This window comes from Priestia sp. FSL R5-0597 (assembly GCF_038006305.1).
GTDB lineage: Bacteria > Bacillota > Bacilli > Bacillales > Bacillaceae_H > Priestia > Priestia zanthoxyli.
This window is the reverse complement of the sequence record NZ_JBBOUZ010000001.1, coordinates 1,284,556-1,342,226: the sequence shown is the minus strand read 5'-3', so window position 1 is coordinate 1,342,226 and position 57,671 is coordinate 1,284,556. Positions and strand designations below refer to the sequence as shown.

The following is a 57,671-nucleotide window of genomic DNA, read 5'->3' as shown; positions in this document are numbered from 1 at the left end:
ATACTTCTGGACACGGCGGACAGGAAGAGCAAAAATTAATGCTTCGTTTGATGAAACCAAAATACTTTATGCCAATTCACGGTGAGTATCGCATGCAGAAGATGCACATCAAACTTGCAACAGACTGTGGAGTTCCTGAAGAAAACTGCTTCATTATGGATAATGGAGAGGTGCTAGCTTTAAGCGACAGCGAAGCTTCAGTAGCCGGCAAAATCCCTTCAGGCTCTGTATATATTGACGGAAGCGGAATTGGTGACATTGGAAATATCGTACTTCGTGACCGCCGTATTTTATCTGAAGAAGGACTTGTTATTGTCGTTGTAAGCATCAATATGAAAGACTTCAAGATCGCTGCTGGTCCAGACATTATCTCTCGTGGTTTTGTTTATATGCGCGAATCTGGCGACTTAATTAATGATGCACAGTCCCTCATTACAAAACACTTGAACAAAGTGATGGAACGTCGTACGTCACAATGGTCTGAGATTAAAAATGAAATCACAGACACATTGGCTCCATTCCTTTACGAAAAAACAAAGCGCCGTCCAATGATTTTACCAATCATTATGGAGGTTTAATAAAAGAAAAAGAGCAGATGCAATTGCATCTGCTCTTTTTTATTAGGAACTGGCAAATTTATTTTCGAAGCGGTTGATATCTGCGTCTGCTCCAATAACAATCAACACGTCTCCTTCTTGTATCGTTTCGGACGCCTGAGGAGAAACGATGATATCTCGATCACGCTTAATGGCTACAATGTTAATACCATATTTCGCACGAATGTCTAACTCAATCAGCGTATTGCCAGCCATTCTTTTGCTTGCTACTAATTCGACAATGCTGTGTTCTTCAGATAGCTCCAAATAATCCAGCACGCTGTTTGAAATCATGTTATTGGCAATTCTTCGTCCCATATCTCGTTCGGGATGCACGATAAAATTGGCGCCAATTTTTGATAATACTTTGGCATGATAATCATTTTGCGCTTTTACCGTTATTTTTTCAACCCCCAGCTCTTTTAGTATAAGGGTCGTCAAAATACTTGCCTGAATATTGTCGCCAATAGCTACGATAACGTGATCAAAATTACGAATTCCTAAACTTTTTAGAACCCCTTCATCCATTGAATCGCCTACTACTGCATGCGAAGCAACGTTAGCATACTCATTTACCTTTTCTTCATCAATGTCAATCGCCAGAACTTCCATTCCTTGATCGCTTAATGTTTTACAAATACTTCCACCAAATCTACCTAATCCGATGACTGCAAATTCTTTTTTCATTTGAATTCCTCCATTATGTACAGGAAAAAATCTGAACTACCGTTATTTTACCACAATTCTTTTGTATCAACCTCATTTTCCCGTTAACAACGCTTATATGTCTTTACTATTTCTCATAGAAAAACAGAAGGATCAGCTCCTTCTGTTTTTTAAGCTGTAGCATGGGTTTGAACAAGGTAATAATATACGCCTTTTTGCTGCATAAGTTCCCCATGATTGCCTGTTTCAATAATGCTTCCGTGGTCTAACACAATGATGTTATCTGCTTCTCGTATAGTCGATAGCCGATGAGCAATCATGATGGCCGTTCTGTTATTTAACAGCGTTTTAAGCGCTTGTTGAATCTTCACTTCTGTTTCTGTATCGATGCTTGCTGTCGCTTCATCTAAAATGATAATACGAGGATCAGCCAACAGCGTTCGAGCAAATGAAATCAATTGACGCTCTCCCACCGATAAAACGTTTCCTCGCTCTTCTACTTCCGTATCATAGCCTTTTTTCAGACGCTTTATAAAATCTGCAGCCCCTACCGCTTCTGCGGCCTTAATCACTTCATCATCGGTAGCATCCGGTTTTCCAAACCGAATATTCTCCGTGATGGTTCCTGAAAAAATAAAGGTTTCTTGCAGCACAATACTAATTTGTGCTCGTAAACTCGCTAACGTAATATCTTGAATAGGCATATTATCAATTAAAATCTGCCCTTTGTTCACATCATAAAAACGTGTGATTAAATTAGCAATGGACGTTTTTCCAGATCCAGTATGCCCCACTAAAGCAACCGTCTGTCCTTCTTTTATTTCAATTGATACGTTGTTTAGAGCTTTACGCTTCCCATCATAAGAAAATGAGACGTGCTTGAACTCAACTTTCCCCTTCATATTCTCTAAAGACGTAGCGGTTTCCAAATCTGCGACGAGAGGTTTTTCATCTAGAAATTCAAAAATGCGCTCGGATGAAGCCATTCCCATTAATAATTGATTGTACACTTGCCCTAAACGAGAAATCGGTTCCCAAAACATCCCGAGATAAAAAGCAAATGATACAAAAATACCAATTGTTAGCCGCTCATCTTGAATAAGTGCAGCACCGAACCAAATTAAAATGGCCGTTCCGACAGCATTTGTGAGTTCTACAAACGGTCGAAACATGGCATTTTTTCGAGTAGCTTGCCTCCAGCTCTCGTAATTTTCACTGTTTATGCGATCAAAAAACAGCATATTTTCTTGTTCTTGAGCAAATGATTGAGTAACGCGAATGCCTTGAATACTCTCATTTAAATGTGAATTTAATACTGACTGCTTCATACGAACAACTTGCCATGACCGGCGGATTCTTCTTCTCAGCTTTGTAGAAATCAAAAACATAATCGGTAAAATGACTAAAACAGCACATGTCAAAGCAGGACTGAGAGAAAATAATATAACCACAATTCCCACTAACAATAAGAGGTCCATAAATAGGTTAACTACCCCGTTCGTAAATAAATCTTGAAGAGAGTTAATATCATTCATAATCCTTACAAGAATAGAGCCTCCTGAACGCGTATCAAAAAACCGGTGCGATAGCCCTTGAACATGCGTAAATAAATGTTTTCTTAAATCATATATTACGTGCTGCCCGAGTTGATTCATCCATTTAATCCGAAAGACATTCGCAATATAAGATAGGATATACAAGCTAAAAATGATGAAAACTAACTGCATGAGCAGCGTGCTATTCTTATCTTTTACAGCATGATCAAGCGTATAGACACCTATCAAAATAGGAATAGCGAGTCTAATGACCGTCGTGATAATGACCATAAGAAACGAGAAAGGAAGCAAGTTTTTTCGATATGGATGAAGATAACGAAACAAGCGGGCCATTTGCTTCCAGTTAAACGTCTTATCAATGATTTGATCTGTTTGATAATAAAAGCGCTCTCGCACAACTTTATTTTTTTCGCCTGCCATTCTATTCCTCCCCTGTTATACGTTCATCACCGACGTACTGCTTTCATATTGAATGTCGTAAATGTTTTTATAAATCCCTTGCTTTTGAATGAGCGTTTCATGGCTTCCTCTCTCTTTTATACGACCTTCATGTAAGACCAAGATTTCATCGGCATGTCGCAAAGAAGAAAGGCGGTGCGCGATAATAAACGTCGTACGATTTTTCATCACTTCTTTTAAAGCCAATTGAATTTCTCTTTCTGTTTTCATATCAACGGCACTGGTGGCATCATCTAATACTAGAATACTAGGATTTAAGATAAGCGCTCGTGCAATCGCAATACGCTGCTTTTGCCCGCCTGATAACCCCAGTCCTCTCTCTCCCAGCATCGTATCATATCCATCTGGAAGCTCCATAATAAAATCATGCGCCTGCGCTCGTTTTGCAGCATCAATAATGTCTTCTCTAGAAATACCCGGCACGCCATAAGAGATGTTGGTTCCTATGCTGCTTGAGAACAAAAACGTTTCTTGAAGTACAAAGCTAATTTCTTTCCGAAGAACAGAGAGCGGATACTCTTTAATCGGACGATGGTTAACTAAGATCTGTCCTGAAGTCGGTTCATAAAACCTCGTGAGCAGCTGTGTTAAGCTTGTTTTGCCGGCTCCAGTTGCACCGATTAAACCTACTACTTTCCCTTTAGAAGCAGAAAACGATATGTTCTCAAGCGATTTTTTATCCTCGTTTGGATAGGATAAGCTAACATGCTGAAACTCGACCGTTCCATTAATAGAGAAACTTCCGGCATGCTCATGGACTTTTTCTTCTTCTTCTAAAATTTCTAGCAGCCTTTCACCTGAAGCTTTAGACTGTGAAAACATATTGATAACAAACCCTAGATTCATAATCGGCCACATTAAATAAGAGGTTAAGCTAAAGAAAGCAACAAGCTCTCCAGGACGTACGCTTCCGTTCATAACAAGCGCTCCTCCGTAAGCAAGGAGACCAACAATAGATAAATTCCCTATAAACTCCATTAAGGGGAAATAAGTTGCCCACACATTCGCTGTTTCAATGTTTCGATTTTTATAAACTCCGTTGGAATCGTTAAATTTAGAGGTTTGAAATTTTTCTCTTGATAATGATTTGACCGTCTGTATGCCGCTTATATTTTCTTGAACATTTGTATTAAGTTCTCCAAACGATTGGCGAATTAAGCGAAACGCTGGATGAACGCGTTTATCAAAACGATAAACAGCTACCCCCAAAAAAGGCAGCAGGCAAATTGTGACAAGAGTGAGTGAAATAGAGTAATAGAACATAACGGAAAAGCTGGCAGTAAGTAAAATGACGAAGCGAATTAATTCTGAGAAGCCAAAAGATAGAAAAAAACGAAATCCTTCTACATCAGCTGTCAACCTGGACATCAAGTCCCCTGTTTTAGCATTGTCATAATAAGAAAACGGTAAATACTGAAGTTTGCGGTAAAGTTTATTGCGAAGAGTATACACGGACTTAATTCCAAATAAGTCGCCGTAATATTGCTGAATATATGTAAAGATTCCTTTGATGATCATCAGTCCAATAAAAATAAATGCTACATTATCGACTAGCTGATATTGTTTTCCTAACACGATATGATCAATCGTATATTGCAGCACAATAGGGTAAATCACAGTGATGGAGGTTACAAATAACAAGCAAATAGCAGAATAAAAAAAGTACATTCGGTACGGCAAATAAAAATCTTTTAGTTTTTTAAACGTTCCCATATACCCCGTCCTTTCCCTTAGCTAAGATGTGGCACACATATTTAAATATATCGGTTCCCGAAATAAATTACCATAATTTTTAGATATTTTTTCAAAAAAAGGTAAATAGTCATAAAAAAGAGGTTGGGATATAGCTAAATGAATTCCATCTAAAGACGAAACTATTCACTCAAACAAAAAAACGAACCACTAATCAAACATATTGATCAATGGTTCGTTTTTCACTTCGTCTAAAATACTTTTGTCCCAGCTTCTTTTTTTATTGTTTTTCCACTGCATGTCCGCCGAACTCATTGCGAAGAGCGGCAACTACTTTACCTGTAAACGTATCATCTTCAAGTGAGCGATAGCGCATCATTAAAGATAAAGCAATAACTGGCGTTGGCACTTGTAAATCTAAAGCTGATTCAACCGTCCATTTCCCTTCACCGGAAGAATGCATAACTCCTTTAATACTGTCAAGTTTTGCATCTTTTGAAAATGCACGTTCCATTAATTCAATTAACCATGAGCGAATAACAGAGCCATTGTTCCATACGCGGGCTACAGCTTCGTAGTCATAGTCAAATTCACTTTTCTCTAACACATCAAAACCTTCAGCAATTGCTTGCATCATGCCGTACTCAATTCCGTTATGAACCATTTTCAAGAAGTGACCGCTTCCTGCTGCACCTGAATAGAGGTAGCCATTTTCTACGTTGATGTCGCGGAAAATAGGTTCGATTGTAGCAAATGCTTCTTTATCTCCGCCAATCATCATACAAGCGCCGTTTCGGGCACCTTCCATTCCGCCGCTCGTTCCAACATCGAAGTAGTGAATTCCTTTTTCAGCAGAAGCTGCAGCACGTCGTACGGAATCTTTATACTTAGAATTACCGCCTTCGATAATCATATCTCCTTCTTCAAGTAATTCTTGAAGCTCAGAAATTACTTTTTCTGTGAGCTCTCCGGCTGGAACCATTACCCAAGCAATGCGTGGTTTTTCTAATTTGCTTACTAATTCTTGAATGGAAGAAGCGCCTTCTGCTCCCTTTTCTGATACTTTCTGTACGGCTTCGTTGTTCACATCGAATGCTACCACAGAATGGTTATGATCTAGTAAATTCAATACTAAGTTTGCTCCCATTTTCCCTAAGCCAATCATACCTAATTTCATATGTAAATTACCTCCAATAGTAAGTTTCGTATCATGTTGTTAGTGTTAGTATGGTGTAAACTCACAAGAAAAAATCCACATTTTTATATTTCCTTTATCAGTTACTTCCTACACACAAAAAAGAAAAACATTCGATGCAAGTTCTACTAAGCATCGAATGCTTTTCACCTGTTACAACTGCCTGTATTTATTCGTTCTCGCCTAATACACGATTCACGCGCTTTTCAAGCATTTTCATACCGCTTCCACCAGCTTGGAAGTGGCGTAGCTGACCTGTTTTGTCAAATACATAATATGCCGGTACATATTGATTTTCAAATGCATCCGTTAATTTATGTTCACTGTCTACAAAAATTGGCTGCGTAATATCGTGTTCTGCTGCTACTTCTTTAATTTTTGTTAAGTCTAAATCATCTTCAGAGCGCGGCATATGAACGGCTACTACGTTTAGTTGTTCTTTGTATTGGTCGCGAAATTCATTTACTTGAGGCATTGCTTCTTTACATAGATGACAGCTTACTGACCAAAAATGAATAAGCGTTGGCTTTTCGCCAATTAGCTGCTCTTTTGTAACCTCTCCGTTTAACCATTCTGTAGCGCCCGTTAACTCAGGCATTGGCTGACGTAATTTCATGAATAAAAGCCTCCCTTGTTTTCACTATTATTGACTATATGTTCTTTATTATCCGATGAAAAAAAGGCCTAACGTGGACGTTAGACCTTTTAAACGTTGTGCTTACGCGTTTAAAGTAGCTTGACCTGGTTTCCAGTTAGCTGGGCAAAGTCCGCCAGTTTGTAACGCTTGAAGAACACGTAAAGTTTCATCAACGTCACGGCCAATATTGTTGTGGTTTACAACTGAATATTGTAATTCGCCTTCTGGGCTGATGATGAATAAACCGCGAAGTGCTACACCTTCTTCTTCAATTAAAACGCCGTACTCACGAGAAACAACGTGATTTGTATCAGCTGCTAATGGATATTTAAGATCACCTAAACCATTATCTTTACGATCAGTGTTGATCCAAGCTAAGTGTGTATGGATTGTGTCTGTAGAAACACCGATTACTTCTGCGTCAAGATCTTCAAACTCATCATAACGGTCAGAAAGTGCAGTGATTTCTGTTGGACATACAAATGTAAAGTCCATTGGATAGAAGAATAATACTGTCCATTTGTCATTTTTAATATTTTCTTCTAAGCTAACTTTACCGAATTCTTTGTTTGATAATACAGCTTCCATTTCAAAGCGTGGAGCTTGTTTACCTACCATACGTTCTGGCATACATGATCCCTCCAAATAATTATTAAATGAGAAAATGTATAAAACATTCTCACTTATGTACTGTTATAACGGTTTTCATTATAATGGATATTGTTTTTTTAGTCAATATTAATTAAGAATGAATTTAAACAACATCTTATAATGGTAACATAGTTGTTATGCCCGCCTTTAGGGCAAATTAAACCCTGACTTCAGCAAAAAAATGCTATAAAAGGGTTGCATTTATTTACCTTCTCAGTTTAGCATGTCTAATATCGGGAATAAACAAATGTGCTCATACTCTTACAAAATCTTTTCCACAGAATACATTCCCACTTATTAATATTGAAACAGAACATAGGAAGGATGAACAACGAATGTTTAAGATGCAAGACATCAACTGGGAACAGCTTCTTACCAATGCTGGAGCTATTGTGTTAAAACTTATTGCCATTACCATTGTATTTTTACTTGTACGAGCAATTGGTAAAAAAGTTATTGAGCGTTCCTTTGAAAAAATGAGTGAGCGCGAAAATACTACGCGCGGACGCATGCTCACACTCAAAAGTTTAACCGTTAATGTGTTTTCATATGTACTTATTTTTATTTTTGTCGTCATGCTGCTTGAAGCAGTAAATATCCATGCGACAGCTCTATTAGCCGGTGCCGGAGTTGTGGGTCTAGCAATCGGGTTCGGTGCTCAAGGACTAGTTAGCGACGTTGTAACAGGTTTCTTTTTACTTCTTGAAAAACAGCTGGATGTTGACGACTATGTAACAACCGGAAGTTTTTCAGGAATTGTCGAATCAGTAGGTCTGCGTACTACTCAAATTCGCGGATTTGATGGAACTTTACACTATGTGCCTAACCGTGAAATTACAAGCTTAAGCAATCATTCCCGAGGCAATATGCGCGCGTTGATTGATATTGGCATTTCGTATGATGATGATATTGACAAAGCAATTTCCGTACTAGAAAAAGTATGTGAGCGCGTTGCTGCAACAAATGAAAACATTGTAGAAGGACCAAGCGTGATAGGAGTTCAAGGTCTAGGCGCATCGGACGTTGTGCTTCGTGTAGTTGGCAAAGCTAAAAACGGTGAGCAGTGGGGGGTTGAACGTCAGCTTCGCAAAGAGTTTAAAGAAGCATTTGACGCAAACGGTATTGATATTCCGTTCCCTCATCAAGTAAATATTGATAAAAAGCAGCCTGAAGATGCCAAGCAGCCTCAGCATGCATAAAAATAGCCGAAGGATTTATTCCTTCGGCTTTCTTTTATCCTTGTACCTTGTTGCCTACTTGCTGACAAATTTCTTCTGCCGTTAATCCGCTAGCTGTAATAACTGAGCCTTGCGTTACTGCATCAGAAATCCCCATTACGTTTGAATCCTGCCCTGTTACAACACAGCAATCGCACCCTTGTGCATCACTTTCGTTGCGTAATTGTACCACTTCATGTCCGAGCTGCTGAAGTGCAGCCTGTACATCTGTTAAACCGTATTCTACACCAATTCGTGCCATCGTTGCCCACCTCCTCATGGTATTAATTTAGCCATAAGGAAAAATGATTATACGATTTATTGATTGCCTTTATGTTCAAAATATTTTGTAATAAGTGAAATCGCCGTATCTATTGCGCCTTCATGAGGCTGCAGCTTTGCATGATGAAGCCCATATTCAGACTGAACGCCAAGCCAAAACATAAATCCAGGAATATCTTTTAGCATATAGCCAAAATCTTCTCCCGTCATTGCTTCTTTGCATTCAATGACATCCACGTCGGTTTGCGCTTTGGCAAATTCCATAAACTCTCGCGTGACTTCATGGTGATTATATACTTGATGATACATACATCCATAATCAATGGATGTTTCACACTGATACCCTACTTCTACTCCTTTAACAATCGCTTCAATTCGTTCTTTAACACGCGTCATTGATTCAGGAGATAGCGTGCGAATGGTCCCTTCTATGCGAGCTCGCTCCGCAATAATATTTTGAACCGTCCCCCCTTGAATTTTTCCTACTGTAATTACAGCGCTGTCTAGCGGATCAACGTTGCGAGCAACAATCGTTTGAAGCTGTGAAACGAGCTGACATGCAGCGACTACCATATCATTTGTTGTATGTGGATAAGCAGCATGCCCGCCTTTTCCTTTTAAATCAATAAATAGCTCAGACGTGTTAGCAAATAGTAACCCTTCCTTCAGTGCAATCGACCCAACCGGATATTCAGGAGCTACGTGAAGGGCAAAGATGAAATCTGGAAGCCATTCTTTCATGATATCGCTTTGGAGCATTGGCTGTGCTCCTCCTGGACCTTCTTCTGCCGGCTGAAAGATGAACAGTACGTTATCTTTGATTTCATGCTGAGCAAAGTAAGTCAGTACGCCTAGCCCAATGGCCATATGCATATCATGTCCGCAGGCATGCATGAGTCCTTCATGCTGTGATTGAAAAGAATAATTCGTTTCTTCCGTGATAGGAAGACCGTCAATATCTGCTCGGTAGCCTATTGTTTTAGTTGGGTTTGTACCATGTACTTTAACAAAGAGTCCCGTTTTCCACGTCTTTACTTCTAAGCGCTCTTGCGGAAGAGTGTTAATATAATCAAGCAAAAAACGCTGTGTTTTCACCTCTTGAAACCCTAATTCAGGAATTTTATGTAGCTCTCTTCTTATTTTCACAAATTCATTTTCAGCCATGTGTATGTCCTCCTCACGAAATAAAGAAGAAAGCGTGGTTGCCCACGCTTCCAACTTGTCCATATGATACGTTTAAGGATTCAGTATCCCAATCGCTAAAACCTATTAATTCAGCAAAGAAAAAGCGCAAACTGATCGTTTTTCTTATTCTTCGTTTAATTGACGCAATTCTTGCTTGATTTCTGTTTTAGACTTTGTTTTTTCGTCAATTTCTTTAATAACGCGTGCTGGCGTACCTGCTACTACTGTGTAAGGGGCTACATCTTCGACCACAATTGCACCTGCAGCAACTACGGCACCTTTACCTACTGTTACCCCTTCAAGAACAACAGCATTAGCACCGATTACTACATCATCTTCTACTACAACTGGTTTTGCAGAAGGTGGCTCAATAACACCAGCTAATACAGAACCTGCGCCGATATGACAATTTTTACCTACTGTTGCACGACCACCAAGTACTACGTTCATGTCGATCATTGTTCCTTCACCGATTACAGAACCGATGTTAATCGATGCACCCATCATAATAACAGCGTTGTCGCCGATTTCAACTTGATCGCGAATAATAGCGCCTGGCTCGATACGAGCTTTAATTCCTTTCATATCTAATAAAGGAATCGCAGAGTTGCGGCGATCGTTTTCAATTACGTAGTCTTCAATTTTTCCTTCGTTTGCTTCAATAGCAGCTTTGATTTCTTTCCATTCACCAAATACTACACCTGTGTTGCCCGTTACGAATGTTTTAGAAGATGAACCAAAGTCAATTCCTTCTACTTCACCTTTTACGTAAACTTTTACCGGTGTTGATTTTGTACTGTTTTGAATAAATGAGATAATCTCATTAGCATCCATCATTTTCATTATGTATTCCTCCTAAGTAAGCAATGTCTCATTTAATGTAACAAAATGCTTTCACAATGACAAGCATCATTATCGTTTTAATAAAAAGATAACGATTGCAAATAAAAAAAGCGAGCACCTGAGCTCGCTTTAGACCGTTTCTCTTACGTATTCACGTACAATATCAACAAATGCTCGAACTTGCTTCAGTTTAAACGCTGATTCATATCCAACTAAAGAAGTGTCTCGTGTAATTGGCTCGCCATTTGCTTTTAGAAGCGGCGTCCGATGAATATGGCTTCCAGCTTCTTTGATAGCAATCGATGGTAAAATAGCGAAACCAAGACCATTTAAAGCCATTTGTTTACACGTCTCAATCTGATCCACTACAATCGTACGCTTCGGTGTAGTATGAAACTCTCGATGCCACCATTCTAAAATTTCTTGATAATACGTTGAGTCACTTTTAAATTGAATAAATGGTCGATGAGTATTTACTACTTCCGCTGCCCTTTCAATTTCTGAATCAACTAGGTAAAGAGGATCTGTAAACAAATGTTCTTTGACGCCTTTCCAATCGGGATTTCCGCGTATGATTCCAATATGTACCTCATCTTCGTACAGGTAGCGAAGCATTTCACTGCTCCAGCCGGTTACAAGAGAGATTTTAGCATGTGGGTAACGATCCATATAGCGTTTTAACACCGCCGGCAGCCAGTGCTGTCCAATAATCGAAGCCACCGCTAATTTGAGTGTACCATATACTTCATTATCTAAATGATGCAAGTCCTCGCGAACCCGATCTTCTTTTTCTACTACTTCTTTTGCAAATTGAACAATCTTTTCTCCAGCAGGCGTTAATGACAGTCCTTTTTGCGAACGAATGAAGATTTGTGTATCCCATGCTTTTTCAATGGTTTGCAGCCTCTGTGATAAAGCTGGTTGCGATACAAATAATCTCTCTGCAGCTTTTCTCATATTTAATTCTTGAGCTAATACAACGAGCATTCGACATTCTATTAATTGCATTCAGTTATTCCTTTCAAGCCTCTTTTTACTTTCATTTTACCTTTATCATATAAGAAAAAAACGGAGAAAGATAGGCTGAAACACGATTTCTTAAAAAAATTATTGAAATGACTCTTTCGGGAGAATGATGGACTGCCTTCTTAATGACTTTAACAAATTTCTTCGCGTTAAAATCCCTTCAAAAATACCATCTTCATTCTCTACGCACAAAAAAGGATGGTTAATCATGGCATTTATGACTTTTAATACGGATTTTTTCATGGAGACACGAGGAACATTTTGATTCATAACTTCTTCTACTTTCATGGTTTCTAATCTTTCAAATTCAATGCGCTTTAACCCTAAAATCGAATCTAAAATAAGCGTCATGCTCACGAACCCCTGCAGCTGAAACCTTGGATTTAATACGGGAATGGACGTATAGCCAGTCTTTGTTAACACAAGCAAAGCATGTTCTAAATTATTTCCCACTTGAACATGAGCAACTTTATCAGAAGTGACAAGCAAATCTCGAAGTTCAATTTGATTTAACTGATTGTGATCAATATCAATCATTTATACATTCTCCTTCCATTTCTCATAACTTCCACATGTGTAAAGAGAAAAAGAACAAGCTACAAAATGAAAATAGCTTGCTTACGTAAATGCGAACCTTTAAGAGGGAATAGAAGCAGACACACTGGATGTTCTCCCTTATATGTTAAGTCTAGATTTTTTTAAAACAAGTGTCAACGAAAGTTCATAATTATCTGAATTTTTTATTTTGCTTTTTTTACAGCATTCGACCCTTTCCTTCCATTTATCAGAAAATCCGCTATCACTTTGTCGGTATTTCCCGGGAAAATAGGACAGAAGCCACCGCAAAAACTCCATACGCAGTAACAAAAAAATGCCGCAAAGTATAAAATCCTTTGCGGCATTCGTTTTGCTTTATCCCTTAATGAATAAGTTCAAAAATTTCAATTGCAATCATATCAACGTTATCAAATTGATAAACAGCTGGCTTTTCACCATCTTGATATACTTCAAGTTCGTATGTTTCAGTTTTTGCATGATATTTCACGCTGCAAATTCTTTTTCCCTCTACTTCGAAGAAGCGTTGTGGCGCTTCACTTCCACTTGCTTGCTCACGGAGATTCACAAGACGAGTTAAAATACCTTGTAATTGTGACATATAATCTCTCCTTTCACCTATTACATCATTACGCATTCGACTTTTCTACAATATCAATTCAAATAAGTACTTTATCTAAACTAATACTTAAAAGACACCATTTCACTATATGCCACATACTAAAAAAACACAAGTACTTTACGTGATTTTTCATAAGAAAATGCCTTATTATAGCGATATATGTCGTTTTTTATTATAATAACATAGCGATATACTATGTATCATCCAAAACTTCATTCTACTTTAACACCATTCATTTTGATATAGGGAGGTGCTTTCATTGAGATCTATAGAGCTGTACACACAACCAGCTTGCCCACCTTGCGAAATTGTTAAACAGTTTTTACAGCATCACCACGTTTCCTATAAAGAATTTGACGTATCTAAAGATGCTTCTGCTCGAAAACGAATGACTACTGAGTTAGAGTCTTATTCCACTCCGACTATTCGTGTTGATCAGGAAATTATCAGAGGGTTTGACCTTCAAGCGCTTGAGAAGCTTCTGAACATTGGGTAACAGAAACACTCAAAATAAGCTTTTCTCGGCTATTTTGAGTGTTTCTTACTATATATAAGCTTTTGTACCTTCCATTTCCCCTGTTTTTTTACTAAAGTGATCATTTCATAATGATCTTGGTATTTTACTCGTTCATTATGCACAGCCGGAAAAAATTGATAGACATAAGCTTTGTTTTGGTCGGAATGAAGAGCTACCTTCGTCTGTTCATCGAAAGAAAAGAAAGGGATGTAGTGTGTTAAATATTCAGGTCCCTCTCCGACATATCCTTGAGCTTTTTGTAAGAGAGCCTCATTAAAAAATACGGATGCATACTCATCATCTAAAAATAATTTCAGCTCACGAGCAGCATCTTGATTAGCATGGGCAGACGCAGCTCTTAGCTGAGCCTGATAAGCGTCCTGCAAATTTATAAAGATTTCATGCCTAATCTCTCCTGACACTTCCGCATAAACAGATTTTCCTGAGTACAAGATCATCATCAAAAAGACAAGTAAGCATATTTTCTTCAAATTAACTCAGCTCCTTCGCTTCTTTTTTATTAGAATTCCGAAATTTCCCCTGCCTATGCATATCTCTATAACCGACTGTCGTTCCCCTCTAAAAAAACATAAAAAACCGGCAACCACTTTTGCTGATTGCCGGTTTAACTTCAACTTATATATTCTCTACAAAACGTCTCTTTCATATAAAAAAGAATATGAAATATCAAGGAATATATAGTGCATATTATCAATCGGATACGAAAAAGTCCGGATATTCTCACCTGTTTCAATATCATTATACAAATCTGATAATATGCCTTTTTTTTCATAGCTCATTCGAATAATATTCTCAAGAAAATATGGGCGCCAGCTCCAATTTTTCTTTACATATTCAGGCTCAAGAATCCAATCCTCGTTTTTCTTTACATAGTTAGAAGACTTTTGAAATCCATTTTCATCGCAGATGTAAAGGCGAAAACACACGTTGGATAGTTCTTCTGCAATAACAGGCAGCATATCGTCATACGTTTCTAGCTTTCTGCACTTTGTCATTACCTGCTGCATTTTATCTTGAAAGCGTTCCGTCAGCTGGTAAACAGCAAGCAGCTTTTTCTTTTCATGAGCGATATACATTTCGAAACGTTCCTTTAGTTTATCCTTTAAGATGTTCGGATCGACAAGTTCAGCAGCCGGCTTATGTAAATAATAACCTTGAAAATATCTGCCTCCGTTTCTCCATGCATACTGCAGCTGATAGGAGGCTTCTATATCTTCATATAGAAGCGTAGCACCCATTTTTCTTGCTAAAAGAGATAAAGAATACAATACGTCTTGATACGACTGCGCCATGTCCGTTTGTCTTAGAATATGTAAATCTACTTTTAAGATATCTGGTGACAGCAACCCAATTCTGTCTAGATTACTACTTTCTTTTCCTATATTATCAATTGCAATCTTAATACCATATGTTTGATAATACTTTAGTAAGTGTTGAAGCGATTCCAAATCTCCACTAAAATTGTGTTCTGTAATTTCGAGAACAATTCGATCAAGCGATAATCCTTTATTTTCGAAAAGTTGCAATAATTCTAGCAAGGATTCTCCATGATCGTTCATTAATAAATTAGGGTTCTGATTAATAAAAATTAAAAATTGTTCTTCCTGGGTCAACATATGCTCGAGCGCTTGTGTTAAAACAGCATAATCAACTTCTATGCGATATTCATCCGGAATCGCATCATCATGAAAGAATGGGCCGAGACTTTCAATTTCCCCTTCATTTTGAAACCTCGCCAACACTTCATAGCCAATTACTCTATGTCCATCTGCACTAAAAATTGCTTGATAATACGGAAGAGTTTTCTCTATGTTTGTTAATACATCTAACGGGTCCACTCAACTCTCCCCTCTCCTTGTTCACTTTACGTTAGTATAATACGAATAGCATAATTTTGCTAGTCCTTCTAGGTTTGCTTTGTACTTTTTAGTGCGTATCCAACCTTAAAAAGGATGCTGATTTAGCCACTGTCCCCCGTCCATTGTGATGCATTCCCCATTGATATAAGATGCTTCATCGGAGAATAAGAAACTAGCTAATCCTGCTATTTCCTCAGGAGTTCCAAGGCGTCCTAATGGTACAGAATTCAATGTACGCGCTTTCATTTTTTCTGACTCAAATAACTTATCGGCTCCTCCTGTTCGCTCGATCGGCCCCGGCGCAATCGCATTCACCCGTATACCGTATTTCTTTCCCCACTCTACTGCGAGCGTGCGCGTCATGGTTAAAACTCCTGACTTGGCACAAGCTGAATGAATAACACCTGCTCCTGCGTTCCACGCATATGTAGCCACAATGTTTGTAATGGCTCCTTTTGTACCTTTATCGATCCAATATTTCCCTACTGCGGAACTGCAATAAAATGTACCATTTAATACAATATTAATTACGCTGTTCCATCCGTTAACGGATAAGTCTTCAGCTGCACATATAAAATTTCCTGCAGCATTATTAACTAAAAAATCAATTTGTCCAAATGCCTTGTCTGTTTCTTGAACCATTCGTTCCACATCTTCTGGATTGCGTACATCCATTACCACGGAAAGTACCTGTCCATCAAACGTTTTAATTTCCTTTTCTGTCTCTTGTAATCGATCGGCTGACCTACCTGTGATTACCACATGAGCACCTTGTTCTGCAAATCGCTTCGCCATATGTTTTCCCATTCCGCTTGAACCGCCAGTAACAATTACGACCTTGTTCTTCAATTTATCTTCCTCCCCAAAACATAAGTGTTTTACAACTATTATTTTACTATTTTTTCTGAATAAAGTGAAACTTTTATCTATTTAACTTAAAAGCAGACTTCTCGTTGTGATGATAAAAAAAACAATGCTATAATGAAAACTTGAAAACTATAAGGAATAGGTTGATTTTGCATGAAAAAGACGTATACAAGACGATCTTTTTTGAAAGGACTAGCGTCTATTTCGTTAGGGTCTTTGCTCACCACGTCTTTTGGGTATACATATGCCAAATATATTGAGCCTAGACGTCTGCAAATTGTTCGTCATACAATTACTTCTAAAAACATTCCGAAAAGCTTTAACGGAATAAAAATTTTACAATTTAGTGATATTCACCTTGGACTCTCTTATGATTTATTACAACTAGAACAGCTTATGGTAACCATAAATAATTTGAAGCCTACTATTATATTATTTACTGGAGATTTAATGGATGTACCTAATGAATACCCGCATCCAGAAAGAATTCCCCCGATTTTACAGAGGCTTCAGGCTCCTCTTGGAAAATACGCAATATATGGAAACCATGATCATGGAGGGTATGGAACAAATATCTACAAACAAGCCATTGAAGACGCAGGATTTAGACTTCTAGTAAATGAAGTTGACACGGTTTCCATGCCCGATAAAAGCTACATTCATATTTGTGGACTCGATGATATTATGCTTGGGAATCCACAATATGAGGGAACGCTAGGACAATTACAGCCGGATATCTTTTCTATTGCTATGATTCATGAACCTGACGTTGCTGTCAAAGCAGCTCCTTTTCCAGTGGATCTTCAGCTCTCCGGCCACAGTCATGGAGGCCAAATTCAAATTCCTTTTTACGGTCCTTTGATTACACCGCCCTTTGGGACGGTTTACCCTGAAGGAATGTACGAAGTTGGAGATTCTAAAATGAAGCTTTATGTGAATAGAGGCTTAGGAACCACGCGCATTCCTTTTCGCTTTTTAGCTACGCCTGAAATTACGCTTTTCACCTTGCAATCAACATAAAAACGCCCTTACAGGGCGTTTTTATGTTTTTTTGTCTTTTTTTAGCTGATCATGACCGCCTAATTCTAGTCTTAAAGAAATAAACCAGGCTCAAAAACTTCCGTTCAGCCATACACTACAAAGACAACTGACAAGGAGGTTAAATTATGTACTATCAATATCCCTATACAGGATATCGTAATATTCCAAATGGTGACGAGCGCTTTTTTGGATTTCCTTTTGTTGCTGGCTTAGCTGGTGGGCTGCTTGGCGGACTAGCTGTTGGCGGCTTTGGAGGCAGACCTGGGTGCTGTCCACCACCTTATCCTTATCCCGTTCCGTTTTACGGCGGTGGATTTCCTGGAGGAGGCTACCCTGGTGCCGGCTTTGGAGGCGTTGGATTTTCTGGAGGAGGCTACCCTGGTGCCGGTTATGGAGGCGGTGCTCCTGTTTATAACACATACTACGGACCTGGATACGGTCCTGGTGGTCCCATTCCTAGATAATAACATGACTAAAAAGCCGAGCACTCGGCTTTTTTTATGTTATTCTTGATCGTCGCAAAGAGCATATTGACAAAAGATCTCTTGACTATTGATAGAGAGCTCATTTTCTTTTTTTATGACGTAATGATAATTCCCTTCTTGATCTTGTTCTCGTGCTTTTACATTATCAGCAAGCATAACTTCAAGCCACTTCCACACTTTTTTTTTCAAATGTGTATCCAAGACAGGAAATAAAATTTCTACTCGTTTCACCATATTTCTTGTCATCATATCTGCAGATGAAAAGAAAAACTTTTCCTGTTTATTATGATGAAAATAATAGATTCGGCTATGCTCTAAAAATCGTCCGACAATGCTTCTTACTCTGATATTCTCGCTAACGCCTTGAATTTGAGGGCGCAAGCAGCACGCTCCTCTAACAATGAGTTCGATTGTCACACCCGCTATAGAAGCTTCATATAGCTTCATAATTAAAATTTTATCCGTCAATGAGTTCATTTTCCCAATGATTCTTCCATTGCCATACCGTCTGTGATACTGTATTTCCTGATCAATGAGATGCAAAAAATCGTTTCTTATATCAAATGGTGCAACGGATAAATGATGATATACTGGTTTTTGCGTATAGCCACTTAAGTAATTAAAAAAATTGGCCGCATCTATCCCGATGTTTTGGTTGACAGTAAAAAGACTTATATCCGTATAGATCTTTGCCGTCGCATCGTTGTAATTCCCAGTACCAAGATGAACAAATCGCTTAATATGCTCTCCTTCTCTTCTCACCACGAGCGTAATTTTACCATGCGTTTTTAAATGCGTCATTCCATATATCACGTGGCATCCTGCCCGCTCTAGCTCTTTAGCCCATTGCACATTATTCTCTTCATCAAACCTTGCTTTTAGTTCAACTAGTACCGTCACTTGTTTACCTTTTGCAGCCGCTCGTTTTAATGCTTTAATAACGGGAGAATCTCCGCTTACCCTATATAACGTTTGCTTAATAGCAAGCACATTTTCATCGTCTGCTGCACAGTTAACAAAGTCAAGCACCGGCTTAAACGATTCATAAGGATGGTGAAGCAAAATGTCTCTTTGAATCATTTGATCGAAAACATTTTGATCCGGGTGTAACTGTGTTGAAACCTTAGGAATAAAGGCTTTTTCAGCGAGCTCTTCATGCGTAGATTTAAGTAATCTATAAAACGAAAATAAACTGGTTAAATCCAACTGTTCTTTGATCTCATACACATCTTCATCGTCAATTTCAAGGACTGACTTTAAATACGCTAGTACACCCTGATCGTATGGACTCTTAATCTCAAGCCGAACAGCCGCTCCCCATTTTCGCTTCTGCAACTCTTCTTCAATCTCTTTTAATAAATCTTGAGCGTCTTCTTCGTGAATAGTCATATCTGCGTTGCGGGTAATTCGAAATTGGGAAACGGAAGAAACGCAGTATCCCTTAAACAACTTTTTAATAAAATAGGCAATCACATCCTCTAGCAATACAAATAGACGGGTAGAATCTGACGTAGCTATTTCAATATAGCGCGTTAGCATCGAAGGTACTTGAACGATGGCTAGTCTTCCTTTTATCTCGGCAATTTGCTGCTCATCATTTAACTTTTCTGAAAGGACAACTGCTAAGTTCAAGCTTTTATTCATCAACATAGGAAACGGCCGGTATGTATCAATAGCCATAGGAGTTAATACGGGAAAGATTTGCTCGTCAAAATACTGTTCAAGCTTATCTAGATTTGATTTCTCCAGCTTTTCAACCGAAATGATTTCCACACCGTATTTCTGTAATTCGGGAAGAAGTGTGTGAATATACGTATCATACCGCTGCTTGACAAGCTCGTGGTTTTGTTTGGAGATAGAGAATAGCTGCTGTGTAGGAGTTAAGCCTGCTTTGTTTTCGGGTTTGTTAAATCCAGCCTTCACCTGATCTTTTAACCCCGCTACCCGAATCATAAAAAACTCATCCAGATTCGAACTGAAAATCCCTAGAAATTTAAATCGCTCAAGCAAAGGGTTTTTCGTATCTACAGCTTCTTCCAGCACCCGCTTGTTAAAGGCCAGCCAGCTCAATTCACGATTATTGTAATAAGCTGAATCAGCCACTTGTATGGTTTGCTTATAAGTGCGATTACTTTCTAACATTAGCCTCACCTTCCAGGATAATGAATTTAATCTAGTTAGCTATACTGAATATTCTAACCGACCCAGCGTTATTCTAAAGCTTAGTAAATTCAAGAACAATATTTTTTTTTACTACTTTTTCTAGATGCTTTTTCTGTTTTTCAGCCTGATATTGTTCAGGAAGAAAGGTTTTTGTACATAATAGTTTAATCGTCACTGTGTTTTCATCGCTTTTCACATCAATATGTTGAACAACATTTCGCTTTGTTGCATGTAAGCCATCAGCTATTTTTAAAAGTGCACCGAGCAGCTGAACTTTTTTTTGTTCGTCTTTTGTTAACCACTTTTTAAAAGGAGCAACATATTGCCTAAAAGAAGACTTCCCTTTATATGAAGAAACAAGTGCCAGCTTTAAACGTTCTCTATGTGAAATTCCATCTATTGTACGATTAGCAAGCACATAAAACGTATGCTGGCTGCTTGATTCTGCATCAATATACTTTCCTATATCATACACTTGCGCAGCTTTTATAAGAAGCGCTAAGTCATCCTCTTTTAACTCAACCGGTCCCTGCTCCCTAAGATGCTGAAACATCATACTAGCTGTGCGCGTAAGCTGTTTGACGTAATCTTTACTTACTTCAAACTCTTCCATTATTTCTTGAAAACTTTGCTGTATGACATCGGGGTACATTGGCTGGATATTAGCATCAGATGCTTCTTTAAATAACACCCCTTCTCTCAAGCCTTTGCGGCTTAGGATGAAGCGAGTCGCGTTCACTGTTTCATATACTGATTGAAATACTTCAATCGCTGGCAAAATTGTATCCGCACGATCGTTTGACAAACGGTCTAGCTTTTGAAGATTGTGATAAGACAATGAGCCTATAGCAGATTTCACATGCAATATATCAGCTAAATTCATTTCATATTGATGCAGCCCCGCGAGAGGATAGTGGATAAAACCTTGATGCAGTTGCACCATACTTCTTGCACTTCCTCCAATTGCTACAATCGGCACATGACGATTTAAAAGCCAAGGGACAGCATGGAAATGCCGGATCACGAAATCCCGGATTTTCGCTTTTTCTTCTGCAGTGGGAATATTGCCTTTGACGAACTGCAGACGTAGAGATAAGGCACCGAATGGAAAGCTGTGGTACTGCACTAACTCTCGATTGCGAAAATACGTAACTTCCGTACTTCCCCCGCCAATGTCAATTGTAATGGCTTCTTCTATCGAAGTGGAATGAATAACTGCAACAAAGCCGTAATACGCTTCTTCATATTCAGACAATAGTTGAATAGAAAAGCCCGTTTCTTTTTTTACAAGGGCTAGAACTTCTTTTGCATTAGTCGCTTGACGGATGGTAGCTGTGGCCACACAGGTAACGCGCAGCAGCTGATAATGCTTGGTAATAACTCCAAACGTTTTAAGCGTATCAAGCAAGGTATGTATTCCTTTAGCCGTTAACACTCCTTCTTTATCTAAATAATTTCGAATCCGTGCAGCTACTTTCACGTTTTCAATTTGCTTAAACCCTCTGCCTTTTTTGTATTCATAAATAACAAGGCGTATTGTATTTGAACCTATATCAATCAGTCCATGCTTATAAGTCAATGTAATTTCAACACCTTTTTCAAAATAACTTTAAAAAGTCACTTTTACTTTTTTCAATCGTATACTGTTACAGCATAGTCATATATCAAAGGAGCGAAGTTAATGAGATATATAGTAAAGCGCGGTGAAACCTGGCAAAGCGTTTCAGGTGACTACCGGATTCCGGTTGAAGACCTGTGGATGGCTAATCCTTTTGTAAGCCATCATGCGCTGAAGCCTGGGCAAGTAATCATCATTCCAAACCTCCCCGATAAAGAGCTCATTCCTTACACGATCCACGTGTTTATTGCTGAAAAACAGCTTGAATTACGAAGAAATAATATCATACAAAAAGTCTATCCCATTGCAGCAGGAAAAATGCTGAGCGCAACGCCTACTGGAGACTTTGTTATCGTTAACCGGGAACCAAACCCCGGGGGGCCTTTTGGTACAATGTGGCTAAGCTTGTCTAAAAAGTCATATGGCATTCACGGAACAAATGATCCAAGTTCTATTGGAAAAGCCGTATCCAAAGGATGCATTCGTATGTATAATGCCCAAGTAAATGAGCTAGCTCAAATTGTGCCAAATGGTACTGGTGTTTATATTCGACCCTCTCGACGAATGGCTCAATAGTTCGGGATTTACTAATCAATGATTGTTTAACTGTGCGAGCAGCATTTTTTAAAAATAGAAAGTATGGCGTGCTGTTCCACTTTACTTGTATAAGGAAGCGTAACAAAACAAACCCTATACATAGGAAATTTCATTAATTACCAAAATACTTCTTCGTGTAATTATTTTCAAATGGGACAAGACACGCTATAATGAACGTATCAGCTTTCACCTTATAGGTTGAACAGCTGATATGATAGAAAGGGAGTGAACGTATGTCTCAAGCAAATGGACAAGGCTCTTTGACCCCGTCTGTATCTGAGATTGCACAAGCTATTTTCACTGTAAATCGTCACGCAAAAGCTGCTCCTGATCCTAAGCAGTTATATACGTTAAAGAAAATTGCATTAGATCAACTAATTTTAGAAGGAAAAGCAAAAAAAGAAGGACTTCACTTTTCGCCAAACCCTGGTAAAAGTCAGCAAAAATCAGATGTACTTGTATCAGTTGGAGACTACTTTTTCCATATGCCTCCAAAGAAAGAAGACTTCAAAGAGTTATCACACCTCGGCCATTTAAACCATCAGTATCGAAATCCCAAAACGACTATGTCATTATCTTATGCGAAGCGCTTATTATCTAAATATACGGGTCATCTCGTACAGCCGGCTAAAAGCCCTGTTTCGACTCCAAGAAAACGGCAAGCACCTGTGTTTAAACCGCTGGGTAAAAGTTATTTTTAAAAAAAGTGCCTGAAGTGGAGCAATCTGCTTTCAGGCACTTTTTTGTCTTCCTACAAAATATAGAGATCAATCAACTCAACAAGCTCTCCGATTTCCGGCTTACTTACTTGTCCTTCCGCTCCTACCATTTTTCCCTTGTGACGTAAATCTTCTGTGATAAGAGAAGAGAAAATAATAACTGGAAGGATAGAAAGCTGAGGATTTTCTTTCACTTTTTTAGTTAAATGATGGCCATCCATTTGCGGCATTTCTATATCTGTAATAAGCAGCTGGACTTGATCACTGATTTCCACTCCTTCATCGATCACTGAGCTTAGATAGTTCCATGCTTCCTCACCGTTCTCGAAAAATTCCGTGTTCTCATAACCTGCTTGTGCAAGAGTATCTTCAATCATTCGGCGCAGCAGCGGCGAGTCTTCAGCCACGACAATCTTTTTATTAGAACGTTCTCTAGCCCCTAGCTTTTTTATTTTCGACTGATTAATACCCGTATCAGGGTTCACATCAGAAATCAACTTTTCGAAGTCTAACAGCAGAAGCATTTGCCCGTTTAATTTTACCACTCCAGTAATCTGCGTTTCCAAACCTTGATACAAATCTGAAGGCTTCTCAATTTCTTTCCAAGAAATACGGTGAATTTGCGTTACTGCGTGTGTGTGAAAGACTATTTTTTGCTGATTGAACTCTGTGACGATTAACTTATCTTTTTCCGGGGTATTTGAAGGTTCCATTTTTAACGCTTTTGCCATGTCAACGACAGGAAGAACTTCTCCTCTTAGCTCTATAATACCTTCTATGTAAGAATGCACATTTGGAACAGGTGTAATAGATACAGGATTAATAATCTCTCTAACTTTTACTACATTGATGCCAAATAAAACATTTCCTATCTCAAATTCGACAATTTCCAGTTCGTTTGTACCACTTTCTAACAGTATTCCTTTATCTTGATTCATATCACTTACTCCTCTCATCTCACCCGCTTATCTAATAGTCCATATTTCCTATTATAGTGACCGCCTCTTATATCCGTAAAGAAAAATTTTCTTATTTTATTATCCTTTTTCCCTAAAACATATACATAAAATATTGTTTTACGAATTAACAGAATATTATATACTATATAAAAACATGAGCGTTGATCCCTTTCGCCTTATCCTCTGCTCAGTTTTTTACTTGCTCTACTTTACTTCTCTATACTAGCTTATGAACTTGAGTCAAACGACCACTCCTATTCAAATGAGGTGTAATTTATGAACAGAGGATTACAAAAAGAAGAAACAAAAAAACGCATTCAAAAAGCAGCTATCTCTTTATTCCAACAGCAGGGATATCAAAAAACGACTGTGTCTCAAATTACGCACGAAGCGGGTGTAGCAAAGGGAACATTTTTTAATTACTTCAAAACAAAAGAAGAAGTTCTTCACTACCTTGGAATTAATTTCACAAACCGTATCTCCTATAAATTAGAACAGCTCCTTCAAACCGAAGAATCAACTGCTGCCATTGTTAAACAACTGTTTTTATTACTAGCACAATCAAACGAAGAAGCGAACCCTCACCTAATCCGTTCTTGGTTTCATATTGCTATTACCAACAGTTCCTTTCAACAATCTGAAATTCTTCAAATTGAAAAAATGCGCGCTCATTTTACAAAAGTTTTTCAAACAGGACAAGACCGAGGTGAACTTATAGTCGATATCCCTGCCGAAGAAATGGCTTCTATTGCTATACTTAATTTTTTTGGCACCCTTCTCTACTGGTGTACTAACCAACCCGACTCTGCTACCCTTCAAGAAAGAATAGACAAGTCGGTTACTCTTCTATTTAGAGGGTTTCTTATTCATTCCTAAAAGCCTGTTCACAAATTTTTAACAAGAAATCGAAGATAGCTGTGGACTCTACAGCCAAAACGGTTTATACTACACAAAGTGAATGAATAATCTTAAAAGAAGGTGTTCGTAATATGAAAGGCTCCGTCATTCTTTTTAATGACGATAATGAAATGACCATTATTGAAAACGTAGAAGAAGCTGTATATCAAGATATTAAAGAACAAGAAGGCTCTGATCACTGCGTTGTCACATTGGACGATCATGAAGTTGATTTTGGCTACGTTTCCCCCGTTTATTGGCGTGAAGGCCAAATACACACTGACTAATATACAAGACCTGCATATATATGCAGGTCTTTTTATACACTTATTTTTTTGAATCTAGAATTGAACGTGAAGCAAGGAACCTCTGATTTCCTAACACATACCTTAGCACATTCGCAGTTAAAAACAGGGTTAACAACTATATAGAAAGGGTACATTTCAAGTAATAGAAGCTGCGTTTTATTTTAAAAAAGGAGGTTTATGTTATGAGTTCTTATCGAAAAAATATGAATCACTATCCTCACTCATCTCAGTACACACCTTACCAACACTATTACGCAAAAGAAGCTGATCGTATTTTAACGACTATGAGTACAAACTTTAATAAACAGCATTTGAAATCTCTTATCGACGATGCGTTAGATAACAGAGATGAAGAACAATTTTATGAACTAACAACTGCTTATAATAAGCTATATAACACCTAACTTAAAACCACTATTTGCAAAATGCGCAAATAGTGGTTTTTTACCTATTTTCATTGTGATAAAATGAGTTGAAAATACGCGGAAGGATTTGAAACCATGGAGCACTTAATCAATAAACGTGTCAAAGAAATTGAACTATCAGGAATACGTACATTTTATAATATGGTCTCACAATACCAAGATGTTTTATCCCTCACAATTGGACAACCTGACTTCTTAACACCACAGCATGTAAAAGAAGCGGCAAAATCTGCAATTGATGGTAACCAAACTTCTTATACCCACAATGCTGGAACAATCGAACTGCGCGAGGCAGCAGCTCAATTTGTCAAAGAAAAATATGACTTGCACTATAACCCAGCGGATGAAGTAATTGTGACCATTGGAGCTAGTCAAGCAATTGATATTGCTCTTCGCACCATTTTAGAAGAAGATTCCGAAGTTATCTTGCCTGGACCTGTTTATCCAGGATACGAACCGCTTATCCGGTTAAACGGGGCTAAACCTGTACATATTGATACAACCGAAACAGGATTTCGACTAACTGCGGATTTAATCGAACAACATTTGACCTCTAAAACAAGATGCGTCATCTTACCTTATCCGTCTAATCCTACAGGCGTGACGTTGTCACAGCAAGAATTAGAAGAAATTTCCGCTCTTTTAAGCGATAAAAATATTTTTGTACTATCTGATGAAATATACAGCGAGCTCGTTTTTGATAAAAAACATCAGTCCATTGCCTCCATTTCATCTATGAGAGAGAAAACAATTGTTATTAACGGAGTATCAAAGTCTCACTCCATGACGGGCTGGCGAATTGGTCTTTTATTTGCTCCTTCTTATTTAGCCAAACATATTTTAAAAGTTCATCAATACAACGTGAGCTGTGCTTCTTCTGTCTCTCAAGCAGCTGCACTCGAGGCACTGACAGCAGGTAAAAACGATGCGGTGGATATGAAAAAAGAATACGAACAAAGACTGAATTATGTGTATGACCGACTAGTAAACATGGGATTTGACGTAGAAAAGCCGACTGGTGCTTTTTATATCTTCCCTTCTATCCAGAACTTCCACAGTAATTCATTTGATTTTGCCCTGGAGTTAGTCAAAGAAGCGGGTGTTGCACTAGTACCCGGCAGCGCTTTTTCTTCCCACGGTGAAGGATATGTACGCCTGTCGTATGCGTATTCCATGAACACGCTGCGTGAAGCCTGTGATCGAATTGAAGCTTATCTTACATCTCGTCAATCACGTTAAACCGATGGTAAGAAGTGTATGCATTTTTTTGTGAGTGATAGCACATAAGAGCGGGTATACTAGAAGCATATAAATTGACTTCAATAGTGTATCATTATAAAATGTGCATCGATTCACTAAAGAAATACATACTTTTAACGGAGGTTTTTATTATGACAAAAGATTTTTTTGATGTGGTAAATGAACGTACATCGATTCGAGAATATGACTCTTCAGCTAAATTAAGCAAAGAAGAATTAACGGAACTTTTAGAAGCAACAGTGAAGTCACCATCAGCTTGGAACTTACAGCACTGGCATTTCGTTGTTATTACAGACCAAGATGCGAAAGAACGTCTACTTCCAATTGCTTACAACCAAAAACAAATTACAGAAGCAGGCGCTGTAGTAGCTGTGTTAGGTGATTTAGAAGCCAATAAAAATGTAGATGACGTTTACAACCCACTAGTCGAAGCAGGTCACATGACAGAAGACGTAAAAAACATTTTGTCAGGACAAATTAACGGCGCTTATAAAAACGGTGCTTTCGCCCGCGATGCCGCGTTTACAAATGCTTCGCTTGCATCTATGACATTCATGCTTGCAGCAAAAGCAAAAGGATATGACACATGTTCAATGGGCGGATTTAACGCACAAAAATTTGTAGAAGAGTTTAAAATTGAGGATCGATACATTCCAGTTATGCTTATTTCAGTTGGAAAAGCAGCTAAAGAAGCACATGCTAGCGATCGTTTACCATTAGATCAAGTTACAACTTGGATTTAACAAAAAACCCTGCAGCTGCAGGGTTTTTCTATGTAACTAAATGGATTTCACCATGCCTCCGTCGATTAGAAACGACTGGCCTGTCATATATGAATTCGCTCCCGAAACAAAGAAAGCAACGGCTTTAGCAAACTCTTCAGGCTGACCGTAGCGCTTAAGAGGAATTTGGTTTCTCATCTCTTCTTCAACTTCTAAAACGTCTACTCCCATTTTTTCAGCACGAATGGTATCTAGCTCTTTCACTCGGTCTGTTGCAATTCTTCCTGGCGCAACCGTGTTAATTAAGATACCGTCCTCTGCTAGTTCTGAAGCAAGTGTTTTCGTAAGTCCCACGATTCCTGTACGGAAGGTATTTGACAGAATAAGTCCAGCAATTGGCTCTTTAATGGAAGAAGAAGCAATATTGACAATACGTCCTCCGCTCTTTTTCATAAAAGGCACTACCTCACGAATAATACGAATATAGCTGAGGAGATTTAACTCAAATGCCTGCTTCCAATCATCATCTGTTAACGAAAGGAAATTCCCAGCTTTAGGACCTCCTGTATTATTAATTAAAATATCAATAGTTCCAAACGTATCTACTGTATATTGAATAACATCTTGAATGTCCTCTGTTTTTGTAACGTCTGCCGTTTTATGTAACACTTGTCCGCTTCCAAGGTATGAAATCTCTTCTGCTACTTGGGCTAGTTTCTCTTCTGAACGACTTGCAATCATAACGTTTGCGCCTTCTTCTGCGAGTCTAGCAGCAATCGCTTTGCCAAGCCCTTGGCTGGCTGCAAATACAAGCGCTGTTTTTCCTTTTAATTCAACATCCATTTCTTTCACCTCATCTAATAGTTCGAATCTTTTTAACTTTATCACGTTCTCGTCAAATTCTTCAATAAATATGAAATAATTTCTTTTTTCCATATGGTATAATTATCTGAAAATTATTTCTTAAAGGAGGCAAAAAAGCAGTGTATAAAAAGCAATGCTTTGTCTTTCATCAAAATAAGCCTGTAATATGTACGGTACGATCATATACATCGAATGATTTTGATGAGTTGATTCGGATTCAAGAAGAAAGTTTTCCCCCTCCTTTCCCTTCTGAATTATTATGGAGTAAAGATCAGTTAAATAACCATGTTTCCCTTTTTCCGGATGGAGCGCTATGTGTGGAGATAGACGGGACAATATGCGGATCTATCACAAGCGCGATTGTTTCAGTGGAAGGAAATGCGGCTCACACATGGGATGAAGTAACAGGAAGCGGATATATTCATACGCACGACCCTTCTGGTAATACGCTTTATGTAGTGGACGTGTGCGTCACTCCTTCGCATCGATCAATGGGGCTTGGGAAGCTGCTGTTGCAGTCTTTATATGAAGTGGTGATTCATTACAAGTTAGAAAGGCTGCTCGGCGGGTGCCGCATCCCTGGATACGCACCAGTGTCTTCCTTGTACACGCCCGTTGAATATATGAACCTTGTATCAGCCGGAACTCTCTACGACCCCGTTATGACCTTTTTGATGCGCTGTGGCAGAACGCCTATTTGCCTCGCAGCAAATTATATTGAAGATGAAGATTCACACAACTACGCCGTACTAATGGAATGGAAAAATCCATTTTATCCGTCTATTCAAAAAGAGGCTGGGACAAAAGCATTTTAGCCCAAGTGAAAAACGAACCATTAATCAACATGTTTGATTAGTGGTTCGTTTTTTTGTGATGGTGAATATAGTTTTATCTGTCTCGTTCCTTCTAGCAGTTGATTGGATTCATTACGTTATGTCTCAACTTCTTTTTAGATTATTGAACTTCTTCAATGCTCCACTCCAGTTCTTTATGAGTCAGAACAAGATGCGCCTGCAATTTACTCATCTCTTTGTGCTCAAACCGATCATTATACATTTCATTCATATCGTCAAAATCACCGATTGTATACAAAGGAATTTTAATATCTTTACGGGATTGAACCATATGTTCAAAATCAATAAACAAACCGTCATTCGTTAAAGTAAGAAGCGTATTTGCTAACACGAGCGGCAAAATCGGATATTCTAACTTCTTCCTTCTAAATACAAATCTTTTTTGCTTAATTGCTGACATTTTTAACGGAATGATTCGACTTAAAATGTGCTTCATATCATACACGTCTCGAAAATAGATTTTGTTATAAAATCCATCATCGTGAGCTAAATAAACAAATTGATTACCGAGTTTATTATTAAATGGCGAATTGAGCGGTTTTTTTAAATGACCTAAATACAGCAGCGCTGCAATATCTTGAGGTTCTAACAAATCCAACGAAGATATATCCTCAAAATCAATCCAACAAAAATCGCCATAATCATAAACATCATCCTCTGCTAAAAGATGAATTTGTTCTTCTTCTACGTAGTCCATATGGGTTTGGTAATGGTAATCACTGTCTTCAAAACCGTGCTTTAACAATAATATATTTGCAAGCGGCGTAGGAAGGGAATGATAAAACTCTTTAAATTCAATTCCATATGTAATAAAGCATTTTTTATTTACATGGCCATTAATATAAACGATATCTCTTATTTCATCTGCTTTACTCAACCGTTCTAACCACCTTATTGATTGATTCTGTGATCGATATGTAACCGTTCTACTGATTTATATATTATACTTCTAAAATAAACAATGTGTAAATATATATTGTTGGCAATTTCTTTTGTATTCACTCCCCCTTCTACTGATCATTTTATTGGATAGGACAGAAAGGTATAGAGCTGATCGTGAATGTGGTAGAATGTGTGTATCTTATTAATTAGCATGTATGAACACGGAGGTATACAAAATGGATGTTCGCCATTTGCATTACTTAACAGAAGTGGCTAAACATAAAAATTTCACAAGAGCTTCTGAAGCGCTGCATATTTCTCAACCTTCTCTCAGTAAAATGGTTAAATCATTAGAAGAAGAGCTCGGCACACCTTTGTTTGATCGCGCTGGCAAACAAGTGCAGCTTACCGATGCAGGAATAATTGTGTACGAGCAAGCTGAAAGCATTTTATCTTCTCTCCGAGATTTATCGGATTCCCTCTATGATTTAATGCATTTAAAAAGAGGAACCATCAAAATAGGCATTCCCCCTATTATTGGTACATTGTTTTTTCCTACTATTATTAAAGCATTTCGAGAGCAATACCCTGAGATTGATATTCAATTAGTGGAATATGGCGCTAAAAGAATGCAAAAGTTTGTGGAACAAGGAGAAGTGGACGTGGGGGTAGTTTTACTTCCAGTTGATGAAAATATGTTCTTTACGACTCCTTTAGCTCGAGAAACACTGCAGCTTGTTGTGCATAAATCTCATCCGTTGGCTCAGCATTCTACGATTTCATTAAAAGAGTTAAAAGACGAAACGCTTATTTCCTTTCATGAAGACTTCACCATGCATGAAATGGTCTATAACGAATGTTTAAAAAATGGATTTACGCCTAATATTGCTTTTAAAAGCTCTCAGTGGGACTTCATTGGAGAGCTGGTAGCTGCTAATCTCGGCATTGCTCTTTTCCCTTATTCACTATGTGAAAAGCTTGATTTGGAGCATATGAAAGTAATTAATCTCGAGAATGCTATTCCATGGGAAATTGCTTTAATCGTTAAAAAAGATCGATATATCTCTTATGCTACGCAGGCTTTTATTGATTATATTAAAAGTACAGTTTAACAAAGCTAAGACAAAAGTAGTTTAATTAAAAATCCGAACGAGCCTGATTCTCCATCAAGAATCAAACTCGTTCGGATTTTTTTCATGGCGGTGTAACAAGTCATTCATACTAAATCATTTATCCCATTGGTTCGTCTTTAGATTGAATGGATGTAGGCATGTCACAATTTCTTTTTTTGATTGCCTTTTATTAAATAATTACACCTTATATTTCACAAACGCTTTTTTGAAAAGGTTACCAACGCATTTGTAAAGAGATTTCTTGCGACTATAACTAAAAAGAATAGTTATCATAGTTATTATATATTTCATATTATAGTCGTTTTTTTGTAAGATAAGTGTGTAGCATTCATTTACTTAAGTTGTATCCCCATTTGCAAAATCCAAATAGTTTCTCTTTTCCCATGATGGAGTCGTCTTTTCAGCATAGACGACTCCATTATTGTCTCAACAAACTAGGAATGAATGAATAAAAACATAAATAAAGGAGGCTAATCATGAAACTGATTATGGTGATTTTACAGATTTTATTACTAACGGCTCTGTTTTTAATAGGAGAAAGTATTTCACAGTGGTTTGACCTCCCAGTGCCAGGTAGTATCATCGGATTTTTCTTACTGTTTTTCTTACTGTACTTTAAAGTAATTAAATTAAGCTGGGTTGAACAAGGTGGAACACTGTTAGTGGGAGAACTATTATTATTTTTCATACCAGCCGTCGTTGGACTCATCAATTATGGAGATGTATTGATGCATTTTGGAATCCAGATTGTGATTATTATCACAATCAGTACGATTATTGTGATGTCTGTAACGGGAATCATTGCAGAACATATTTCAAGAAAAAAGGAAGGTTCGCTAAAATGACATTACTCACATGGATTGCTCTTCCGCTTACACTGCTCGTTTATGTCGGCACAAAAGTGCTCTATAAAAAATATAAGTCTATGCTAGTTTCCCCTATTTTACTAGCCCCCATTCTTTTAATTGGCATCTTATTAGTAACGAATGGCTCTTATGATCATTATAAGCAAGGTGCCAGTGCTATTAGCTTTATGCTTGGACCAGCAACTGTTGCTTTTGCTGTTCCTATGTTTAAATACTTTGATTTACTCAAAAAACATCGTGTTGAAATCAGCTTAAGCGTAGGGCTCGGAACGTTTGCTGCCATGATTTCTTCCATGCTGTTAGCATTAGTGTTTCATTTACAATCAACGCTGGTTCATAGCTTGATTCCAAGATCGGTTACGATTCCTATTGCCGTTAATGTGTCTCAGACGCTAGGAGGAGATCCGAATATTACCATTATGTTTGTGATTATAACCGGTGTAGTAGGATGTATGGTCGCTCCAAAACTGATTAAGCTCCTCGCACTGCATTCTTCTCTAGCAAGAGGTCTTCTTTTAGGAGTAGCTTCCCATGGGACAGGTACAGCAAGAGCTTTTGAATTTGGAAAAATTGAAGGCACTTTTTCTAGCCTTGGCATGATCGTAGCAGCACTTCTTACAATGCTGTTTGCAAATATGCTTTTGCCTACTATTTTCTCTTAAAAGATAAAAAAGGTGTGATCATATATGATCACACCTTTTTATTATCCAATATGAAAAGTTGATTTTACGAACTCAATAACTTCTTCCGTAGAAGACATTGATAGAATTGTATCTAAATGAGGTTCGATATCAGCTTTTGATAATTGACGGATTTGAGAACGAGCTTTCAGAATAGACGTTGCACTCATTGAGAATTCATCTAAGCCTAAGCCTAAAAGAATTGGAATGGCAATCTCATCTCCTGCCATCTCTCCGCACATGCCTACCCACTTACCTTCTTTGTGAGCCGCTTTGATTACCATATTCACTAAGCGAAGAATCGCTGGGTTATACGGTTGGTATAAATAAGACACGCGCTCATTCATGCGGTCAGCAGCAAGCGTATATTGAATTAAATCGTTTGTTCCGATAGAGAAGAAATCTACTTCTTTAGCAAATAAATCTGCGATTACCGCTGAAGAAGGAATCTCTACCATCATCCCTACTTCGATGTCTTCCGAAACTTGTACGCCTTCTTGTTGAAGTTTTGCTTTTTCTTCTAAAAGAATAGCTTTTGCTTGACGGAACTCATCAACAGTAGCAATCATAGGAAACATAATTTTCAGATTACCGTATACGCTTGCACGTAGAAGCGCACGAAGCTGTGTACGGAACATGTCTTGCATCTCTAGACATAAGCGGATAGCACGGAATCCTAAGAATGGGTTCATTTCTTTTGGTAGATTTAAATAAGGAAGCTCTTTGTCTCCACCGATGTCAAGAGTACGAACAACCACTGGTTTGCCTTCCATACGTTCAAGAACTGTTTTATAAGAAGTAAACTGCTCTTCTTCCGTCGGAAGATCTTCGCGGCCCATATATAAGAATTCTGTACGATAAAGGCCAACGCCTTCGCCGCCGTTTTCTAATACGCCTTTTACATCTTCTGGTGTACCAATGTTAGCTGCAAGTTCAACGTGATGATCATCAGCTGAAACCGTTTTTTCATTTACAAGCTTAGCCCACTCAGCTTTTTGTTCTGCATACTCAGCGGCTTTTTTCTCGTAAGCTTTTACTGTTTCTTCGCTTGGATCAACGATAACTTCGCCATCTAAACCATCAACAATTACTAATACGCCGTTTTGAATGTCTTCCATAACTGTTTTTGTACCTACAACAGCTGGGATCTCCATTGAACGGGCCATAATTGCTGAGTGAGAAGTACGTCCGCCAATATCTGTTGTAAATCCTTTTACGAACTTACGATTTAACTGTGCTGTATCAGACGGCGTTAAATCTTCTGCGATAATGACAACTTCTTCTGAGATTAAGCTTGGATTTGAAACGTTTACACCTAAAAGATGAGCTAATACACGTTTGGTTACGTCACGGATATCAGCAGCACGTTCTTTCATATATTCATTGTCCATTGACTCAAACATATTAATAAACATTGCCGCTACTTCATCAAGTGCATGTTCAGCGTTTACATTTTCATTCGTAATTTTATCTTTAATTGGATTAATAAGTTCAGGATCGCTTAGAACTAATAAGTGAGCTTCAAAGATTTCTGCTTTGTCATCTCCAAGTTCTTTACGAGCGTGCTCTCTAATAATTTCAAGTTCTGATTTTGATTTTTCTAGCGCAGCTTCTAGACGTGCTACTTCTGCTTCAACTTCAGTTACTGATTTTTTTTCAACGGTTAATTCTGGATTTTCTAGACGAAATGCTTTAGCAATAGCAATGCCGCTAGAAGCGGCAATGCCTTGAATTTCCTTTGTCATTATTCGCCTAATCCTTCTTTGCTCATTGTATCTTCAAGAGCAGCAAGTGCATCTGCTTCGTCAGAACCTTCTGCAGAGATAGTGATTGTAGCGCCTTTTTGAATACCTAAAGACATAACGCCCATGATTGATTTTAAGTTTACAGTTTTACCGTTGAATTCTAAGTTGATGTCAGAATCAAATTTGCTTGCTGCTTGTACTAAAGTTGTTGCTGGACGTGCGTGAATTCCTGAGTCTGCTGTTACTGTAAATGTTTTTTGTGCCATGTTAAATCAATCTCCTTTTTACTTTGAAATGTTAATAATATTTGCTTCTTGTTGAGAAACTTGGCCCTGCTTTAAGATATCAATTTTTTCATCAGCTTGTAAATTCGTGAAAATGATCGGCGTAATCGTCGATGGCGCATTTTCTTTTACAAAGTCTAAATCAATTTTCAATAGAGGCTGTCCTTTTTTCACTTCATCGCCTTGGGCAACTAAAGCTTCAAAACCTTCGCCTTTTAAATTAACTGTATCAATACCAACGTGAATTAAAATTTCACGTCCAGTCGTTGATTCAATACCTAAAGCATGTTTCGTCGGGAATAAGTTTACTATTTTTCCGTCCACTGGTGCAACTACTGTGCCTGTTTTCGGAATAATCGCAAAACCGTCACCCATTAATTTTTGTGAAAATACCTGATCTGGTACTTCCGATAAAGGTACCAATTCTCCCTCAATCGGTGAAACAATATCATTACCATTATCGCTTCCTACTTCAGATGTTGCAACAGGTTTTTCAATTGTTTTTGTCTCTTCTTTTGTGACAACCGGTGTTTTGCCATTCATAATGTCTTGAATTTGACCTTTTAACGTGTCAGATTTCGGACCGAAAATAGCTTGAATATTGTTACCAACTTCAAGAACACCAGCTGCTCCAAGTTTTTTCAAACGGTTTTTATCAACGTTACCCACATCATCTACTGAAACACGTAAACGCGTAATACAAGCATCTAAATGTGTAATGTTTTCTTTACCGCCAAGTGCAGCCAAAATATTTGTCGGAAGCTCTGCTGCTTCTACTTTTACATCTTCTTCTCCTTCTTCTTTATCTTCACGACCCGGTGTTTTTAAGTTAAATTTACGGATTGCAAAGCGGAAACCGAAGTAGTAGATAACTGCTAGAACTAAACCTACTGGAATAACTAGCCACCATGCTGTGCGGTTTTGCATAACTCCAAATAGAACGTAATCGATAACCCCACCTGAGAATGTCATACCGATTTTAACATTTAATAATTGCATAACCATAAACGACAAACCAGCAAATACTGCGTGAATCGCAAATAATACTGGTGCTACGAATAAGAACGAGAACTCAAGCGGCTCTGTAATACCCGTTAAGAAAGATGTTAAAGCAGCTGAACCCATGATACCAGCTACATATTTTTTGTTTTCAGGACGCGCTTCGTGATAAATCGCAAGAGCGGCTGCTGGCAATCCGAACATCATGAACGGGAATTTACCAACTTGGAATGTTCCTGCTGTTAAAGGCACGCCATCTGCTAATTGAGCAAAGAAAATCTTTTGGTCACCATGAATATGTTGACCTGCTTTATTGACATAATCACCAAACTCAAACCAGAACGGAGAGTAGAAGATGTGATGAAGTCCAAATGGAATTAATGAACGTTCAATTAATCCAAATACAAACGCTGATAAAGTTGGGTTTGCATCAATCATGTTGGTAGAGAAAGCATTTAATCCGCTTTGAATTGGCGGCCAAATGAAAATCATAATAACACCTAAAAGAATTGAAAATACCCCAGTAATAATTGGTACAAATCGTTTTCCTGCAAAGAACCCTAAGTAAGATGGTAATTCAATATTGAAATAACGATTATACATGGATGAAGCTAAAATACCTACTATGATACCCCCGAATACACCCGTAGCTAACGTAGGAATTCCTAAGATGCTAGTGTAAGCTGGATTAGCACCCATTTTGTCAGGATCTAGTTGTCCTGTAGCCACTAAGATTGTGCTCATCGTTTTGTTCATAATTAAGTAACCTACGATTGCAGCAATACCTGCTACACCGTCACCACCGGCTAAACCAACGGCAACACCAACGGCAAACAATAGCGATAAGTTGTCAAATACGATTTGACCCGCCTGCGACAAAACATTTGAAACTAATTGAACCCAGTCTGCACCAAGTGCCGGTACTGCATCCAACAATGTAGGGTTTTGAAGCGCTGTCCCTACTCCAAGTAAAATCCCTGCTGCCGGTAAAATCGCAACCGGTAGCATAAGCGCTTTTCCGACTTTTTGTAATACTCCAAAAAGTTTTTTAAACATGGCGCTTACCTCCTTTTATATATTTAGTGTGCAACAAGCTATTTATTTGATACGTGAATCATTAACGCGCTTTCATAAAACGCTTTCTTTAACTAGAAAACTCATTACATTTCCCGGTGTTATGAGGCGAAGTCTTCAATGATTGCGCTTTCTTATAACAAAAAAAGGCATGAGGAAAAAGAAACGACAAATGGATATACTCATCCAATTACACATCGCTTCATTTCTCACTCATGCCTGATCGTATCAGTAACACGTATTGAAATGATTTTATAAATCCGTTTTTGTTATAAGTCGCTGCAGATGCATCGTTAAGTAAACTGCTTCTGCTTCATACACAGGTAAATGTAACGCTTGCTGCATTACTTTTATCACTTTCCAAGACACATTGTAACACAGAGGATATTCTTCTTTCAATAGCAAAGCAATTTTTTTTGGCTCTTCTATTTTTTCCCCTGTTTTTACTCGATCAATGGCAAAATGCAAATGACGAATCAATCTCATATAGTGTACAGATTCTTTGTCTACCTGCAGATGAAGCGATTCTTCAATCACATTAATAATCGTTTGAATAAGCTGCGAGTCTTGATTCACTTCTAACAGGTTTTTTTCAGTCAGCGCACTATGGATATGAAGCGCGATAAAACCAATCTCTCCTACCGGAAGCTGCACGCCTATTTTACGACTAATGATCTCTACCACTTCAGATGCGATCGTATATTCCTCTGGATATAAGGCTTTTGTTTCAAGTAAAAATGGATTTTTAAGACCCATCCCCTGCTGAAAACGTTTTATCGCAAAGGCGATATGATCTGTCAATGAAATGTGTATATGCTCATTCAAAGGGATATTAACGCGTTTTTGAATATGCGTTACAATATCATTCATCATTTCAATTACATCTTCATCCACCTGAGCTAAAAGCTGCTTGTACTGTTCTTGCTCTTCTTCACTCTTTAGCAAAAACATTTTTTCCACAGCTTTTGCATCGATTTCATCGCCTTTTTTCTTGTTGAACCCTATTCCTTTCCCAATTAGCACAACTTCATCATAGGTAAGGTGTTTAGCAATTAATACATTATTATTAAGTACCTTTTCTACAAAAAAGGACTCTTTCACGAATCCTTCACTCCCCTGTTTCGGCTTTCTATTATTTGCTTTCCTATCTTACAAATAATACGCATAACCGTCAATTCATTTTTCTTTGTTTCAAATATTATTGAACTAAACTATTTGAGTTACGTATTATCTTAGTAGTTCTTCGCTGGAAACGCAACGTCTTTTTTACTCGTCCCATAACAATTTTTCATAATAAAATGTTGAAGCATAACGCTCAGAATGAATATACCCGCTTGTAAAAGCGTAAAAAGAACAAGTGAAGTGGTAATAGATACCAGTAAAATCCCATAGTGAATTAGTAAAATATCTACTATACGCAGCCCCGCTATAATGATCCCAGCTCCAATAAAAAATTCTTTGACTACACTCCAAACGAGGAGAATCGTAACAATACAAACATAAATCATCGTTGCATTTACGGAATCATGAGTAACCGACGCAAACCATCCCGTATAAAACCAATTATTATGAAAGTATGCTAACAGCAGAAACATAATAGTAGAAGTAATGGCGAGCATTCCCAGAAAAAATGTAGCGTAATGCACAAATGTCATATACCGTTCTGTTAGCCATACATACCAAATCTTTGAAATACTAAAGCCTATAGTCATTAAAACGCCTGTATAAATTGTTTTCCACCAGTGATGTGTATAAATATCCCAGTGTAAAAATAATTCTTCAATCCCCATAAACATAGCCGAAATGATTAAAATATAGCGAAATTTTAATTGATAAGCAGCTACCACCATAGCCATGATTGGAAAAGCAAACGTTTGAGAAGTTAAGGACCCAAACAAATTATCAAAATATTCATTGGTCATAAAATCAGGATCGTACTCGTAACTTTCAAACAACACAAATACAACATACTCTAGTACATAAGCCATTCCAATGATAAAAAAAAGCAAAACGACTAGCTTTTTATCTTTTTTACGTATGAATACTGTAAGCAAAACGGCTGTGCTGATAATAATCAATGCAAAAAAAGCAGTATAATGAGGCATAGACGTCTCCCTTTTACGACCTAATTATTACTTAGAGTAAGACGTTTTAGCTAAATTATACATAGCTAGCTTCTATTCAAAAGAGATTGAGACATACTACATCAATCCAATCTAAAGGCGAACAAATCGGATACATGAGATAGTATGGATCGCTTGCTGCACTGCAGTTGATTTCCCTGCAAGGCTTCGCTTTCCGTACAGGAGCCTTCGCCCTGCTCTCCACTCAACAGTTAGAAGCCTACATACAGGAAACCTATGTTGTAATGTAACCCTAACCATGAAAAAATCCGAACGATTCATCGTTCGGATCTTCTTTCAACTACCATACTTTTGTTTCAGCCTCTTTTAACTCTTTATCTTACAAAAACTGGAATGACCTCTATTATCCTTCAATCATTTTTGAAAGGTTGGCCATTTCGATAGCTGATGCTGCAGCTTCCCATCCTTTGTTTCCTGCTTTTGTTCCTGCACGTTCAATTGCTTGCTCAATTGTTTCAGTTGTTAATACACCAAAGATAATTGGTACGCCTGTTTGTAAGCTTTGAGATGCAACGCCTTTTGCTACTTCATTACATACAAAATCAAAGTGTGGAGTAGCTCCTCGAATAACCGTTCCTAGCGTAATAACCGCGTCATATTTTTTAGATTCAGCTAATTTTTTAGCGATTAATGGAATTTCATAAGCACCCGGTACCCAAGCCACGTCTACATCTTCATCAGCTACGCCGTGACGTTTAAGCGCATCTTCTGCTCCACTAAGTAAACGCCCTGTAATAAATTCATTAAAACGCCCTACCACGATTCCGATTTTTAATCCTGTGCCAACTAAATTTCCTTCATATAAATGATTCATCTCTTGTTCCTCCTGCTAGTAGTAATATATAGTTATTTACATTTCTTTTCATGAATTAGCTTCATTTGTTATAACGAAAAAAAGTGTAAACTTATAAATGTAATAAATGACCTAGTTTTTTAGCTTTGGTATCTAAGTATTTTTTATTGGCATCCACTGCCGGCATTTGAAGAGGCACTCTCTCTACCACTTCAAGGTCGTAGCCTTTTAGCCCAGTAATTTTGCGAGGATTGTTCGTTAAAAGCTTCATTTGTTTGACTCCAAGGTCCTTTAAGATTTGAGCACCGATTCCATACTCTCGTAAATCCGCAGCAAACCCGAGTTTTTCATTCGCTTCTACGGTATCGTATCCTTCTTCCTGCAGCTTATATGCTCTTAGCTTATTTAATAAGCCAATACCTCTGCCCTCTTGACGCATATACAGCAGAATGCCGCGTCCTTCTTCTTCAATTTGCGTAAGAGCTGCGTGAAGCTGAGGACCGCAGTCACAGCGCTCAGAGCCAAACACATCTCCAGTCAAACACTCGGAGTGAACACGCACGAGAACGGGGCTATTATGATCGATATCACCTTTGATAAGAGCCACATGTTCTTTATTATCAAGTTTATTTGTATATCCTACAGCCTTAAAATCACCAAATGCCGTAGGTAAGCTTACTTCTACTTCACGGCTAATCAGCTGGTCATGTTTGCGGCGGTAGGCAATCAAATCTTTTATTGTAATCATTTTTAAATCAAATTGCTCTGCAATCTTTGTTAAATCCGGTACGCGTGCCATTGTTCCATCTTCATTCATGATTTCACAAATAACACCCGCAGGCTTTCCTCCTGCTAACACGGCTAAATCAACAGCGGCCTCTGTATGACCCGCACGCTGCAGAACGCCCCCGTCTTTTGCAATCAACGGAAAAATGTGTCCTGGTCGTTGAAAATCACTTGCTACCGTTGCTTCATTTACAAGAGCCATAACGGTAGCAGAACGTTCGTACGCACTGATACCTGTTGTACTTGAAATATGATCAATACTTACTGTAAATGCTGTTCCATGTACATCCGTATTGTTCACTACCATTGGGTGAAGATTCAATTTATGCGCAATTTCTTCATTAACAGGTGTACAAATTAATCCTCTTCCATGAGTAGCCATAAAGTTAATAACCTCAGGCGTCGTTTTTTCGGCTAATGCAATAAAATCTCCTTCATTTTCTCGATCTTCATCGTCGCATACAATAACCACTTTTCCCTTTTTTAACTCTTCAATGGCTTCTTCTACTTTATGAAACATCTCTTTCACCTCACTGTTAATTTGTAAAACCATGCTGCTGCAATAAATCCTTCATATTACCTGAACGATTCGAGGCGCCAGGAGTTGACTTATTCGTCATCATTTGATGCATATATTTAGCTAACATGTCGCATTCAATATTCACCTTGTCTCCTCGCTGTTTGTCTCCCACGACTGTGTGAAGCACCGTATGAGGAATAAGAGAAATAGTAAATGATTGGTTGCTGACATCAAAAATAGTAAGACTTGTTCCGTCTACAGAAACAGATCCTTTTAACATCATAAATTCACGAAGTTCAGGGTCGACTTGAATTTCATAATAAAAGGCATTTCCTTTACGTGTTTTGCTTACAATGGTTCCAATTCCATCAACGTGTCCGCTAACGAAATGCCCTCCAAACCGGCCATTTGCAGCCATCGCCCGTTCTAAGTTAACACGTGATCCAACGGTTAGAAGCTGCAGGGTACTTGCTTTAATCGTCTCCGGCATGACGTCGACCGTAAATTCATTTTGAGAGTAAGCTGTTACGGTTAAACAAACGCCGTTAACTGAAATACTGTCCCCTAAGTTCACATCTTCTAACACGGTCTTCGCATCAATCGTAAGAACAATTGCTTCTGTAGCCTTTTGAATCCGTTTTATTTTTCCAATTTCTTCAATAATACCTGTGAACATTTTCTTCACCTGCTTTGGCGCTATTCCAACTTCTTATGCCGTTTTGAAATAGCAGCTGCTTTTTTTTCATATTTATCTTTCCCCCAACCACTGAAAATAAAAAAGCCCCTTGAACAAATGTCCAAGGGGTCGGCTGAGCTGAATCAGTTTTATCTATGCAAAATTCCGCTAATTGTATACGAAATAAACAGTTATGTTTTGTGTATGAAAACAAGGGTAGCTTTAAAAAAGGCAAACCTGTCCCTTATTAATACAACACAAAAAAACAACTGTGCTTCCTGATCCTTCTCCCATCCAGACTTTTACTGTCGGCTCTAGATTTTAACTAGATCCACCGCTAACATACATCGTATGAAAACGGGTCACGGGCTTAAAAGCATATGCTTTATCACCGCCGGTTGGGACTTACACCCGACCCCGAAGGATAATATATTCGACTGCTAGAGTCTTATTTGTTTTACATTATAGCAAAGTAAAATCGACTTGTCACATCATTTAACTTCGTTTTTTCACATCCGCTCTTCAAAATCCAGCTTTTAGCTTATTTTTTCTTTTTTAATACATAGCATCCATACAAAAGCTAGTCCAATATAGCCAAATATCGGATACAAAAACTCAAGAAGCTGAGCATATCCAAATTGCCCGATAATAAAGCATGCCAAGATAATAAACGCAAAAGCTTGTTTGTCATTCAGGGGAAGAAATGATTGAAGCTGTTTAGCGATTCCAAATACATTTCCAATCAATGTAGTAAAAATCTCGCCTAACACAACTACCGTAAATAAAACATTCACCCACGCTGAGATATTTTTAACAACGGCACTCATAGGAATATCAAGTTGAAATGAATAAGGCAAATTGGAAAGGGCAAGATGAGTAGAAACAAGCATAAACGTAAGTACACATCCTCCTATTACGGCCCCTTTTTTGATCACGCTCTTATCTTTCACGGAGCTTCCTAATGGAACTAAAACGGCCTGAGCCAAAGCTAGATTTAGGGAAATATATAAAAAGGGACTAACCGCCCACTTCCACTGTGTGACGAGCGTTAAGTCTGGCTTCGTTTGAATCAGTGAGAAATAGCTGACATTTGGCACAAAGATGATAAAAGCAAATGAAAGCATCATCGGCACAACAAGAGAATTAACCATTAAAATACCGTTAATTCCTCTTGCGATAAATATATAAGTTAAAACAATTGTACAAATCATCCCAACAGGAGGCCACAGCCCGAACTGTTCTTTTCCTATTGCCCCCGTACTCGCTAGCATGACTGAAGTTACTCCAAATAAAATGACGATCATTACACCGTTTACCGCTTTTCCAAGTACATCACCAAATAAATATGTATTAAGCTGCTGATAAGAAGAAGCCCCAATTGCGTGCGAAAGCAGCATCATTTTCGAACCTAGCCAAATAAAAAACAAGCCGCTGACCAAAATTCCAACCATTCCAAGTTCCCCGTACTGTGTAAAAAATTGAACAATTTCCTTGCCTGTTGCAAAACCGGCTCCTACAACGGTGCCTACATACGTAGCAGCAACCTGCAGCGTGATTTTCCACCTTTTCATGCCCATCACCCTTCTACCCTTCATAGTTCACTATATGTAGAAACGGTTAAAAAAAGACGAGCCTTTTATATGTAAATCCTCGCCTCACCCGGTGCTGTTCCTTTTTCGTTTTTTTATTTCCTTCTTGTTTTTTTCATGAAAACCCTTTATCCCTTAACATAACGGCAGTTTTCAAACAAAATATACGGATATTTTCCCTTTAGCTTTTAAATTTTCCTCAATATTTGCTGGAAATTCACAATTTACTGTTGTATAATTTCTAAAAATCAGATAAATTATTAAATAAGTATTCTTTCTATTTAAAAAAATATGTTTCAATTATATACAATTGATTCTTATCATGAGAGGTGGAGGGACTGGCCCTTTGAAACCTCAGCAACCAGTCGTTAGAGACATGGTGCTAAATCCAGCAAGCAATTTATTGCTTGGAAGATAAGAAGGCGAAAAAAGTCTTCTTCTTAAGAAGACTTTTTCTATTTTATCGGCATATTGCATAAAACGAATCACTCGTGAAATAGAAGCGGAACAATTTAAGGAGGTTTTGACATGGGGTTACTTGAAGATTTAAAGTCTAAAATTTTAATTGGGGATGGTGCCACTGGTACCCTCCTTTACTCACACGGTATTGACAGCTGTTTTGAAGAACTAAACATCACCAAACCAGAAGAGGTTTCTCGTATTCATAGAGCCTATGTAGAAGCTGGTGCAAACGTTATTCAAACAAATACGTACGCTGCTAATTATCAAAAACTTGCCCGTTATGGATTAGAAGATTCAGTCAAAGACATCAATGTTGCTGGTGTAAAATTAGCGAAACAAGCTGCAAAAGATCAGGCTTACGTGGTTGGTACACTTGGTGGAATTCGTTCTTTCCAAAAAAATGCTATTAGTTTAGAAGAGGTTAAGCGAAGCATTCGTGAACAAATGTTTTGGCTTTTAAATGAAGGCGTGGATGGCCTTTTATTTGAAACATACTATGATTTCGAAGAATTAAAGACCGTTCTTACACTAGCAAGAAAAGAAACGGATAAGCCTATTATTACCCACGTTTCCCTGCATGATATTGGCGTACTGCAAGATGGGCGTCCTTTAGCAGATGCATTAAAAGAATTAGAAGACTTGGGAGCAGATGTTGTCGGGCTAAACTGCCGTTTAGGTCCTTATCATATGATTCAGTCTCTTGAAGAAGTACCGCTTCCTGATCGTGCTTTCTTATCTGCTTACCCTAATGCCAGCCTTCCGGCGTATGTGGAAGGCAAGCTGGAATATGAAACGAATGAAGACTACTTTGTAGAAAGCGCGCGTTTATTCCGCGAACAAGGGGTTCGCTTAATTGGAGGATGTTGCGGTACAACACCAGCTCACGTACGCGCCATGTCGTCTGCCTTAAAAGACCTGCCTCCGATTACAAGCAAAGTCGTTAAAATGAGACCAGCCGTTACGGTTCAAGAGCGTGAGCAGCAGGATAAACCTCATATGCACGAAATTGTGAAGAAGCGCCGCTCGGTTATCGTCGAGCTGGATCCGCCTAAACAGCTTGGTCCGACGAAATTTTTAGAAGGCGCAAAAGCACTTGATAAAGTCGGCGTAGATGCTATTACATTAGCTGATAATTCTCTTGCCTCACCTCGCATCAGCAACTTGGCAATGGCAACACTGATGCAACAAGAAACAAAAGCACGACCGCTTATTCATATTACCTGTCGCGACCGAAATTTAATTGGACTTCAATCTCATTTAATGGGACTTCATACGCTAGGAATGAATCAAGTGCTTGCAATTACCGGTGATCCGTCAAAAGTTGGCGATTTCCCTGGCGCCACTTCGGTCTATGATTTATCTTCATTTGACTTGATTAGTTTAATCGCTCAGTTTAATGAAGGACTATCTTATTCCGGCAAACCGCTTGGTCAAAAAACCAATTTTTCTATTGCAGCTGCCTTTAACCCAAACGTGCGTCACTTAGACCGAGCCGTTCAGCGCTTGGAAAAGAAAATCGACTGCGGGGCTCACTATTTCATTACTCAGCCTCTCTATTCAACTAAGCAAATTGAAGAGGTATATGAAGCAACCAAACATTTAACAACACCGGTATACATCGGGATCATGCCGTTAACAAGCGCAAGAAATGCTCGATTTATTCACCATGAAGTACCTGGAATTAAATTATCAGAAGATATTCTAGAACGTATGGACGCAACGGGAAATGACCGGATTCGCGGTGAAGTCGAAGGCCTTGCGATTGCAAAAAACTTAATTGATACAGCATATGAGCTATTTGACGGTATTTACTTAATTACGCCGTTTATGCGCTATGAAATGACCGAAATTCTAACACGCTATATTCATGACAAGCAACTCGTTACATCAGAAAGGAAGATATAAATGAGCTCACTTATCGAACAACAACTAAAGAAGCGAATACTCGTCATCGATGGAGCAATGGGAACGATGATTCAAGATGCTGATTTAACCGCTGAAGATTTTGGCGGCGAAGAATATGAAGGCTGCAACGAATATTTGACCCGAACAGCGCCTCATGTGATTCAGCGCATTCATGAAGAGTATTTTGCAGCGGGTGCTGACATCATTGAAACCAATACGTTTGGCTCAACATCTACCGTACTTGATGAATACGATTTAGGCCACTTGGCGTATGAATTGAATATCGAAGCTGTGAAGCTTGCTTGTGCAGCCCGCGATAAATATTCAACTCCCGAATGGCCTAGGTTCGTAGCTGGAGCTATCGGCCCTACCACTAAAACTCTCTCTGTTACGGGAGGTATTACATTCCCTGAGTTAGTAGAATCGTACGAAGAGCAAGCTCGGGGTTTGTTAGACGGCGGCGTCGACTTACTTCTAGTCGAAACCTGTCAAGACATGCTGAACGTAAAAGCTGCGTTTTTAGGCATTACAGCGGCGTTTGAAAAACTGAAAATAGAAGTTCCAATTATGATTTCAGGAACGATTGAGCCAATGGGAACAACTCTCGCTGGTCAAGATATCGAATCTTTTTACTTATCACTGGAACACATGAAGCCTCTTTCAGTCGGACTTAACTGCGCGACAGGTCCTGAATTTATGACGGATCATATTCGCTCTCTTTCAGACCTAGCCACTTCAGCTGTTAGCTGTTATCCAAACGCTGGACTTCCGGATGAAGAAGGCAATTATCATGAGTCCCCTGAGCTGCTGGCTCAAAAAATTAAAGGATTTGCTGATAAAGGCTGGCTGAACTTTGTAGGCGGATGCTGTGGTACAACGCCTGCTCATATTAAAGCACTTGCTGAAGCGGTAAAAGAGGTTGCTCCTCGTTCGCTTGATCGCTCCGAGCATAATCATGCTGTAACCGGTATTGAACCGCTTGTATATGACGATTCTATGCGCCCTCTTTTTGTGGGAGAACGTACGAATGTAATCGGTTCTCGCAAGTTCAAGCGTCTGATTGCGGAAGGGAAAATTGAAGAAGCATCTGAAATTGCGCGTGCTCAAGTTAAAAATGGTGCTCACGTTATTGATATTTGCTTAGCAGATCCAGACCGTGAAGAAATGGAAGACATGGAGGAATTTATTCAAGAAGTTGTAAAAAAAGTGAAGGTTCCTCTTGTAATCGATTCAACTGACGAGAAAGTTATTGAAAAAGCTTTAACGTACTCGCAAGGTAAGGTCATTATCAACTCCATTAACTTAGAAGATGGTGAAGAGCGTTTTGATGCAATCTTACCGCTAGTAAAAAAATTCGGCGCAGCTCTGGTTGTCGGTACAATCGATGAAACAGGCATGGCTGTTACTGCAGAAAGAAAAGTAGAGATTGCTAAACGCTCACATGATTTGCTTGTTGAAAAACATGGCTTTAATCCAAAAGATATTATTTTTGACCCTCTTGTGTTTCCTGTAGGGACTGGTGATGAACAATATATTGGTTCTGCTGAAGAAACAGTTAAGGGAATTAAAATGATTAAAGAAGCCCTGCCTGATTGCCTGACCATTCTCGGCGTAAGTAACGTGTCATTCGGTCTTCCTCCAGTCGGACGTGAAGTACTAAATGCGGTTTACCTTTATCACTGTACGCAGGCTGGACTCGATTATGCCATTGTTAATACAGAAAAATTAGAGCGCTATGCTTCTATTCCAGAAGCTGAAATTGAGCTTGCTAATGCGTTATTATTTAACACAACTGATGAAACGCTAAGCACGTTTACGGACTTTTATCGTGATAAAAAGAAAGAAGCAAAAGTAGAAATTTCTACGTTAACACTTGAAGAACGATTGGCAATGTATATTGTCGAAGGTACAAAAGAAGGATTGCTTCCTGATTTAGAACAGGCTTTAGCTCAATATGATGATCCGTTAGATATTATTAACGGACCGCTTATGAAGGGGATGGCGGAAGTCGGACGTTTGTTTAATGACAACCAGCTGATTGTAGCAGAAGTGCTTCAAAGTGCGGAAGTTATGAAAGCATCCGTTGCCTTTTTAGAACCTCATATGGAAGCAACTGAAAATGATTCTGGAAAAGGAAAAGTGATTCTTGCAACGGTTAAAGGCGACGTGCACGATATCGGTAAAAACTTAGTAGACATCATTTTAAGCAACAATGGTTTTAAAGTCATTGATTTAGGAATTAAAGTAACGCCGCAGCAGCTGATTGAAGCAGTAAAAGACGAAAAGCCAGACATCATTGGCCTGTCAGGTCTTTTAGTAAAATCAGCTCAGCAAATGGTTTTAACTGCACAAGATTTAACGCAATCAAGCATTGATGTTCCAATTATGGTAGGAGGCGCTGCCCTTTCCCGTAAATTTACTGACTTTAAAATTGCCCCGGAATATGAAGGTGCCGTCCTCTACGCCAAAGATGCGATGGACGGATTAGCGTTAGCAAATAAGCTGCAGAACAAAGAAGAAGTTATTCAGCTTTTAGCAGATTTAAAAACGCGTCAAGAAAAGAAAGTAACGGTTCGAGAACGCCAGCCTCAAACCGCTCAAGCAGCTACGGCTGTTTTAGAAAGATCCGCCATTTCAACGGATGTTCCTGTTTTTGTACCGGCTGATTTAAAGCGCCACGTTGTCAAACACTACGATTTGGCACAGGTTCTTCCGTATATTAACTGGCAGATGCTTTTAGGCCATCACTTAGGACTAAAAGGAAAAGTGAATAAGCTGCTTGCTGAAAAAGACGAGCGTGCTGTTCAATTAAAAGAAACCGTTGATGACCTTCTCGAACTGGCACTAAAAGAAAACTTAATTAAACCAGCGGTTATTTATCAGTTCTTCCCTGCTAAAGCAGACGGAAATGATTTAATTATTTATGATCCTGCTGATGAAAAAACAGAAATTGAACGCTTTACCTTCCCTCGACAAGCAAAAGGACAGTTCCTGTGCTTATCTGATTTTGCAAAGCCTAAAGAAAAAGAGATGGACTATGTATGTTTCTTCTCTGTAACAGCAGGAACAGGCATTCGCGAACGCGCGGCGAAATTCAAAGAAAACGGCGAGTTTTTAAAGAGTCACGTGTTCCAAGCTCTTGCGCTTGAACTAGCTGAAGGATTAGCAGAACGTGTTCATCAGCAAATTCGTGACCGCTGGGGATTCCCCGATTCGCCTGACTTTACAATGGCGGAGCGTTTTTCAGCCAAATACCAAGGTCAGCGTTTTTCATTCGGATATCCCGCATGTCCAGACCTTGAAGACCAAGCAAAACTGTTTAAATTAATTAAACCTGAAGACATCGGCATTCAGTTAACAGACGGTTTCATGATGGAACCAGAAGCTTCTGTTACAGCCCTTGTTTTTGCACATCCTGAAGCGAAATATTTTAACGTATTGTAAAACATGGCGGCGGTCTTTTAGACCGCGGCTGTTTTTTTTACAGTGAACAAACCTAAAAAAAAGGCTGCGACAAATGGATTTTAGTTGAAGAAAGATCCGAACGGAGTTAATTCTTAATTGAGAATCAACTCCGTTCGGATTGTTTTCATTATGATGGTGAACTAGATTTCATGTAGCTGTTTCTAGCTGTTGATTAGAGGGCAAGGCGAAGACTCCTGCGAAAAAAAGTGATGTAGTTATGTCTTAATCCCTTTGAATTCACCGCCGGTTTGAGCTTTTTTTATGAGTTTCTTGGGAAACACTGATAGAATAAGGAATGTAATAAATTTGTAACACTCTTATCAAGGTAATTTTTTTAGGGAAAGGAATTTTCAAGAGATGATTAAATTATTTGTAAGCGACTTAGATGGAACTCTTTTACACGAAGAAAAATACGTAGAACAGCATAATGCAGACGCACTTAGTGAACTTCAGCGCCAAGGAGTAGAGGTTTGTCTTGCTTCTGGACGAATGGATACGGAAATTTTAAAGATTTCTACTGATATTAATAATACATTTCATCGCATTAGCCAAAACGGAGGATTTGTGTGGACCAAAGAAAATCAAGAACTTCATGGAAAAGTGTTTGAAGATGATTTAGCGGTTCAACTTTATAAAAAAACGATAGATCCTAACCGTATTACGCTTGTCTGTTCAAACGACACGAATTATGTAGAGCAGCGAAATGAAATTATTGAAGCAATTGAAACTCACATGTTTTTCCCTATCGAAGAGCAAATTGAAATGACAGATTCATTTGGTCACGCTCTTTCTCCATCTAAAATCACGGTTCTTGGAGATCATGATGAAATGGTAGCTCTGCAAAAAGAAGTGAACGAAGAGTTTGGTGATTATATTGATACATATATTTCTGCCAAGCAGTGTTTGGATATTATGCCTAAACATATCAGCAAAGGAAATGCCATTGAAATTTTATTAAATCATCTTCAGCTAAAACCAGAGGAAATTGCATGTGTGGGGGATTCATTTAATGATATTCCTATGTTTCAATTAACACCGAACAGTTTCGCTATGGCTACAGCTCCTGAAGCTGTTCAGCGCCACGCCTCTGCTGTTGTGTCATCTGTTAGTGAAGCAGCGCGTATTGTTTTAGAAAAAAATAAGCAAACAATCTAAAAAAAGCGGTCAACGTTTAAATTGACCGCTTTTATCTATTTAATAAGAAAACGGTAGTTATTTTTTTCGTAAAGAACGAAAAAATTCACCTAAGCTTTTTTGCTTCCCATCTGCATGCTCTCCATGATTAACCAAGCTGCTGATTCTTTCTCGTCGTACAACAACCATAATAAGAGTGGCAAAAAAGATAATGGAAACGGCAATGACAACCAGTGCAAGAACGGATGCTACAATAGCTTCAGAAGTCGTTAGTGACGATAGCATCTGCCTCGTACACCTCCATTTCGTTTGTGGCGAAAAGGAGCCTAGCAATTAGAAATGCAAATAATCTTTTTTCTCAGCTTGATGCATGTTATTATACACCATTTTCATTTTAGAAGCTGTAGCTTTTAAAGACGTAGACGAATCCACATCTTCGGCTAACATAATGTTTACTAAGTCAACCACAGAACGAGACAACAACTCTACATTATTTTGCAACTCTAATTCGTCATAAGTCGTACGGTCTTGAAGACGAAGTCGAATAATTTCATTTGCTAGCTCCCTAACACGCACTAATTGTTGATGTTCTCCCATAGTATCTCCGCCGCAAGAAACTTATAATCAGCCCTTTTATTGGCTTTTATAAGAGCTAGAAATCCCTGCAGCTTACCCCTCCTTATAAAGATGCCTAGCACACCTTTATGTAAATCGCACTTTCACCTTGTTTACATGTATATTCGCTATAGCTGGTTCTTTTTCCTTTTGAAATTAGCAACCATCGTCAACGACCTTCTTGGTTTATCGTTCAGATTTCAAATTTTTAAGGATGTGATATACGAAAATTAAAACGCCAATAGCCGTAAGTGTTGCTCCTACTGCCACTACGGGTGTAAAAGCTTGGTTTTCTAGTACGATCATGAGAAATAAACCAATCATCATGACCGGTAATCCTATATTATGCAACCATACGTGCAGTTTAGCTAATTTACTTTCGCTAAACGCAGGAAACAAATAATAAATAAGTCCCGCTAACGTAAGCGACGTCCATCCTAATAAATTAATGTGCACGTGAACAGGCGTCAAAGCGTAGCTGTGAACAATTGACATATAATACCCCAATATGATGCCAATTCCAAAATAAACGGCTGATATTTTAATTAATTTAATTCCCATTGTTTTCTCCCCCTTATATCCCCTCCGACTTCTGTACTACTTTACGCAGGAAACGCCATTTTAGAAGCGGCTGATTAACCAAAGGACACGAAATACGGAGTATGATATCTAAAAAGAGGATTCTTTACCGCAAACACAAAAAACAGCTGAGCAAAAGTACTCAGCCGTCTATTTTAAGCAATATAATGCAGCACAAAATTCAAGAAAAACAATAGCGCGCTTACATACATGAACATCGATACTTCACGCATTTTACCAAGGAATAATTTAAGCAGTGGATACGCAATGAACCCAAATGCAATTCCATCAGCAATGCTGTACGTAAGAGGAATAAGCGCAATAATTAAAAATGCAGGGAAACCTTCTGTTAAGTCCTGTAAATTGATGTTTTTGATATTTTGAATCATTAGTGCTCCAATCACAATGAGAATAGGTGCAATAGCACTATCTGGAACCAGCTTGATAAATGGAATAAACAGAAGTGAACTTAAAAATAAAACTCCTGTAATAAGCGATGTTAAACCCGTTCGCCCTCCAGCTGCAATACCAGATGCTCCTTCTACAGAAGACACCGTTGGACTTGTTCCAAACACCCCGCTTAGCAAAGCTGAGGCGGCTGTTGCTTGAAAGGCCCGCGGAAATTTGCTATCTTGATTCATCATACCTAGCTGACCATGAAGCAAACCAATATTTTCAAAAATCAATACCATTGTTAATGAAAAGACAGCTGCCCAAAACGCAACGTCTCCAATGGCTCCAAAAGACAATGTGCCAAAGCTGCTAAAGAAGTCGTTCACGCTCGCAGCGGACTGTCCATTTTCTGCACTGCTTCTTACACCAAGTAAGAAGGCAAGGACGGATCCAGCAATCATGCTTAACAAAAAGTTACCTTTCACATTTCGGATAAACAGTACGATTGTGATAATTAACGTCAACAGCGTACTGATAACAAACGGATCTGACAAGTCTCCAAGTGCTACAAAAGTGTTTTCGCTTGGAACTACAAGCTTCCCTTTTTGCAAACCGATAAATGTTAAAAATAAGCCAACACCGACTGTTATCGCTTCTTTTAACGAATGCGGAATCGAAGAAACAATTTTGGCAGACAGTCGTGAAAAAGCTAATGCTATAAAAAGAAAGCCGGATATCACTACTGCTAATAACCCTTCTTGCCAAGATAACCCCATTGATTGAACCATCGTATACGTAAACAATGCGTTAATCCCCATACCTGGCACCAGAATGAGAGGCGCATTTGCCCAAAAAGCCATAATAACACAGCCTACAAAAGCCGAAGCCACTGTTGCGAATATTCCTGCTTCAAGCGGAATACCAGCATCAGACAAAATGGTTGAATTAACAGCAATAATATACACGATGGAAAGAAATGAAATGACCCCAGCTAAGCTTTCTTTTCCGACAGTTGTTTGGTGGTCGTTTAAACGAAACAACTTTTCAAATAATGCGTTCAATCTAATTTCCTTCTTTTCATCTATCCCTCGCCCACCCAGTGACCAAAAATGCCACCGAAGTTATTATAGCAAAATCAACAATTGTTGCAAGGAAAACTTGTCTCCTTTAGCTTAAGCGTTCATTCCTTATTTAAAACTGTTATCATTTTCTAAACGTAGCGTCTTGCATTCATTCTATATATACCTTGAATTGGACATAATAAAAGAGCGCTTTATCAGCGCTCACTGTTTTAATAATAATAATATGGTGGGTACGGCGGATAATATGGTGCTGGATAACCGTAATAACCTGGACCTCCTAATGCACTTCCAAGAACTAACCCTCCAAGAAATGGAGCTCCAAAGCCCCAACCCCAAGGGCGACCAAAGCCATAACCGAACCCCGGGCGGCCGAAGCCAAAACCAGGACGACCGAAACCAAAACCTGGGCGACCGAAACCGAATCCTGGACGGCCAAAGCCTCCAAAACCACCAAATGGTCTTCTTATGTCATTAATATCAAATTCTTGCATGATACATGCCTCCTCAAATTATATTTCATTCTCTTTATTACATATGTTATTCACCTACTTCTTGCATAGGCAATCGCCTCTTTTTTTGTGATTTCTTAAAAAATATTCTTTTTCTATCACCTCGTTAGAATCAAACAAGCGTACAGACATATTTTTTAAGGCTTTGAAACATACTACATGTAAAATAAGAGAGATGAAACGAGGAATGTCCTTTTAGCATTTTCAGCAGCTGCTGCAATGAGAAATAAACATAATATGAACGCATAAAAAGAACGCTCAACAAAGATGTTGACCGTTCTTCTTATGAAAATACATAGCGATTTTTTATTAATTTATCTGACCCTTTGCTTGACCGTATATGCCCTAAAGCTATATAATCCCCTTTTTATACAATGCGCTTTGAACATAAAATCATAGGAGCGTCTCCCCAAACGCTGCTATGTATGTATATCTGTAATCGCTTACAAACCTTTAATAAAAAACCGATATGATTTTCTATCTATTTACATTAAACAATATTTTAGGCTAAATTTCAACACATTTTTTGTTTTTCTTTGTACTCAGCAAAAAAACAGGTGATATAGCACAATGATTTTCCTTTTTTCCTGTCCCTTTTACTTATATCCATAATCGTTTATAGTTTATAACGAAAGGAAGTGACATAATGTCTGATCAACTAGAAGAATACTTAGAACGAGGAATGTACGGAGCAAAGGAAACAAAAAGAGACGAAAGAAGATATTTCTTAACTGCTCTACGTGAGAATATTGAAATTGCGCTAAAAAAAGGGCAAGTCATGAAAAAGGATGCAGCAAAAATAAAGCCTCTTTTAAAAAAAGTGAAAGACGGTCATTTGTTTTTAAATGGCTCTTTGTCTTATTCATACCTCTCCCCTTATATTCAAGTGGCTAACCAACATAAAGTGCCTTTTACCATCGTTCAGAACTTAGAAGCTGATACCGATATTGGTCTAGTTTTAACGGGTTCTGAAGGCAGTTTGGAACGAGATATCTTTTTAGACTAAAAAAAGAGGTTGACACATAACGAAATGAATCCAATCAACTGCTAGAAGGAACGAGACAGATAAAACTATATTCACCATCAAAAAAAAACGAACCATTGATCAACATGTGATCAATGGTTCGTTTTTCACTTCGTCTAAAATACTTTTGTTGCAGCCTCTTTTTTATTTAGCAAACACGTGATGATCAATTGTTTTAATTACAGCACGTGAACGAATCCAGTTATCGGTAGCTGTTTTTGGATTATAAAAGTAAATGGAATCGTCTAAACGATCTTTTCTAGTCAACGCTTGCTCTACTGCTTTTTTCGAATCTTCTGAAGCAGGTTTGTTAATTGATCCGTTTTGAACCGGTGAAAAAGCGTATGCTTTTCCGACAACTTGTTTAATAACTCCTGTTACCGTATCTGGAAACTTCGGAGAATCTACACGGTTTAACACTACTGTTGCTACCCCTACTTTTCCTTCATACGATTCGCCTTTTGCTTCGGCTTCTACTAAGCGAGCTAATAAATCTTTTTCGCTTGCCGAAATCGAAACTGCAGGTGTTTCCTGGTTCGCAGGTTTGGCTTCTGGTTTGGCTTCTGGTTTTGGTTCTGGCTTAGCCGTATTAGCAGGTGCTGCCGTTGAAGGTTCCGTTGTTTCAGCAGCCAGCACTTTTGTCTTACTCGGAATAGCTAATGTTTCACCAATATAAATCATATCTCCTTGACGATTGTTTAATTTTTTAATATCGTCAATTGTTACACTATATCTTTTACCTAACTTCCAAAGACTATCGCCTTTGACTACTTTATAATTAGTTGCAGCCGTAGCTGTTGCATTAAAACCTATAAATGAAAGAGTAGCTAAACAAGCTACTACCATTGATTTCATATAACTATGTTTCATAGGTAATACCTCCTGAAATTTCGTATGGTATTACTCTATCATAGCTATATGGGGGTTTCACCGAACGATTCAATTACATTTCTTTAAGTTTGATGAACAAAATTACGTTCGGAACACAAATATGACATTGTACCTTATTTTTTGTCATAATCACGGTAATTTTTCTAAAATACAGGTATATTTTCCCGCCTTATTTCAGTTTAATCAGAAATTTCTTCATTCGTTTTTCCCTTATAATTCTTATGATAAACATTTAAATTCATCTACTTTTACACAAAAGAGCTGAATGTTGTAATCAACATTCAGCTCTTTTTAATCTTCGATCTCAATTTCTACAACATCATAGAAATCAATCACTAGTTTAGCACCCGTATCATCCATAAACGTAAAAACGTCTTGATCATCTGATAAATGTATCACGTATCCGGTCAACTGCTGTTCACTGTTGTCGTAAACAGTAGTAATTAGAATTTTTTTATGATCTACATATGCTTCTTCTAATAACGAATGGAGGTCATAGTCCCCGTCATCTTCGGGCCGGTTCGTTAACAGCATCCCATAAGTCGTCATTCCATTTTTATCTTTCCATATATGATCTGCAAAATAAAAAGGTGCTGTACTTTTTCGAAACTCATCCATAATATCCCTCCTATAACTAAACACGTTTATTCGCTCTTACTATACGTTACTAAATAAACGCACAAGCACTTGTAACAGTATATTCTCTACTGTACAGGCTCATACATCCATTATATAAGGCATAATCAAATAATGCCATCATTTCGTTTAACTCCTAGGAATTTCTAGATACGTATAGGTAAAATCGCCTCCGCGTCCGGCGATTCCACGAAAATGTTTGAAATCAGGGCGATTTACTAAAAAAGGGCGAAAAGCAAGAAAGTCTTCTTTTTTAACTTTAATTTCGGTTACTTTTCCTTCACTTAACTCATTTAACATATTGATTACTGTTTGTTCATCCATTCAGTTCCACCTCGTTTTTAGCTGTTCAGCCAATTTTGCAGAGACGCAAATTGAGCTTCAGCTTCTTTATATCCTTGGTTATAAAGAGCGTCGAGACGCTCACGATTCTTCTCAATTCGCCCTACTACAAGAGGGGATTGCGGACGAATCACAAAGATATTCCCCTGTCTTTCCTGCTCTTCAATATATGACAATGTTTCATTATACAATTTATAACGGTTCTCAAGCGCACGAGTCAGCCCATCATAATGACGATATTTGCGCTTCAATAACCAAAGCATATTTGATTTCTTTTTTCGATATCCTTCGTTTCGCGTTAGCACAACAATATTTTTTCTATATCCATCCTGCACTGCTTTTTTGATTGGAATCGGATCACTGATTCCTCCATCTAACAGCTCTTTTCCTTTATATGTAACGACAGGTGCTAAAAATGGAAGGGAACTAGAAGCGCGAACCGCTGTCAAAATATCCCGATCATACTCATCAAAATAAACGGGTTCTCCCGTCACGCAGTCCGTTGCTCCTACTACAAGCTTCTCTGTACGCTCAGCAAATGCCTCAAAGTCAAATGGAAGAAGCTGATTAGGAATTTCATCAAAAACGAAATCCATTCCAAATATCTCTTTTGTTTTAAAATAATTTTTCCACGACAAGTAGCGAGGATCCTCTAAAAAATCTAAATTAGCTTTGCGACTTCTTCCTATTTGTCTAGATAAATAAGAAGTGGCATGACAAGCGCCGGCTGAAACGCCAATTACATACGGAAGGTACAGATTTCTTTCCATAAAGTAATCTAAAACTCCGGTTGTATAAAGGCCTCTCATACCGCCTCCTTCGAGCACGAGTCCAGTATCTTTCAATTTCTACACCTTCTAATTCTTATAATTTATGACAAGATTATACCTCGTTTATTATAACGAAAGATGAACAAAGATGGAACTGTGTTGCTTCTCTCTTTCGTTAAAGCTACCAATTCCTTTTATTCCTCAGCACATTTTACTTGTTTTTTCAATTTTATTTTATATTTTTTCAAAAAACCCTTTACTAATTCCCAGTTTTAAGGCAAAATTGTAAAAAAAGAAAACGCTAACTAGTTTTACTATTTTCAAAATTAAAATTA

At 38.3% G+C, this 57,671-nt stretch carries 58 protein-coding genes and 2 riboswitches (1 of these 60 running past the window's edge); of the genes, 20 read left to right on the top strand and 38 right to left on the bottom strand.

Annotated features, from left to right (window positions below; translation table 11 throughout):
• A protein-coding gene (gene rnjA / locus MKX72_RS06800) for a ribonuclease J1 (RefSeq protein ID WP_013056048.1) crosses the window boundary here: on the top strand, window positions 1–578 show its 3' portion. Its footprint begins 1,090 nt before the window's first position; only the last 578 of its 1,668 coding nucleotides appear in the window; the start codon falls outside the window, past its left edge; the stop codon is at window positions 576–578.
• A gap of 42 nt (window positions 579–620) precedes the next feature.
• On the opposite strand, the gene MKX72_RS06795 is transcribed toward rnjA, so the two are convergent.
• From MKX72_RS06795 to MKX72_RS06770, 6 genes are all read right to left on the bottom strand, one after another.
• Window positions 621–1,283: a potassium channel family protein gene (locus tag MKX72_RS06795; protein WP_028414113.1), complete on the bottom strand. Its 663-nt coding sequence runs from the start codon at window positions 1,281–1,283 to the stop codon at window positions 621–623.
• A 149-nt stretch (window positions 1,284–1,432) separates the two neighbouring features.
• Window positions 1,433–3,238, bottom strand: a complete 1,806-nt coding sequence (locus MKX72_RS06790) for an ABC transporter ATP-binding protein (protein ID WP_028414114.1) — start codon at window positions 3,236–3,238, stop codon at window positions 1,433–1,435.
• Window positions 3,239–3,253: 15 nt separating this feature from the next.
• Window positions 3,254–4,990: an ABC transporter ATP-binding protein gene (locus MKX72_RS06785; RefSeq protein ID WP_033578405.1), complete on the bottom strand. Its 1,737-nt coding sequence runs from the start codon at window positions 4,988–4,990 to the stop codon at window positions 3,254–3,256.
• A 259-nt stretch (window positions 4,991–5,249) separates the two neighbouring features.
• Window positions 5,250–6,146 (bottom strand): phosphogluconate dehydrogenase (NAD(+)-dependent, decarboxylating), encoded by an 897-nt coding sequence (gnd, locus tag MKX72_RS06780; protein ID WP_025749395.1) that lies wholly within the window; start codon window positions 6,144–6,146, stop codon window positions 5,250–5,252.
• 187 nt (window positions 6,147–6,333) lie between these two features.
• Window positions 6,334–6,780, bottom strand: coding sequence for a TlpA family protein disulfide reductase (locus tag MKX72_RS06775; RefSeq protein ID WP_028414116.1), 447 nt, complete (start codon window positions 6,778–6,780; stop codon window positions 6,334–6,336).
• A 102-nt stretch (window positions 6,781–6,882) separates the two neighbouring features.
• Complete coding sequence (locus MKX72_RS06770; RefSeq protein ID WP_014461006.1) at window positions 6,883–7,431, bottom strand: peroxiredoxin; 549 nt, start codon at window positions 7,429–7,431, stop codon at window positions 6,883–6,885.
• A 356-nt stretch (window positions 7,432–7,787) separates the two neighbouring features.
• Here MKX72_RS06770 and MKX72_RS06765 point away from each other — a divergent pair, with 356 nt between their 5' ends.
• Window positions 7,788–8,651 (top strand): mechanosensitive ion channel family protein, encoded by an 864-nt coding sequence (locus MKX72_RS06765; protein WP_155008277.1) that lies wholly within the window; start codon window positions 7,788–7,790, stop codon window positions 8,649–8,651.
• 34 nt (window positions 8,652–8,685) lie between these two features.
• Here MKX72_RS06765 and MKX72_RS06760 read toward each other — a convergent pair whose 3' ends face one another.
• From MKX72_RS06760 to MKX72_RS06735, 6 genes are all read right to left on the bottom strand, one after another.
• Complete coding sequence (locus MKX72_RS06760) at window positions 8,686–8,931, bottom strand: YkuS family protein (RefSeq protein ID WP_013056040.1); 246 nt, start codon at window positions 8,929–8,931, stop codon at window positions 8,686–8,688.
• Between the two features lie 56 nt (window positions 8,932–8,987).
• Window positions 8,988–10,115 carry an N-acetyldiaminopimelate deacetylase gene (locus MKX72_RS06755; protein WP_155008278.1) on the bottom strand — a complete coding sequence of 376 codons (1,128 nt, stop codon included), beginning with the start codon at window positions 10,113–10,115 and terminating at the stop codon, window positions 8,988–8,990.
• A 144-nt stretch (window positions 10,116–10,259) separates the two neighbouring features.
• Window positions 10,260–10,979 (bottom strand): 2,3,4,5-tetrahydropyridine-2,6-dicarboxylate N-acetyltransferase, encoded by a 720-nt coding sequence (gene dapD, locus MKX72_RS06750; RefSeq protein WP_013082280.1) that lies wholly within the window; start codon window positions 10,977–10,979, stop codon window positions 10,260–10,262.
• 129 nt (window positions 10,980–11,108) lie between these two features.
• On the bottom strand, window positions 11,109–11,987 hold the full coding sequence (locus MKX72_RS06745; protein WP_013056037.1) for a LysR family transcriptional regulator: 879 nt from the start codon (window positions 11,985–11,987) through the stop codon (window positions 11,109–11,111).
• Window positions 11,988–12,086: 99 nt separating this feature from the next.
• The gene (gene cbpB / locus MKX72_RS06740; protein ID WP_013056036.1) at window positions 12,087–12,542 is read right to left on the bottom strand and encodes a cyclic-di-AMP-binding protein CbpB; all 456 of its coding nucleotides are present in this window, start codon (window positions 12,540–12,542) and stop codon (window positions 12,087–12,089) included.
• A 382-nt stretch (window positions 12,543–12,924) separates the two neighbouring features.
• Window positions 12,925–13,161: a YkuJ family protein gene (locus tag MKX72_RS06735; protein WP_013056035.1), complete on the bottom strand. Its 237-nt coding sequence runs from the start codon at window positions 13,159–13,161 to the stop codon at window positions 12,925–12,927.
• 280 nt (window positions 13,162–13,441) lie between these two features.
• Here MKX72_RS06735 and MKX72_RS06730 point away from each other — a divergent pair, with 280 nt between their 5' ends.
• Window positions 13,442–13,678 (top strand): glutaredoxin domain-containing protein, encoded by a 237-nt coding sequence (locus tag MKX72_RS06730; protein WP_013056034.1) that lies wholly within the window; start codon window positions 13,442–13,444, stop codon window positions 13,676–13,678.
• A gap of 29 nt (window positions 13,679–13,707) precedes the next feature.
• Here MKX72_RS06730 and MKX72_RS06725 read toward each other — a convergent pair whose 3' ends face one another.
• The 3 genes from MKX72_RS06725 to fadH form a co-directional block, all read right to left on the bottom strand.
• Window positions 13,708–14,190 (bottom strand): DUF3993 domain-containing protein, encoded by a 483-nt coding sequence (locus MKX72_RS06725; RefSeq protein WP_048020016.1) that lies wholly within the window; start codon window positions 14,188–14,190, stop codon window positions 13,708–13,710.
• 156 nt (window positions 14,191–14,346) lie between these two features.
• Window positions 14,347–15,558: an EAL domain-containing protein gene (locus MKX72_RS06720; RefSeq protein ID WP_013056032.1), complete on the bottom strand. Its 1,212-nt coding sequence runs from the start codon at window positions 15,556–15,558 to the stop codon at window positions 14,347–14,349.
• Window positions 15,559–15,663: 105 nt separating this feature from the next.
• Window positions 15,664–16,428, bottom strand: a complete 765-nt coding sequence (gene fadH, locus MKX72_RS06715) for a 2,4-dienoyl-CoA reductase (RefSeq protein ID WP_028414119.1) — start codon at window positions 16,426–16,428, stop codon at window positions 15,664–15,666.
• A gap of 171 nt (window positions 16,429–16,599) precedes the next feature.
• On the opposite strand from fadH, the gene MKX72_RS06710 reads away from it, so the two are divergent.
• Both MKX72_RS06710 and MKX72_RS06705 read left to right on the top strand, forming a co-directional pair.
• Complete coding sequence (locus MKX72_RS06710; protein WP_013082275.1) at window positions 16,600–17,466, top strand: metallophosphoesterase; 867 nt, start codon at window positions 16,600–16,602, stop codon at window positions 17,464–17,466.
• Window positions 17,467–17,612: 146 nt separating this feature from the next.
• Window positions 17,613–17,951: a hypothetical protein gene (locus tag MKX72_RS06705; protein WP_014461015.1), complete on the top strand. Its 339-nt coding sequence runs from the start codon at window positions 17,613–17,615 to the stop codon at window positions 17,949–17,951.
• A 39-nt stretch (window positions 17,952–17,990) separates the two neighbouring features.
• On the opposite strand, the gene MKX72_RS06700 is transcribed toward MKX72_RS06705, so the two are convergent.
• Window positions 17,991–20,114 carry an RNA degradosome polyphosphate kinase gene (locus MKX72_RS06700; RefSeq protein ID WP_033578403.1) on the bottom strand — a complete coding sequence of 708 codons (2,124 nt, stop codon included), beginning with the start codon at window positions 20,112–20,114 and terminating at the stop codon, window positions 17,991–17,993.
• 73 nt (window positions 20,115–20,187) lie between these two features.
• Complete coding sequence (locus tag MKX72_RS06695) at window positions 20,188–21,714, bottom strand: Ppx/GppA family phosphatase (RefSeq protein WP_098627121.1); 1,527 nt, start codon at window positions 21,712–21,714, stop codon at window positions 20,188–20,190.
• 102 nt (window positions 21,715–21,816) lie between these two features.
• On the opposite strand from MKX72_RS06695, the gene MKX72_RS06690 reads away from it, so the two are divergent.
• Both MKX72_RS06690 and MKX72_RS06685 read left to right on the top strand, forming a co-directional pair.
• Window positions 21,817–22,329, top strand: a complete 513-nt coding sequence (locus tag MKX72_RS06690) for a L,D-transpeptidase family protein (protein WP_028414122.1) — start codon at window positions 21,817–21,819, stop codon at window positions 22,327–22,329.
• 254 nt (window positions 22,330–22,583) lie between these two features.
• Window positions 22,584–23,051, top strand: coding sequence for a YkyB family protein (locus MKX72_RS06685; protein WP_013056025.1), 468 nt, complete (start codon window positions 22,584–22,586; stop codon window positions 23,049–23,051).
• A 50-nt stretch (window positions 23,052–23,101) separates the two neighbouring features.
• Here the strand turns inward: MKX72_RS06685 and MKX72_RS06680 are convergent, their stop codons facing one another.
• Complete coding sequence (locus MKX72_RS06680) at window positions 23,102–24,007, bottom strand: chemotaxis protein (protein WP_155008279.1); 906 nt, start codon at window positions 24,005–24,007, stop codon at window positions 23,102–23,104.
• Between the two features lie 297 nt (window positions 24,008–24,304).
• Here MKX72_RS06680 and MKX72_RS06675 point away from each other — a divergent pair, with 297 nt between their 5' ends.
• The 5 genes from MKX72_RS06675 (at window position 24,305) to MKX72_RS06655 (ending at window position 27,661) form a co-directional block, all read left to right on the top strand.
• The gene (locus MKX72_RS06675; RefSeq protein ID WP_013082269.1) at window positions 24,305–24,904 is read left to right on the top strand and encodes a TetR/AcrR family transcriptional regulator; all 600 of its coding nucleotides are present in this window, start codon (window positions 24,305–24,307) and stop codon (window positions 24,902–24,904) included.
• A 113-nt stretch (window positions 24,905–25,017) separates the two neighbouring features.
• Window positions 25,018–25,212, top strand: a complete 195-nt coding sequence (locus MKX72_RS06670; RefSeq protein WP_013056022.1) for a hypothetical protein — start codon at window positions 25,018–25,020, stop codon at window positions 25,210–25,212.
• 203 nt (window positions 25,213–25,415) lie between these two features.
• The gene (locus MKX72_RS06665) at window positions 25,416–25,637 is read left to right on the top strand and encodes an IDEAL domain-containing protein (RefSeq protein ID WP_013056021.1); all 222 of its coding nucleotides are present in this window, start codon (window positions 25,416–25,418) and stop codon (window positions 25,635–25,637) included.
• A 96-nt stretch (window positions 25,638–25,733) separates the two neighbouring features.
• Complete coding sequence (locus tag MKX72_RS06660; RefSeq protein ID WP_033578399.1) at window positions 25,734–26,897, top strand: aminotransferase A; 1,164 nt, start codon at window positions 25,734–25,736, stop codon at window positions 26,895–26,897.
• Between the two features lie 152 nt (window positions 26,898–27,049).
• On the top strand, window positions 27,050–27,661 hold the full coding sequence (locus MKX72_RS06655; protein WP_014461024.1) for a nitroreductase family protein: 612 nt from the start codon (window positions 27,050–27,052) through the stop codon (window positions 27,659–27,661).
• 36 nt (window positions 27,662–27,697) lie between these two features.
• On the opposite strand, the gene MKX72_RS06650 is transcribed toward MKX72_RS06655, so the two are convergent.
• Complete coding sequence (locus MKX72_RS06650; RefSeq protein WP_028414127.1) at window positions 27,698–28,483, bottom strand: SDR family oxidoreductase; 786 nt, start codon at window positions 28,481–28,483, stop codon at window positions 27,698–27,700.
• 140 nt (window positions 28,484–28,623) lie between these two features.
• Between MKX72_RS06650 and MKX72_RS06645 the strand changes: the two genes are divergently transcribed.
• Window positions 28,624–29,319 carry a GNAT family N-acetyltransferase gene (locus MKX72_RS06645; RefSeq protein WP_155008280.1) on the top strand — a complete coding sequence of 232 codons (696 nt, stop codon included), beginning with the start codon at window positions 28,624–28,626 and terminating at the stop codon, window positions 29,317–29,319.
• Window positions 29,320–29,458: 139 nt separating this feature from the next.
• Here the strand turns inward: MKX72_RS06645 and MKX72_RS06640 are convergent, their stop codons facing one another.
• Window positions 29,459–30,235, bottom strand: a complete 777-nt coding sequence (locus MKX72_RS06640; RefSeq protein WP_047751395.1) for a hypothetical protein — start codon at window positions 30,233–30,235, stop codon at window positions 29,459–29,461.
• Window positions 30,236–30,476: 241 nt separating this feature from the next.
• Here MKX72_RS06640 and MKX72_RS06635 point away from each other — a divergent pair, with 241 nt between their 5' ends.
• The 3 genes from MKX72_RS06635 to MKX72_RS06625 all read left to right on the top strand — a co-directional run bounded on the left by MKX72_RS06635 (window position 30,477) and on the right by MKX72_RS06625 (window position 32,901).
• Entirely contained in the window at window positions 30,477–31,352 is an 876-nt protein-coding gene (locus MKX72_RS06635) for a LysR family transcriptional regulator (RefSeq protein ID WP_033578395.1), read from the top strand.
• Window positions 31,353–31,849: 497 nt separating this feature from the next.
• Window positions 31,850–32,218, top strand: coding sequence for a CidA/LrgA family protein (locus MKX72_RS06630; RefSeq protein WP_155008281.1), 369 nt, complete (start codon window positions 31,850–31,852; stop codon window positions 32,216–32,218).
• Window positions 32,215–32,901 carry an LrgB family protein gene (locus MKX72_RS06625; RefSeq protein WP_033578394.1) on the top strand — a complete coding sequence of 229 codons (687 nt, stop codon included), beginning with the start codon at window positions 32,215–32,217 and terminating at the stop codon, window positions 32,899–32,901. The genes MKX72_RS06630 and MKX72_RS06625 overlap by 4 nt, the downstream gene beginning before the upstream one ends.
• Window positions 32,902–32,942: 41 nt before the next feature.
• On the opposite strand, the gene ptsP is transcribed toward MKX72_RS06625, so the two are convergent.
• The 9 genes from ptsP to MKX72_RS06580 all read right to left on the bottom strand — a co-directional run bounded on the left by ptsP (window position 32,943) and on the right by MKX72_RS06580 (window position 43,511).
• Window positions 32,943–34,664 carry a phosphoenolpyruvate--protein phosphotransferase gene (gene ptsP / locus MKX72_RS06620; protein WP_013082261.1) on the bottom strand — a complete coding sequence of 574 codons (1,722 nt, stop codon included), beginning with the start codon at window positions 34,662–34,664 and terminating at the stop codon, window positions 32,943–32,945.
• Window positions 34,664–34,930, bottom strand: coding sequence for a phosphocarrier protein HPr (locus MKX72_RS06615; protein ID WP_013056011.1), 267 nt, complete (start codon window positions 34,928–34,930; stop codon window positions 34,664–34,666). The genes ptsP and MKX72_RS06615 overlap by 1 nt, the downstream gene beginning before the upstream one ends.
• An 18-nt stretch (window positions 34,931–34,948) precedes the next feature.
• Complete coding sequence (gene ptsG / locus MKX72_RS06610) at window positions 34,949–37,003, bottom strand: glucose-specific PTS transporter subunit IIBC (RefSeq protein WP_028414132.1); 2,055 nt, start codon at window positions 37,001–37,003, stop codon at window positions 34,949–34,951.
• A gap of 270 nt (window positions 37,004–37,273) precedes the next feature.
• Complete coding sequence (gene glcT, locus MKX72_RS06605) at window positions 37,274–38,122, bottom strand: glucose PTS transporter transcription antiterminator GlcT (RefSeq protein ID WP_013056009.1); 849 nt, start codon at window positions 38,120–38,122, stop codon at window positions 37,274–37,276.
• 131 nt (window positions 38,123–38,253) lie between these two features.
• Window positions 38,254–39,126 carry a hypothetical protein gene (locus MKX72_RS06600; protein ID WP_033578393.1) on the bottom strand — a complete coding sequence of 291 codons (873 nt, stop codon included), beginning with the start codon at window positions 39,124–39,126 and terminating at the stop codon, window positions 38,254–38,256.
• 382 nt (window positions 39,127–39,508) lie between these two features.
• Window positions 39,509–39,979 carry a 6,7-dimethyl-8-ribityllumazine synthase gene (ribH, locus tag MKX72_RS06595; RefSeq protein ID WP_013056007.1) on the bottom strand — a complete coding sequence of 157 codons (471 nt, stop codon included), beginning with the start codon at window positions 39,977–39,979 and terminating at the stop codon, window positions 39,509–39,511.
• A gap of 91 nt (window positions 39,980–40,070) precedes the next feature.
• Window positions 40,071–41,264, bottom strand: coding sequence for a bifunctional 3,4-dihydroxy-2-butanone-4-phosphate synthase/GTP cyclohydrolase II (locus tag MKX72_RS06590; RefSeq protein WP_028414135.1), 1,194 nt, complete (start codon window positions 41,262–41,264; stop codon window positions 40,071–40,073).
• A 16-nt stretch (window positions 41,265–41,280) separates the two neighbouring features.
• A complete protein-coding gene (gene ribE / locus MKX72_RS06585; protein ID WP_013056005.1) occupies window positions 41,281–41,940 on the bottom strand; it encodes a riboflavin synthase in 660 nt (219 codons plus the stop codon).
• Window positions 41,941–42,218: 278 nt separating this feature from the next.
• A riboswitch (FMN riboswitch) is annotated at window positions 42,219–42,369 on the bottom strand.
• 107 nt (window positions 42,370–42,476) lie between these two features.
• A complete protein-coding gene (locus MKX72_RS06580; protein ID WP_235918768.1) occupies window positions 42,477–43,511 on the bottom strand; it encodes a YkvI family membrane protein in 1,035 nt (344 codons plus the stop codon).
• A 332-nt stretch (window positions 43,512–43,843) separates the two neighbouring features.
• A riboswitch (SAM riboswitch) is annotated at window positions 43,844–43,950 on the top strand.
• Between the two features lie 107 nt (window positions 43,951–44,057).
• Between MKX72_RS06580 and MKX72_RS06575 the strand changes: the two genes are divergently transcribed.
• The 3 genes from MKX72_RS06575 to MKX72_RS06565 all read left to right on the top strand — a co-directional run bounded on the left by MKX72_RS06575 (window position 44,058) and on the right by MKX72_RS06565 (window position 50,516).
• Complete coding sequence (locus MKX72_RS06575; RefSeq protein ID WP_014461038.1) at window positions 44,058–45,896, top strand: bifunctional homocysteine S-methyltransferase/methylenetetrahydrofolate reductase; 1,839 nt, start codon at window positions 44,058–44,060, stop codon at window positions 45,894–45,896.
• Entirely contained in the window at window positions 45,897–49,340 is a 3,444-nt protein-coding gene (gene metH, locus MKX72_RS06570; protein ID WP_155008283.1) for a methionine synthase, read from the top strand. It abuts the gene before it with no gap.
• Between the two features lie 378 nt (window positions 49,341–49,718).
• Window positions 49,719–50,516, top strand: a complete 798-nt coding sequence (locus MKX72_RS06565; protein ID WP_028414140.1) for a Cof-type HAD-IIB family hydrolase — start codon at window positions 49,719–49,721, stop codon at window positions 50,514–50,516.
• A 57-nt stretch (window positions 50,517–50,573) separates the two neighbouring features.
• Here MKX72_RS06565 and MKX72_RS06560 read toward each other — a convergent pair whose 3' ends face one another.
• From MKX72_RS06560 to MKX72_RS06540, 5 genes are all read right to left on the bottom strand, one after another.
• Window positions 50,574–50,780: a hypothetical protein gene (locus tag MKX72_RS06560; RefSeq protein ID WP_013055999.1), complete on the bottom strand. Its 207-nt coding sequence runs from the start codon at window positions 50,778–50,780 to the stop codon at window positions 50,574–50,576.
• Between the two features lie 48 nt (window positions 50,781–50,828).
• On the bottom strand, window positions 50,829–51,092 hold the full coding sequence (locus MKX72_RS06555) for a hypothetical protein (RefSeq protein WP_013055998.1): 264 nt from the start codon (window positions 51,090–51,092) through the stop codon (window positions 50,829–50,831).
• A 204-nt stretch (window positions 51,093–51,296) separates the two neighbouring features.
• Window positions 51,297–51,671, bottom strand: coding sequence for a hypothetical protein (locus MKX72_RS06550; protein WP_028414141.1), 375 nt, complete (start codon window positions 51,669–51,671; stop codon window positions 51,297–51,299).
• A gap of 173 nt (window positions 51,672–51,844) precedes the next feature.
• Entirely contained in the window at window positions 51,845–53,143 is a 1,299-nt protein-coding gene (locus MKX72_RS06545) for an NCS2 family permease (RefSeq protein ID WP_048020028.1), read from the bottom strand.
• Between the two features lie 230 nt (window positions 53,144–53,373).
• Window positions 53,374–53,655, bottom strand: coding sequence for a hypothetical protein (locus MKX72_RS06540; RefSeq protein WP_033578387.1), 282 nt, complete (start codon window positions 53,653–53,655; stop codon window positions 53,374–53,376).
• A 664-nt stretch (window positions 53,656–54,319) separates the two neighbouring features.
• On the opposite strand from MKX72_RS06540, the gene MKX72_RS06535 reads away from it, so the two are divergent.
• Window positions 54,320–54,679: a YueI family protein gene (locus MKX72_RS06535; RefSeq protein ID WP_033578386.1), complete on the top strand. Its 360-nt coding sequence runs from the start codon at window positions 54,320–54,322 to the stop codon at window positions 54,677–54,679.
• A gap of 162 nt (window positions 54,680–54,841) precedes the next feature.
• Here the strand turns inward: MKX72_RS06535 and MKX72_RS06530 are convergent, their stop codons facing one another.
• The 4 genes from MKX72_RS06530 to MKX72_RS06515 form a co-directional block, all read right to left on the bottom strand.
• Window positions 54,842–55,567, bottom strand: coding sequence for a cell wall hydrolase (locus MKX72_RS06530; protein ID WP_155008284.1), 726 nt, complete (start codon window positions 55,565–55,567; stop codon window positions 54,842–54,844).
• A gap of 312 nt (window positions 55,568–55,879) precedes the next feature.
• Window positions 55,880–56,206 carry a hypothetical protein gene (locus MKX72_RS06525; protein WP_013082248.1) on the bottom strand — a complete coding sequence of 109 codons (327 nt, stop codon included), beginning with the start codon at window positions 56,204–56,206 and terminating at the stop codon, window positions 55,880–55,882.
• Window positions 56,207–56,353: 147 nt separating this feature from the next.
• Complete coding sequence (locus tag MKX72_RS06520; protein ID WP_033578384.1) at window positions 56,354–56,548, bottom strand: hypothetical protein; 195 nt, start codon at window positions 56,546–56,548, stop codon at window positions 56,354–56,356.
• A 17-nt stretch (window positions 56,549–56,565) separates the two neighbouring features.
• Window positions 56,566–57,411, bottom strand: coding sequence for a patatin-like phospholipase family protein (locus MKX72_RS06515; RefSeq protein ID WP_028414145.1), 846 nt, complete (start codon window positions 57,409–57,411; stop codon window positions 56,566–56,568).
• Between the last annotated feature and the right edge of the window lie 260 nt (window positions 57,412–57,671).

Coding starts and splice junctions, on each gene's coding strand:
- MKX72_RS06760 (WP_013056040.1), bottom strand. CDS start 8,931: ATGGCACGAATTGGTGTAGAATACGGTTTAACAGATGTACAGGCTGCA.
- MKX72_RS06665 (WP_013056021.1), top strand. CDS start 25,416: ATGAGTTCTTATCGAAAAAATATGAATCACTATCCTCACTCATCTCAG.
- MKX72_RS06600 (WP_033578393.1), bottom strand. CDS start 39,126: ATGCCTCATTATACTGCTTTTTTTGCATTGATTATTATCAGCACAGCC.
- ptsG (WP_028414132.1), bottom strand. CDS start 37,003: ATGTTTAAAAAACTTTTTGGAGTATTACAAAAAGTCGGAAAAGCGCTT.
- ribE (WP_013056005.1), bottom strand. CDS start 41,940: ATGTTCACAGGTATTATTGAAGAAATTGGAAAAATAAAACGGATTCAA.
- MKX72_RS06710 (WP_013082275.1), top strand. CDS start 16,600: ATGAAAAAGACGTATACAAGACGATCTTTTTTGAAAGGACTAGCGTCT.
- MKX72_RS06535 (WP_033578386.1), top strand. CDS start 54,320: ATGTCTGATCAACTAGAAGAATACTTAGAACGAGGAATGTACGGAGCA.
- MKX72_RS06745 (WP_013056037.1), bottom strand. CDS start 11,987: ATGCAATTAATAGAATGTCGAATGCTCGTTGTATTAGCTCAAGAATTA.
- dapD (WP_013082280.1), bottom strand. CDS start 10,979: ATGAAAATGATGGATGCTAATGAGATTATCTCATTTATTCAAAACAGT.
- MKX72_RS06580 (WP_235918768.1), bottom strand. CDS start 43,511: ATGAAAAGGTGGAAAATCACGCTGCAGGTTGCTGCTACGTATGTAGGC.
- MKX72_RS06530 (WP_155008284.1), bottom strand. CDS start 55,567: ATGAAACATAGTTATATGAAATCAATGGTAGTAGCTTGTTTAGCTACT.
- MKX72_RS06775 (WP_028414116.1), bottom strand. CDS start 6,780: ATGAAATTACGTCAGCCAATGCCTGAGTTAACGGGCGCTACAGAATGG.
- MKX72_RS06650 (WP_028414127.1), bottom strand. CDS start 28,483: ATGGATGTTGAATTAAAAGGAAAAACAGCGCTTGTATTTGCAGCCAGC.
- MKX72_RS06690 (WP_028414122.1), top strand. CDS start 21,817: ATGAGATATATAGTAAAGCGCGGTGAAACCTGGCAAAGCGTTTCAGGT.
- MKX72_RS06615 (WP_013056011.1), bottom strand. CDS start 34,930: ATGGCACAAAAAACATTTACAGTAACAGCAGACTCAGGAATTCACGCA.
- MKX72_RS06685 (WP_013056025.1), top strand. CDS start 22,584: ATGTCTCAAGCAAATGGACAAGGCTCTTTGACCCCGTCTGTATCTGAG.
- MKX72_RS06680 (WP_155008279.1), bottom strand. CDS start 24,007: ATGAATCAAGATAAAGGAATACTGTTAGAAAGTGGTACAAACGAACTG.
- MKX72_RS06670 (WP_013056022.1), top strand. CDS start 25,018: ATGAAAGGCTCCGTCATTCTTTTTAATGACGATAATGAAATGACCATT.
- MKX72_RS06795 (WP_028414113.1), bottom strand. CDS start 1,283: ATGAAAAAAGAATTTGCAGTCATCGGATTAGGTAGATTTGGTGGAAGT.
- MKX72_RS06630 (WP_155008281.1), top strand. CDS start 31,850: ATGAAACTGATTATGGTGATTTTACAGATTTTATTACTAACGGCTCTG.
- metH (WP_155008283.1), top strand. CDS start 45,897: ATGAGCTCACTTATCGAACAACAACTAAAGAAGCGAATACTCGTCATC.
- ribH (WP_013056007.1), bottom strand. CDS start 39,979: ATGAATCATTTATATGAAGGAAATTTAGTTGGCACAGGATTAAAAATC.
- MKX72_RS06575 (WP_014461038.1), top strand. CDS start 44,058: ATGGGGTTACTTGAAGATTTAAAGTCTAAAATTTTAATTGGGGATGGT.
- MKX72_RS06520 (WP_033578384.1), bottom strand. CDS start 56,548: ATGGATGAACAAACAGTAATCAATATGTTAAATGAGTTAAGTGAAGGA.
- MKX72_RS06785 (WP_033578405.1), bottom strand. CDS start 4,990: ATGGGAACGTTTAAAAAACTAAAAGATTTTTATTTGCCGTACCGAATG.
- MKX72_RS06565 (WP_028414140.1), top strand. CDS start 49,719: ATGATTAAATTATTTGTAAGCGACTTAGATGGAACTCTTTTACACGAA.
- MKX72_RS06655 (WP_014461024.1), top strand. CDS start 27,050: ATGACAAAAGATTTTTTTGATGTGGTAAATGAACGTACATCGATTCGA.
- MKX72_RS06675 (WP_013082269.1), top strand. CDS start 24,305: ATGAACAGAGGATTACAAAAAGAAGAAACAAAAAAACGCATTCAAAAA.
- MKX72_RS06625 (WP_033578394.1), top strand. CDS start 32,215: ATGACATTACTCACATGGATTGCTCTTCCGCTTACACTGCTCGTTTAT.
- MKX72_RS06555 (WP_013055998.1), bottom strand. CDS start 51,092: ATGGGAGAACATCAACAATTAGTGCGTGTTAGGGAGCTAGCAAATGAA.
- MKX72_RS06770 (WP_014461006.1), bottom strand. CDS start 7,431: ATGCCAGAACGTATGGTAGGTAAACAAGCTCCACGCTTTGAAATGGAA.
- MKX72_RS06735 (WP_013056035.1), bottom strand. CDS start 13,161: ATGTCACAATTACAAGGTATTTTAACTCGTCTTGTGAATCTCCGTGAG.
- MKX72_RS06560 (WP_013055999.1), bottom strand. CDS start 50,780: ATGCTATCGTCACTAACGACTTCTGAAGCTATTGTAGCATCCGTTCTT.
- MKX72_RS06660 (WP_033578399.1), top strand. CDS start 25,734: ATGGAGCACTTAATCAATAAACGTGTCAAAGAAATTGAACTATCAGGA.
- MKX72_RS06540 (WP_033578387.1), bottom strand. CDS start 53,655: ATGCAAGAATTTGATATTAATGACATAAGAAGACCATTTGGTGGTTTT.
- MKX72_RS06705 (WP_014461015.1), top strand. CDS start 17,613: ATGTACTATCAATATCCCTATACAGGATATCGTAATATTCCAAATGGT.
- MKX72_RS06525 (WP_013082248.1), bottom strand. CDS start 56,206: ATGGATGAGTTTCGAAAAAGTACAGCACCTTTTTATTTTGCAGATCAT.
- cbpB (WP_013056036.1), bottom strand. CDS start 12,542: ATGATTGATATTGATCACAATCAGTTAAATCAAATTGAACTTCGAGAT.
- MKX72_RS06790 (WP_028414114.1), bottom strand. CDS start 3,238: ATGGCAGGCGAAAAAAATAAAGTTGTGCGAGAGCGCTTTTATTATCAA.
- MKX72_RS06765 (WP_155008277.1), top strand. CDS start 7,788: ATGTTTAAGATGCAAGACATCAACTGGGAACAGCTTCTTACCAATGCT.
- ptsP (WP_013082261.1), bottom strand. CDS start 34,664: ATGACAAAGGAAATTCAAGGCATTGCCGCTTCTAGCGGCATTGCTATT.
- MKX72_RS06550 (WP_028414141.1), bottom strand. CDS start 51,671: ATGGGAATTAAATTAATTAAAATATCAGCCGTTTATTTTGGAATTGGC.
- MKX72_RS06700 (WP_033578403.1), bottom strand. CDS start 20,114: ATGTTAGAAAGTAATCGCACTTATAAGCAAACCATACAAGTGGCTGAT.
- MKX72_RS06590 (WP_028414135.1), bottom strand. CDS start 41,264: ATGTTTCATAAAGTAGAAGAAGCCATTGAAGAGTTAAAAAAGGGAAAA.
- gnd (WP_025749395.1), bottom strand. CDS start 6,146: ATGAAATTAGGTATGATTGGCTTAGGGAAAATGGGAGCAAACTTAGTA.
- MKX72_RS06635 (WP_033578395.1), top strand. CDS start 30,477: ATGGATGTTCGCCATTTGCATTACTTAACAGAAGTGGCTAAACATAAA.
- MKX72_RS06755 (WP_155008278.1), bottom strand. CDS start 10,115: ATGGCTGAAAATGAATTTGTGAAAATAAGAAGAGAGCTACATAAAATT.